The organism is Anoxybacillus sp. PDR2 (assembly GCF_009834045.1).
Lineage (GTDB): Bacteria > Bacillota > Bacilli > Bacillales > Anoxybacillaceae > Anoxybacteroides > Anoxybacteroides rupiense.
The window spans coordinates 772,843-830,513 of sequence record NZ_CP047158.1 but is presented as its reverse complement, the minus strand read 5'-3'; the positions used below and the strand labels follow the sequence as shown (position 1 = coordinate 830,513).

The following is a 57,671-nucleotide window of genomic DNA, read 5'->3' as shown; positions in this document are numbered from 1 at the left end:
TGGCACGATTGATGAACAAGGAATGGCCATTGCCGCTGAACGAAAGCTTGAAATCGCTTTGCGTTCTTACGATTTGCTTGTCAATAAATACGGCATACCGCCACATGACATTATTTTTGATCCGCTCGTTTTTCCAGTCGGCACCGGCGACGAACAATATATTGGCGCCGCGAAAGAAACGATTGAGGGCATCCGACTCATTAAAGAACAGCTGCCACATTGTCCAACCATACTCGGTATCAGCAATGTCTCATTCGGATTGCCGCCAGTTGGCAGGGAAATTTTAAATTCTGTTTTCTTATATCATTGTACGCAAGCCGGCCTTGATTACGCGATTGTTAATACGGAAAAGCTTGAGCGCTTTGCTTCCATTCCAGCGGAGGAAGTGCAATTGGCTGAGGCGCTCCTCTTTCATACGAATGATGAAACTTTAAACACCTTTATTCAGTTTTACCGGGGCAAAACGAAAGAAACGAAAAAAACGAATACTCACTTATCGCTCGAGGAACGGCTCGCCTCCTATGTCGTCGAAGGAACAAAAGAGGGATTGCTTGAGGATTTAGAGTTGGCCTTGCAAACATATAACAACCCTCTCGATATTATCAATGGTCCGCTTATGACCGGTATGGATGAAGTAGGCCGGCTGTTCAATGACAACCAGCTCATTGTCGCTGAAGTCCTGCAAAGTGCTGAGGTAATGAAAGCAGCGGTCGCCTTTTTGGAGCCTTATATGGAAAAAACCGAAACCAGTCTAAAAGGAAAAGTGATGCTTGCTACCGTCAAAGGGGATGTGCATGACATCGGCAAAAATTTAGTGGACATTATTTTGAGCAACAACGGCTATCACGTGGTGGATCTAGGCATTAAAGTCACTTCCCAGCAGCTGATTGAAGCCATAAAAGCCGAAAAACCCGACATTATTGGCTTGTCGGGGCTGCTTGTCAAATCAGCCCAACAAATGGTGCTAACCGCTCAAGATTTAAAACAAGCCGGCATTTCCTTGCCTATTCTTGTCGGTGGAGCAGCATTATCGCGAAAATTTACCGAAAATAAAATCGCTCCAGAGTACGACGGAATCGTGCTTTATGCAAAAGACGCCATGGACGGTCTCTCCCTTGCCAACCGCCTGCAGCAAAACGAGGTTGAATATAAACGAAAGGAACAAAGCTTTACGGTATCAGCGTCATCATCGCAAACGGCTACCCTTGTTCGGTCCAATGTATCCATCCATGTTCCAGTATATGTTCCGGCAGATCTTGAGCGTCATGTCCTAAAAGATATCCCGCTCGCTCACATTGAGCGGTATATGAACTGGCAAATGCTGCTCGGACATCACCTTGGCTTGAAAGGAAAAGTGAAAAAGTTATTAGCGGAACAAAATGAAAAAGCTATTTTTCTCAAACAATTGATAGAGGATCTTCTCTCTGCCGCCAAACAGCAACAGTGGTTAAAGCCAGCGGCTGTCTATCAATTTTTTCCCGCTCAAAGTGATGGAAACCGTATTTATATTTACTCGCCGAAAGATGCAAAAACCATGATCGAAACATTCGAGTTTCCGCGGCAGCGCCAGTCACCTTATCTTTGTTTGGCTGATTATATCAAGCCGGTGGAAAGCGGGCAGCTTGATTATGTAGGATTATTTGCCGTGACCGCTGGAACAGGCATCCGTGAGCTAGCTCAAGAATGGAAAAAAAGCGGCGAATTTTTAAAAAGCCATGCAATTCAAGCGCTGGCGCTTGAAGTAGCAGAAGGGCTGGCTGAACGGATCCATCAAGTCATGCGCGACCGTTGGGGATTTCCAGACGATCCTGATTTCACAATGGAGGAACGGTTCGCCGCCAAATATCAAGGACAACGCTTTTCTTTTGGCTATCCGGCATGCCCAAACCTAGAAGACCAAGAAAAACTGTTCCATCTTTTGCATCCGGAAGAGATCGGGATTGATCTAACGGAGGAATTTATGATGGAACCCGAAGCCTCTGTATCTGCCATCGTTTTTGCTCATCCAGAAGCGAAATACTTTAATGTATTGTAAAAAAGCTGGCGAATGCCAGCTTTTTTGTTTCGTCTGATCGAATGTCACCAGTCACGTCCTTCTTTTATCATCATTTTTTCAGGGATGCCTCACTTCCGGGATAAATGTTGATCCATCAAGCTGTATGTATATAGTAAAATAATGGATAAACGGCTTTCGTGATATTTTCGCTTGATTCTCCCATACTAAACAATGACTGAACATGATGGTATAAGGGAGGAATGATCAAGATGGTCACAAAGCAGCAAATGACCTTGCCGCCACAGCATCAATATCAGCAGCCGGGATTACAATCCGTGATGCAGCCCGAGCCCGTCTCCGAGGATCCTGCCTATCGAGGAAGCGGCAAGCTTCAAGGAAAGATCGCCTTAATTAGCGGCGGAGACAGCGGAATCGGCCGAGCGGTTGCCATTTATTTTGCGAAAGAGGGCGCGGATGTCGCCATTATTTATTTGAATGAACACCAAGATGCAGAAGAAACCAAGCGGCAGGTTGAAGAAGAGGGGCGCCAATGCCTGTTGATTGCCGGAGATGTGGGAGATGAGCATTTTTGTATCGAAGCTGTCAAGCAAGTCATCTCTGCATTTGGAAAGCTAGATATTCTTGTCAATAACGCAGCTGAACAACATCCTCAAGACAGCCTGCTGCACATCACCTCAGAGCAGCTAGAAAAAACGTTTCGCACGAATGTGTTTGGCTACTTTTATTTGGCGAAAGCGGCACTTCCTTATTTAAAAGAAGGCAGCTCCATTATTAACACCTCATCCATTACAGCTTATGAGGGCAACGAGCAGCTGCTCGATTATTCGGCAACAAAAGGAGCGATCGCGACATTTACACGCTCGTTAGCTAAATCTTTGGTACAAAAAGGAATTCGCGTCAACGGTGTCGCCCCCGGACCGATTTGGACGCCCCTCATTCCATCAACCTTTTCCAGCGAGCAAGTAGCTGCATTCGGTTCGAATACGCCGATGAAACGACCTGGACAGCCTGAGGAAGTAGCGCCAAGCTATGTGTTTCTCGCCAGCGATGACACCTCCTATATAACAGGGCAAATGATTCATGTGAATGGCGGAAAAATCGTGAACGGGTAAATGTAATGAAATTGAACATTTATTGTTAATTTTATTTACAGTAAACTTGATTTATCATGTATGATCCAATTATGATTATTACGTACAGTGTTTGCTGTCAGCCTTTTGCACAAACCAAAAGGTGACCCCTCTCTTCCCTTTGATAGACTTGCAACGATATGTTGCAAGTTTTTTGTTTATATACGAATCACCCATTCTTCTTATGAGCAAAAAAGCGCCTGAATTTTGTCCGCTCGCAAGCCTCTCTTATTCGATTTTCGTCTTCGCTTGACTGCGTTCCTTGTCGGCCGAGCGCAAGCCAGCCTGGTGCGGAAACGGAGAATGCTTGACAATGATGGCCGACAAAGCCGAAATGGACTTTGTCGGCCATCTAACTTTTTTCATTTCATTTGATCGTCATCGCAAGAAAATCGTTTCATAAGCTGGTGCGGAATAATAATTCGCTTGACCGGCTCATTTGGATTCGCAATTTTTTCGATCAAACTTTTCGCTGCTTCATATCCAAGCTGAAAAATATGAATATCGACTGATGTTAATGGAGGCCGTGAGAGCTCCGCTAACAGCGTATTATTAAAGCTGACAATGGATATATCCTCAGGAACGCGAACGTTCATCTCGTCCAACGTATTCAAAACCCCAAGCGCCATCAAATCATCCGCCACCACTAACGCTGTCGGCGGTTCACGTAACGACAGCAGCTCTTTCATCGCTTCTTGTCCGCCTTCTTTTAAAAATTCTTCATGCATAATATACTCTTGGCGGTACGGCAGCCCGGCTTCTTTAAGCGCCGCTTCATATCCTAGCAGCCGATCGACTGTCACTAAATAGCTGATATTGCCGCCGACAAATGCTATTCGCTTATGCCCAAGCTCAACTAAATATTGAGTCGCTTCTTTTGCCGCGCGATAGTTATCATTATCGACATGAGTAATTTGTTCTGCCATCTGGTGAGGCTTTCCAATGACAACAAATGGGAAGCGGTTCTTCTGCAAATATTTCATCAGTTTATCATTCGTTCTAGAGTAAAGCAAAATAACACCGTCAACCCGCCGCCCCTGCAGCATTTCGATCACACCTTCATAAATCTCGCTTTCCTTTTCGCCTGTCGACATTTGCAAAGCATATTTTTTCTCATGTGCTGCTTTGCTAATTCCGCGAATCACCTCAGGAAAAAACGGATTTTGCAGCGCTTGGTCAGTTGAGCTCGGCATCACGATTCCAATCACCTGCGACGATTGATTCGCCAGGCTCCGGGCAATAAAATTGGGATGATAGCCAAGCTCTTTCATCGCTTCTCGCACTTTTCTCTTTGTTTTTTCACTAATGCGCGGACTATCTGCAATGACTCTTGAAACAGTGGAGGGAGCCACATTCGCTCGTTTTGCAACATCTTTAATGGTGACGTTCATTTCACATCCCTCCTTCTCCATCCCTCAATTGTGGTCGATCCATAAGATGTTCTGCTTATCATCCCATCTACCATGTTGCTCGTTTCCATCGACGATCACAGTCGTCTGTGCCATTCCTCCATGAATCGCAAATGACAGCTTCCAGTCTGGCCGGTACTCCCCTTCCGTTTTCGTGTCAATCCGAACAATATTCTCATCATACCTTATATCCAAATGCAAACGGAAATAAATTCCTTTCTCATAAGCAAACGTTTGTCCATCATCATCATATATCGTATATGCGGTTTTTCCATCACACTTTTTATATAAGCGCACGATGCGCTGTTCATCCGGCATATCAGTAGAACGTCTTGCATTGGCAAGCGCAATGGCTGAGCCTTGCTTCACAAAAATTGGGAGCTTGTCTAATTCCGCATGAACCAGATGGTATTGACCTCCCTCCCAAACGGTATCTGTCCAATAATCGATCCATTTCCCTCTCGGCAAATATACGGCTCGATAAGCTGTGTTAGGCGTCATAATCGGAGCAACCAACACATTGTCACCAAGCAAAAATTCATCATAAAGATTATACGTATGAGGATCATCCGGATACTCAAAAAGCAAAGGTCGCATGACAGGAGCACCTGTCTCATGAGCTTCTGCAAAAAGCGTGTATAAATACGGCAACCATTCGTAGCGCATCTGGATATATTGTTTGATAATTCGCTCATACTTTTCACCAAACGCCCACGGTTCTTGCCGGCGGAATCCGATCGCACAATGATTGCGAAAATATGGAGTAAACGCCCCCACCTGCGTCCAACGTGCTAAAAGCTCCCCGTTCGTATCGTGAGCAAACCCGCCAACATCCGCTCCGCAAAACGCTACGCCTGATAATCCTAAATTCATGCACATTGGCAACGACATTTGCAAATGCTCCCAAAAGCTGCGATTATCTCCCGTCCATACAGCTGCATAGCGTTGGATACCTGAGAAACCGGCACGCGTTAACAAGAACGGACGCTTTCCGTTCAACAGCTTTTTCATGCCAGTGTATGTCGCTTCTCCCATCATCAATCCGTAAAGGTTATGAAGTTCACGATGCGTTTTCGGATTTCCATCGTTATCATGCATCACAGTAATATCCATCGTTTTTGTTTCATTAAACACAGACGGTTCGTTCATATCGTTCCAAATACCTTCGATGCCTAAATCAGCATAAAACCGATGCTTGTCGCCCCACCAGCTTCGCGCTTGTTCATTTGTGAAATCCGGAAACGCGCTTTTTCCTGGCCAGACCTCCCCAATGAAATGATTTCCCTCCATGTATTTGCAAAAATAATCGTCCCTTACTCCTTCTTGATAAATGGCGTATTCAGGATCCACCTTTACCCCAGGATCTACAATCGGAACAACACGAACCCCTTCCTGTTTCAAATCGGCAATCAGCTGCTTCGGATTCGGAAAGCGGTTTCTATCAAATGTAAACACACGATAGCCATCCATATAATGGATATCTAAATACACCGCATCAAGCGGAATATCTTTTTCTATAAACGTCTGCACCAGTTCTCTTACTTCCTGCTCCGTTTCATAGCTATAGCGCGATTGATGATAGCCGAGCGCCCATTTAGGAGGAATCGGCATTTTTCCTGTCAGATTCGTATATTGCTTCAATACATCGCGCGGAGTCGGACCGGCAAATACATAATAATCAATCGGTCCGCCCTCCGCCGCGAAGCAATATTCATCTTCGAACGTTTGAAAATCAAATATGGTCCGATACGTATTGTCAAAAAACAAACCGTGTGCCCATCCATTCCGCAACGTCATAAAATACGGATGAGACTGATAAAGAGGGTCCGTTTCCGGATTATGCGGCGCATACACATCTGTATTCCACATGGTCCATTTTTCACCGCGCTTATTCAGAAATCCGGTTTTTTCACCGAGCCCATAAAAATGGTCGGCCTGATCCATTCCTTTATAGCAGTAAACATCACCTTCATAAGTGAAGGCCATCCCTCTCGCTTCCTCCCCTACAAGCAAACGGCCCGCTTGATCATAAATCTGCACACGAAAGGGCCGTTTTTTCACTACCACTTTCATTTGTGGTGAAGCCAGCTCTACCTGTTCCTCTGTTTCATGCACATCCACTTTTACCTTTTTTGGCCGCATGACGACGGCACGGCTTGTTTTCATGCTCGTTTCGCCAAAAGGATTAAAAGCGACGCGGACGATAGGATGATCATAAAACTGAACGTTCACTACACCTGCATCACACCGGAAGAAAAGCACTTCATCTTTACAGGAGAAAGCCAGCATGTTTCCGATATCGATTACATCCCGTTTACGCCGTTTTCCCTCTCGATCCGGCAAAATAGCAAAGCTTGTATCTTCCAGCATCTTTTCTCCCTCCTACCTAGACCGTTTGGCACGCTTTTTCGCATAGTATAAAAACAATCCAAACAAGACATAAACAGCAATGAGCGCAGCGATAAATGGAATATTCAGACCCGTCTTTTTGGCAAGCACGTAAATTTCTGCTGTTTCCCTATCCGAAATCAAGTTATACCCGTTTTTGCTGCTTCGCACTAAATCGCCAGATAACAGTCCTCTCAACTCTTTTCCAGGGGCAAGCTGAGCGTTTGTTAAATGGACTTTTTGCGTTTTGTTTGTATTATTTATCGCGATGACAGCTGTTTCTCCCTTATATGTTCGTTTAAAAACAGCCATTCCCTTCTTTTCGTACAAGAGAGTAAAATCCCCCCGCCGCAAAGAAGGTAATTGCCCGCGCAGTTCTCCTAATTTTTTTATATAATTCACCACTTCATCATCGGTGCGGAAATTCATAAGGCGATGATTATCAGGAGCCTTTCCTCCGTCTAACACAATTTCTGTTCCGTAATAGACAATAGGAACGCCTGGCGTTGAAAATAAATAAGCTAGACTAAGCTTCATTCTGGTTATCGGATTTTGCTTGTTTTCTAAAGCAAGCCTTGTGAATCGAACAGTTCTGTCATTGTCCAAAAACGTACCTAACAAATAAGGATGATCATAATAAGAGACATTGTTCTTCCAAACACGATAAAGCGGCGCAAGCGATTGATTCACATTGCTCAATACCTTTGACGCTTCATTATAAAAAGGATAATCAAGAAAACCATCGATTCCATCCTTCTCATAATCGGCTATATAACGCGGATCATTGCTGTCTATTCCTCCAAGCAGATAAAAGTCTTTCTTTACTGCTTTGACTTCATTTGCAAACCCCTGCCAAAACGATTTAGGCACATATCTAGCGTCATCAAGATAATAACCATCAATATCCGTTTCTTTTATCCACCATTTAGCAGCATCAATCAAATAACGTTTCACTTCCGGATTTTCTTGCGCAAGATCTGGCAACCCATTTAACCAGCCGGTCTCTATTTGCCGCGGATTATTCCAGTCTGAAATCTCCCATTTCTCATGATACCAATCTTTTTTCGCCGGATCGTTTACCCACGGATGGCGAGATGACGTATGATTCGTCACAAAATCCAAAATCACCTTCATATGACGCTTATGCGCTTCTTTCACCAATGTTTTTAAATCGCTGAGCGTTCCAAAACGCGGATCGACTTTATAAAAATCCGTAACCTTCTTTCCTTGATAATCCCCTGGCTCCGTTTGAAAAATCGGCGTCAGTCGAATCGCTGTAAATCCCATGCTTTGAATATAATCCAGTTTAGCTGTAATTCCCTTTAAATCCCCTCCGAAATAGGCGCGAGGATCTTTGACATTGACACCTTGGTCGTTTGTCGAATCCAAATTGTTAAATCGATCAACCATCATAAAGTAGACGGTTTCGTCTTGCCATGTCCGCTTTTCATTTGTGTCTGCCTGTGCAGGAATGGCAAATGAAAGTAAAAAAAGAAGCGCTAAACTAGAAGCAAATGCTCGTTTCAACCTTCCCACTCCCTATCTATTTCGAGTCTACTTACTGTTTTAATATAGCTCGAAATAGCATGAAAGGAAAGAACTTGAACGGTTCTTTCCCCCTCTTTCTTATCCTTTTGTTCCGCCAGCTGTCAATCCCGATACAAAATATTTTTGGAACGAAAGGAACAGGATCGCAATCGGCAGAGCGATCAGCACAGAACCAGCAGCAAACGTTGTAAATTCACTTCCAAATTGCTTTGCGACCAAGTCATACAGCCCAACAGCCAGCGTATACTTTTCTTTGCTGCGAAGCAGAACGCTGGCCAAAATAAAATCGGCAAACGGTCCCGTAAAAGTAAATAGCGCCACAACCGCAATGATCGGTTTAGCCAACGGCATAATAATTTGCCAAAAAATGCGCAGATGTCCGGCACCGTCGATTCTCGCAGATTCATCAAGCTCTTTCGGAATCGTATCTAAATAACCTTTCATCAACCAAGTGTTCATCGGAATAAATCCGCCTACATAAACAAGAATCAGCCCTAAATGCGTATCAATTAATTTTGTGAGCAGCCCTAAAACATAAATAGCAATTAATGCGGCGAAGTTCGGAATCATTTGCAAAATCAAGAAGGTGATTAAACCATTTTTCCTTCCGATAAAACGGTAGCGGGAAAATGAATAGGCCGTTAAACTTACGAGAATAACAGACAAAACCATCGTGAGTGTAGAGATTTTTAAAGAGTTCCAGTACCAGCGCAAATAATCGCTTTGATCAGGGTCGAACAGCTCTTTATAATGAGCGAGCGTTGCATTCTCCGGGATCATCTTCGACCCCGACAAGCTCTGTCCGGGATTAAACGAAGAGCCAATAACCCAAAGAAGCGGATACATAATAATGGCGGCGACCACTAAAATCACGATATACGACAAGGTTAAACGAATGATTTTTCGTCTTTTCATGCCCATTTCACATCATATCCTCTTCTTTAAATGATCTCGTTCTTCTAAACTGCCATAAAGCAACGGAGACAACAACAAGCGATAAAAGCAAGGTTACAGCCGCGGCTTTGGAGTATTGTGCCGACGTCATCGTCAGACGATAGATCCAAGAGATTAAAATATCGGTCGCACCGGCGTTTTGGCCCGAGACCGCCGGTCCTCCGCCATTAAACAAGTAAATAATGTTAAAGTTATTAAAATTAAACGTATACTGCGTAATTAAAATAGGGGCGACTGTATAAAGAACGAGAGGGAGCGTGATTTTTGTGAATTTTTGCCATGCTGTAGCTCCATCTACCGTTGCCGCTTCATACAATTCACTTGGAATCGATTGCAACACACCCGTTGTCATCGCAAAAATGAATGGGAAACCAAGCCATGTTTGAATGAAAATCAGCGCCACCTTTGTCCAAAATGGGTTTGTCATCCAATCAATAGCCGGAAGCCCCAAGGAGGCTAAAATGGTTTGATTGACCGCGCCAAAAGATTCATTAAACATGCCCGCAAAAATCAAAATAGTCACAAACGCCGGAACGGCCCAAGGCAAAATAAAAATAGTTCGGATAATCGCTTTTCCTTTTAAATCTTTTTGATTGACGAGAATCGCTAGGAAAATGCCAAGAGCAATTTGCAAGGTAGTCGCGCCAAACGTCCAAATAATCGTCCATGCCAATACGTTAATAAACGTTTTCCGCCAAAGATCAAGCTTCACTAAGTCAACAAAGTTTTGCAAACCAACCCAATCGACTAATTTAGCTGGCGGCGTATGATACAAATCGTAGTTTGTGAACGCAAGCAGCACAACGAAAATAATCGGAAAAACAACGACAAAAATGAGCAAAATAAATCCCGGCGAGATCATTAAATAAGGAAATCCGCTATCGACAAGCGTTTGATATTGTTCACGCAGCGAGTTGATTTTTAAGCCAAGGTCGCGTTTTTGTCCATTTTTATACGCATCCTGCAAATTAAACGCATAAAACCCGAGGCCAAATATGAGCACAATCGCCGCTAAAATCCCTTCCACCAACAAAAAAATGGAATGATCGCGCGGGACTATTTCACCAAGCGTCACTAATCCCCACAAACCGATATTCAACAAATCATGAAAGACAATAAAAAAAGAAACCGTTAATACAAGAAAGAAAATACCTTTCGTATATTGGCGGTTATATAGCTGTCCGAGTCCCGGAATAATCGATAAACCAAGCGCAATCTTCCGATGACGAGATTGATAGATAGTCGACTCCACATAAGCCCCTCCTTTCTAACATATCACCACTCACAACCCGTTCACATTCGAGAATGCTAGATTCATCGCCAGCAAATATCAGTTCAGCATCCAATCCCTTTTCTATCGCCGAAAGTGCCATCGTCTATAAAAGCGTCGTTCGGCAAATGCGATAGGCGTGTGAAAACATCGAAGCCATCCATACTGTAAACGCCCGTGCAAAACATGGAGCCCAGTAGAAGCAAGGAAACTTTTCACTTTCCTGTTTGATCGGCAAATGGGTTTTTCTTGATGTATCAATATGGTCCCCCCAAAGCGAGCCGATCACTATTGATTTCGATAGTCGGTCGACCGAACAGCATTGCTTCCAGACAAATTCATTTGCCTGGAAGTAGCTGATTGTTCGGTTCCTAGTCACGTTTTGACGTGACTGAGACAAGGCAGCAACTTGCCTTCGACCGCTAATTTTCCACCAATCATTTGTTTCATCTTCAAGTCGTCTTATCGCCGATCCCGTAAAAGAGAGGCGCTCTCTTTTTACTCGCCTGAGTGATTCGTTTCAATATTGGTTTGAATGGTTTTCACCGCTTCATCTAATGCTTTCTTTGGTTTTATCTTTTGGTTCGCCACTAATTGCAGAGCTGTTGCCATCGGGCCCCATACTTCAGACATTTCCGGAATATTCGGCATCGGAACCGCGTATTGGGACTGAATTGCCACAGCCTTGGCCCCTTCATCTTCTGCAATAAGCGGATCATCAACGAGAGATTTAATCGGCGGAATCTCTTTTGTTAATTCAAAGCGCTTTTTCGCACTTTCTTCATTCGTTAAAAACTCAATTAATTTCGTCGCCCATTCTGGGTTTTTGGAAAAAGCAGACACATGCCATCCTTTTACGCCCATAAGCGTTTTCATATGTTCTCCGTTTGGCAATGTTGGCATCGGTGCAACTCCAATTTCAATTCCCGCATCACGCATTCCTTGAAATGCCCATGGTCCATTCATGACAGAGGCTACCTTTCCTTCATTAAACAGGCCATCCATCGTCGAACCGCCGTTTTCACCGATAATTCCTTTCGGGAATAATTCTTTATACCATTTTTGGATGTATTCAGCTCCCTTGACTGCCCCATCGTTATTTAAACCGAGATTTTTCGGATCCAATGTGCCGTTATCCTCTTTAAATACATAGCCGCCCATGCCGGCAATCACACCGTGTGCAAAATAAAAGTTATCCCAAAGAGCTAAAAATCCGTATTTGTCTCCTTTTGTAAATCCCTTCGCAAATTGATACAGCTCATCCATCGTTTCCGGCGCTTTATCCATCAGCTTTTTATTATAGATAAATACCGGGGTTTCTACGGCCTTTGGCAGCCCATAAAGCTTTCCTTTATAGGTCTCCGCTTTGATAGAGGATTCTGTAAACTGATCTAATACGGATGGATCAACGTTGATTTCACGAATGAGTCCTTCCGTTACAAGCTGGCCGATCTGGTCATGAGGCACTGTAATCACATCGGGACCTGTGCCTGCCGGGCCATCTAAACGCAATTGTTCCCGTTGCTTTGTCGCCATCTCTACTTCTTTATACTCGACTTTAATCCCATATTTTTCTTCAAACGCTTTAATGGCTGGCTCAAGCGCTACTCCCCGCTTGACATCTTCCCAAACAACAAGCTTATCTGGCTTAGGAGGCATGCTGTTTTCTGATGTTTCCGTTTGCTTATTCCCTTCATTTGGATTCGTCTTCGTTGTTTCCCCATCAGGTCCGCACCCTGCCAACACCCCTGTCGTCAATGCGAGCGAGGAAAAAAGAGATACCATCCTTTTCATTCCGATCCCTCCTGTTTATTTACAAAAAATGAAAATGGCAAGCGTTTTCATAATGATTAATTAGGAAAACGGTTGCACAAATTATCACTTTTATTATACAATCATTTTGAATTTTGACAACTCTTTTTTACATCTTTTACAATTGGTTTAGCGATTGATTGACTTTTTATATAGTGATCAATTACTCTTAAAACATACGGAATGAATACGTTTCCTTTTTGTTTGGCAAAATAACAAACAAGCTATCATATTCATCTTGTCACTGTGTAACCAAATGGCAATCGCTTGCACTTAATCTTTTTTAAAGGAGCTGATTCCATGTTCAAAGAAGCCATTTATCATCGTCCAAAAGACAACTTTGCTTATGCATATGACGAGCAAACACTACATATACGATTGCGGACAAAAAAAAATGACGTCGAGCATGTCCGCCTTATTTACGGCGATCCATACGAATGGGAAAACGGCCATTGGCAGGTAAGCTATCAATCTATGCAAAAAAGCGGAACAGATGAACTGTTTGATTATTGGTTTATCGCCTTAACTCCTCCATATCGTCGCCTCCGTTACGGTTTCGAACTGACAAGCAACAACGAGCAAATCGTTTATACAGAAAAAGGATTTTACAGAACGGCACCGATGGATGATACCGCTTATTATTTTTGTTTTCCTTTTTTAAACAAAATCGATGTGTTCCAAGCACCTGAGTGGGTAAAAGATACGATTTGGTATCAAATTTTCCCAGAGCGCTTTGCCAATGGCAATGAAGCATTGAATCCTGCTGGAACATTGCCGTGGGGAAGCGCTGATCCTACGCCGACCAGCTTTTTCGGTGGAGATTTTGAGGGCATTATTCAGAAACTGGATCATCTCGTTGATCTAGGAGTTAATGGAATTTATTTCACGCCTATCTTTAAAGCATCATCCAATCATAAATATGATACGATCGATTATTTTGAAATTGATCCGCAATTTGGAGATAAACAGACATTTAAAAGGCTTGTGGAGCTTTGCCATCAAAAAGGCATTCGCGTCATGCTTGATGCGGTTTTTAATCATAGCGGTTACGAATTTCCTCCATTTCAAGACGTGCTGAAATATGGAGAAAATTCTAAGTATAAACATTGGTTTCATATTCGCGAATTCCCACTGCAAACCGTGCCGCGTCCAAACTATGATACATTTGCTTTTACTCCGAATATGCCAAAGCTGAATACAGAAAACCAAGAGGTGAAAAACTATTTATTAGATGTGGCGACTTATTGGATTCGTGAATTTGATATTGATGGCTGGCGCTTAGATGTCGCTAATGAGGTCGATCATCAATTTTGGCGCGAGTTTCGCCAAGCGGTGAAAACGATCAAACCAGACGCCTATATTCTTGGAGAAATTTGGCATGATGCTATGCCTTGGCTGCGCGGCGACCAATTCGACGCTGTGATGAATTATCCTTTTACAAATGGGACCCTTCGTTTCTTTGCTCAACATGAGATTCGCGCTTCACAATTTGTCGGAATGATGACACATGTGCTCCATTCCTATCCAACGAATGTAAATGAAGTAGCATTTAATTTACTCGGCAGTCACGATACGCCTCGTCTGCTGACTCTCTGCAAAGAGGATGTGCGGAAAGCAAAGCTCTCGTTTTTATTCCAGCTCTCTTTTACAGGAACACCTTGCATCTATTATGGCGATGAAATTGGAATAACAGGAGATCAAGATCCAGGCTGCCGCAAATGCATGATATGGGATGAACATCAGCAAAATCGCGAGCTTTTTAGACATGTCCAAAAGCTTATTGCATTGCGCAAGGCTTATAAGGCATTTGGAAATCGCGGAAATCTTCATTTTATCGATGCAAATGATGAAACGAATCATTTGATCTATATGAAAACATTCGAAGAAGAAGCGATCATTTTCCTCGTGAACAATAACGAACAAGAAATAGAGATCACCTTGCCTCTCTCTCTAAAAGGAAAGCTGCTCACGAATTTATGGACAAATGAGCAGTTTGCAGCTGAGGCTGACACATTAAAGTCGACACTTCCACCATACGGATTTTTCATCTATAAAATCGAAGATTGGTTATAAAGCGAGGAAGCATCTCCTCGCTTTTCATATGCGGTAAACAATGCGGCGGTACTCTGTTGGCGTCACTCCCTCCACTTTTTTAAACAAGCGGGAAAAGTAAGCGGCATCTTCAATCCCTACCCGCTTGGCGATGGAATCAATCGTATCGTTCGTTTCTGCCAGCTGCTTTTTCGCCTGAGCTATCCGATAGTAATGCAAATATTGCATGACGCTCATTCCCATCGTTTTTTGCATGCAGCGCGTGATATAGTCTGGATGAAAGCGCAACGATCGAGCTAATTTTTTCATCTCAAAAGGCTCACGATAGTGCTTATGGATATATTGAACAGCTTCGGCACATACTTTTTCTGATGCCGTTGGAATGTCCAATGCTTGTTTCTGAAGCTGCATGAGAAACTCCGCGAAATAAATCTGCTGTTTAAGCGCACGATCAGGAGAGCCATCGTGCTCTAAATGAACCACTTGCTCAAGCAATTGCTCCATTCTTTCTTTGTGCTTCATTACCCCAAACTGCGGCAAGTAAAATTGATATTGTGCCGCCTCTACATATGATGCTTCTCGTTCCATTACATCATGCCAAGTGATTTCTCCTTTGGGAAGGATCTCATAATGTTGTTCCATGGTGAAATGAAGCCAGACAAACAAGGTATCTTCCACACATGGGCGATAACCATAATGTTCGCGTTGCGGTATCAGAATCATATAGGTTCCTTCTTTTACTTCAAATAGCTGATCTTCTTCTGCCATAAATAAGCAGCCTCGCTTTACATACAGCAAATCAAATACTGAAAAAGTTCGCTTGAAGTGTTTTTTTCCTTGCACAAACATCGCCTCTCCTCCCTTAATAAAGGTCGGAAAAGGCGGACACCTAAAGGCAATATGCCGCATAATCAATCTCCTCTTTATGTCGGAAATATACAAATCGAATCGTGTTGCTCCCTTTTATTATGCCGTAAAATCGATACACTGAATATAGCTTTTATTTATAAAAAAATCGGCATCAATCAAAATCGAAAACATTTCAATCGATGAAAGAACTAGATTTATATATACCAGGATCAAATGCCGTTTATTTAAGTTTGATGCATCCACGTTTTTTGTTCTCAAATGAGATGATGATCACCGATTTCGACGGCCGGGCGATCGACTGCCGTCGCTTTCAGCTATAAAGGAGGGAACGATTATGTCTAATCATAAACACTTGTCATTATTCGCACTGACTTGGCCGATTTTTATCGAAACGCTTCTGTATATGTTGATGGGCAGTGCTGATACACTCATGCTCAGCCACTATTCTGATCAGGCCGTCGCCGCTGTCGGCGTCGCGAACCAAATTATTTTTCTTGTTATCGTCATGTTCGATTTTGTGGCAATGGGTACTGCTATTTTGGTCGCTCAATATATCGGCGCAAAAGATGTCAAAAATACGAGAGAAGTTGCCCTTGCTTCCATAAGCGCTAACTTTTTCTTTAGTTTTTTTCTTAGTGCCATTCTCCTGTTATTTGGAAAGCAACTATTATATGCCATGAAGCTGCCTGATGAACTTTTAGATGAAGCCTATTCTTATTTAGCCATCGTTGGCGGTTTTTTATTTGTTCAGGCTCTTATGATGACGGCTGGGGCCATTTTAAAAAGCCATGGGTATACTCGCGACACGATGTATATTACCGTCGGCATGAACATCCTTCATATCATCGGAAATTACATTTCTATTTTTGGGCCATTTGGTCTTCCGGTTTTAGGGGTCAAAGGAGTCGCCATTTCTACCACCATTAGTCGAATCATCGCATTAATCGCTATCTTTTTCCTTTTGGCCAAGCGAACGAACTTGATTCCGTCGCTATCACGCTTCGCCTATTTGCCTATGCATCACATTCGTAGCTTGCTGAAAATCGGCATCCCTGCTGCCGGAGAAAATTTGGCCTACAATACAGCGCAAATGGTGATCACATACTTTATTACATGGATGGGAACTGAAGCGCTAACAGCAAAAATCTATACGCAAAATCTGATCATGTTTGTTTTTCTGTTTGGCATTGCCGTCGGCCAAGGCACGCAAATTCTCGTCGGTTATTTCGTTGGAGCCAAGCAATATGAGCAAGCATACGCGCGCTGCTTAAAAAGCTTGTATAGCGCCATCTCGATTTCTATTGCTATGGCTTTTACATGCTATCTATTGGCTGAACCCCTGCTCTCATTTTTTACACATAACAAAGAGATCATCGAAATGGGAAAAACGCTGTTATTGCTAACTATTTTACTTGAACCGGGCCGTTCATTTAATCTAGTGATTATTAGTTCGCTCCGGGCAGCGGGCGATGTGCAGTTTCCTGTTTACATGGGAATTGCATCGATGTGGGGAGTAAGCGTCGCACTTTCCTATATTCTTGGCATTTATTTTGGTTTGGGGCTCATCGGTATTTGGATTTCTTTTATTGCTGATGAATGGCTGCGTGGACTATTCATGCTATGGCGCTGGCGATCAAAGGCTTGGTGCCATAAATCCCTTGTCCAATTTCCCGTGGGAACGACATGATAAAAAGCAAAGGAGAAGCTTGGTAAACAAAGGCTTCTCCTTTTTCTTTTTTAATCTTTAATTTGAATGGAATAATGCTCAAACCAAGTATGAACTTGGCACAAATAAGCAAGCAGCTGCGGGCCTGTCATCAGCTGGCCAAACCAAGGCGTTTGAAATGATTTCCCTCCTGTTTCCACCATTTCTTTTAGCTTTTCAGCTTCAAAAAATTCATACAGTGCGGAGGATCGCTCTTTTAATATTTCTTTCAGTCTCGTTTTGACTAATTCTGTATAAAGAGGATGATGTGTTTTCGGATAAGGGCTTTTCTTGCGATATAGCACTTCTTCTGGCAAAATTCCTTCCAGCGCTCGACGCAATATTCCTTTTTCTCGATTTCCGTACATTTTCATTTCCCATGGAATGTTCCATACATATTCTACTAAACGGTGATCAGCAAATGGCACACGCACCTCTAGGCTCGCTCCCATGCTCATTCGGTCTTTGCGATCAAGAAGGGTTGTCATAAACCAAATCATATTTAAATAAAACAGCTCGCGCCGCTTCGCTTCGACGGCACTTTCTCCTTCCAATCTTGGAACCTCTGCGATCGTTTCACGAAATCGCGTTTGCACATACTCATCTAAGCGCAATTTTTTCCGCCATTTTTCTTGAAGCAAATCCACTCGTGCCTTCGTAGACCGCATCCAAGGGAATCCATTTCGCGCCAAATCATCTGGGCGATGAAACCATGGATATCCACCAAAAATCTCATCGGCGCACTCTCCTGATAAGCTAACAACAAAGTCTTTCTTAATTTGTTGACAAAACCAAAGCAACGATGAGTCTACATCGGCCATTCCTGGTAAATCACGTACTGTAACGGCCTCTGTTAAATAATCAGCTAAATCTTGCTGCGAAATGACACAACGATGGTGAATCGTCGAAAATGTATTCGACATTTTCTCAATCCAAGGACCATCGGCATTCGGTTGAAAATCATTCGCTGTAAAGTACTGATCATTCTCTTCATAATCAATCGAATACGTATGCAACGGACCTTTCCCAGCCTTTTCAAACGCATTGGCGGCTATGGCAGTAATGGCGCTTGAGTCCACCCCACCTGATAAAAACGTACAAACAGGTACATCGGATACAAGCTGTCGCGTCACTGCATCAGTCAGTAGAAAACGGACTTTCTCTACCGTCTCTTCAAGCGAATCGGAGTGGACATGGCTTTTTACGTTCCAATAGCGGCGAATGTTGATACCTTCTCGCGAATAGATAAGCATATGGGCTGGACGCAATTCATGAATGCCATTAAATACTCCGTGCCCTGGAGTTCGAGACGGCCCCAATCCAAACACTTCCGCCAATCCTTCGCGGCCGATTTCTGTCTTTACTTCAGGATGTGCCAAAATCGCTTTAATCTCGGAACCAAATAATAAACTGCCTCCAATATGGCGGTAAAAGAGCGGTTTAACTCCTAAGCGATCCCTTGCTAAAAACAATTTTTCATTTTTTCCATCCCAAATGGCGAATGCAAAAATTCCATTAAGATAGTCCACACATGTTTCTTGCCACTCGATATAGGCTGTTAATAATACTTCTGTATCCGAATGGCCTTGAAATGTATAGCCCCTTTTTAAAAGCTCTTTGCGAATTTCTTCGGTATTATACAGTTCGCCATTATAACAAATTGTATAATCACTGCCATGTTTTTGTCTTGTCATCGGCTGTATGCCGCCTGCTGGATCGACGACGACAAGTCGTTTATGTCCAAATGCCACATGCTGGTCTAACCAGTAGTTTGTATCATCTGGACCGCGCTTTGCCAATGCTTCCGTCATTTTTTCAATGGTTGGTTGTGCAGTGCGCATCTCTCGCTGGAAATCCACCCAACCGGTGATCCCACACATATGAATCAATCCTTTCTTTTCTTCAGCGTAAAAACAGGTTGCTTTTTTTCATTATATGCAGCTAAGCGCTAGGCGCTCGTCGCCGCTTTTTTCTTTATCTACTCTGGCGACCGTCTCTCTTGTGCGAAACCAACTCCCTCCGGGTGGAGCGAGTAAACTTTGTTAATCCATCTTTCTCTCTAAAGCTAAGCGTTCTCCGCCGTTTTCCTTTATGGCATGCTTTCATTGTATGCAAATGCAGCGATTTCGATGAATTGTCCAATAGAGTGAATAAATGATGGGCAAATAGGTGAAAACGAAAAAAGAAAGGAGATGAGGAAAATTGACTCTTGAACAAAAGTTGGCACAGATTCCCGTCCAACAGCGCGCTTATATACAAGGAGAAATTGAATATGTAAACGGGGAATGGGTTTTTTTTGATGAAGAAGAGGAAGAAGCAGGACTGCTTGCAGAGTGGAGTGATGAGGAAATCGAAATTTTCCGATTCGGCCGCTGGCTTCGCGGATATTATCAACACAATGGAGAAATTCAATTATCTGGAACAAGAGTTTTACTGCAAAAGGGCGAGCTGGTTCGTTTTCGCAAACGATTGCCGTATGCTTATCGCAGCTGGCTTGATGCTCTTCCTGAAAAAACGTTTTTTGGCTTCATCGAATGGCTAAATAAACTGAATTTTTCATTATACGATTGTCTGTATTGCTATAACGGGCTCTTGTTTGAGAAGCGTACAGGCGTCAATTTTATGATTTTTGATAATACAGAGCTGATCGGGAACGTGCAACACTATTATGAGCGAGGCGAAACGAATAAAGATCGCTTTGAAATGACGTTCCATACAGGCAATCGGTTTATTTGCACACAAATCAGCTAAAAAGGGTGTCCACAGTAATTGGGACACCCTTTTCAATATAAGTAATACTTGACTGTCGTTTAGGAAAAAACATGGAATCCTAACGGAAGCTTAAGTCCTAAATATAAAACAAGCACAAAAGCCAGTACAAGCTGAATCCAAGCACTTTGGGCACGCTCTCCCTTTTTGGCGCGGACCGTCACCATCTCCATCGCGACAATGACCCAAAGACCAACAATCGCTTTTACGATATACAGCGCTGAAATCGAATACAAGCTAAACAATAGCATCGCTCCAGTAGCGATAATGAGCAGATAAAACAAGCGCAAAACCATATGGGCGATTTTCGCCTTCGGAGAATGAGCTTTGTACATCGACAAAGAAACAAAAAATAAAATGAAAGCAATCACCCATGTTGTAATGTGTGCATGCGTCATCGAAAATGATCTCCTTTCCAGCATTCGTTTTCTTCATCATAGCATGTTTTTGTAAAAAAACGAAATGGCATGCTTGTCTATAAATAGAATACATATCATCAAAAGATAAGCCGTATAGCCGTTTCCAAAACAGAGCCCCCATTTTTCGACGGTCGAGCGATCGCCGAAATTGGATCATCACCTGTTCACACGGAAACAAAATGAAGGAATCGAGTTGTATTTATATCGTCATACGCAATGCTCCATCGCGCCATCAGGTAAGAAGCTCTCTTTGCAAGCGAGAAAATGGACAAAGGCCATAAAGTTCCTTCTTTTTCCCAATCTAACAAGCTCGTATAATTTTTGCTATAATATATAATGGAGCGAATATTGCAAATAGGAGGAGCACACATGAGCAAAACAACAGAAATTATTCACTTAACTGAGCAGTTTGGCGCAAACAACTATCATCCGCTGCCAGTCGTTCTTTCTAAAGGAGAAGGCGTATGGGTAGAAGACCCTGAAGGCAATCGTTATATGGATATGTTAAGCGCCTATTCCGCCGTCAACCAAGGACATCGTCATCCGAAAATCATTCAAGCGCTCAAGGAACAGGCAGACCGCATTACCTTAACATCTCGAGCGTTTCATAACGATCAGTTGGGCCCTTGGTATGAAAAAGTAGCCAAATTAACAGGAAAAGACATGGTTTTACCAATGAATACAGGCGCAGAAGCGGTAGAAACAGCCGTGAAAGCTGCGCGCCGCTGGGCGTATGATGTCAAAGGCATCGAAGAAAATAAAGCGGAAATTATCGTTTGCGAAGATAATTTCCACGGACGGACAATGACCGCTGTTTCCATGTCTTCCAACCCTGAGTATCAGCGCGGATTCGGACCGATGCTTCCTGGCATCAAAGTGATCCCATTTGGCGATGTGGAAGCATTAAAGAAAGCGATTACACCAAATACGGCTGCCTTTATCTTTGAACCGATCCAAGGGGAGGCAGGCATTAATATTCCTCCAGAAGGATTTTTAAAAGCCGCCTATGAAGTATGTAAACAACACAACGTATTGTATATTGCCGACGAAATTCAAGCTGGCCTAGGCCGCTCAGGAAAAATGTTTGCATGCGATTGGGAAAATGTTGTGCCGGATATGTACATCCTCGGCAAAGCGCTAGGCGGCGGTGTATTCCCGATTTCTTGCGTAGCGGCCAACCGCGATATTTTAGGCGTTTTCAATCCAGGTTCACACGGTTCGACCTTCGGCGGTAATCCGCTCGCTTGCGCTGTTTCCATCGCAGCCATCGACGTTCTTGTTGAAGAAAAACTAGCAGAACGTTCTTTTAAATTAGGTGATTATTTCCAAGAGAAGTTACGTGAAATTCAGCATCCTGATATTAAAGAGGTCCGTGGCCGCGGATTATTTATCGGCGTTGAATTGCATGGGCCTGCCCGTCCATATTGTGAAAAATTGCAGAATGAAGGATTACTATGCAAAGAAACACATGACACCGTCATTCGTTTTGCCCCTCCATTGATCATCACGAAAGAACAGTTGGACTGGGCAATCGAAAAAGTGAAAAAGGTGTTTAATGAATAAATAAAAGCAAAGAGAACAGCAGGGGCTTAATAAGTCGGTTTTCCGGCTTATAGACGCCCCTTTAATGCTTTATAGAGTTGACTTTCTGGACAGTCCAACCATTTTGACCATCCTTCATGGATTGAGCTGGTTTCACATCAGACTCACTTGAAAACACTTGGCAGACAAAGGGGATGTGCTTTAGCGAAGATACCAATTGACCAAAGACGTTTAGGGGCTGACGAGCGAAGCCAGTGACGAAAGACAAAAGCGTTTAAGCAGTCTGACAAGGGCTTTCCGGATAAGGAAAGCCCTTGTTTATGACATTCTTATTCGCCAATTCGATTGCGAAGCGTGCCGATTTTTTCGATGGTGATTTCCACGCTGTCCCCTGATTGCAAAAAACGCGGCGGTTTCATGCCTTTTCCGACTCCAGCCGGCGTCCCTGTCGCAATAATGTCGCCAGGCTCTAACGTCATTCCTTGTGAAATCGTAGAAATAATCGTTTCAACCGGAAAAATAAACTGTTCGGTATTCGCTTTTTGCCGTATTTCCCCATTCACTTTCGTTTCAATATGCAAGCGGTTCGGGTTAGGGATCAGCGACTTATGTACGATCCATGGCCCCATCGGACAAGACGTATCCAAGCTTTTGCCAAGCAAAAATTGTTTGTGGCGCTGCTGCAAATCCCGCGCTGTAATATCGTTGATAATCGTATAACCAAATACGTAGTCCAACGCTTCTTCTTCTTTAATGCCTTTTCCTTTTTTGCCGATAACAACCGCTAATTCTCCCTCATAATCTAATTCTTCTGTCACATGGGCATGACGCAAAACAAGGGACTCATGTCCTATTACGGTTGTCGGCGCTTTAGAAAACAGCATCAGATGTTTCGGAATGTCATCCGCGCTTCCAAGCTCAAGCGCGTGATCGACATAGTTTTTCCCGACGCAAAAAATATTTTTAAGGGGACGCGGAATCGGCGCCAACAGCTGGACGCTTTCAAGTGGATAGACATAATCAACAGCTCGCTGCTTCTCGCTCCATGTGACAATTTCCTGCACTTTATCGACAAACGCATCACCAAGCGCGATACACTCCATAAGCGAGTGGGGCAGCGTGGACTCCTCTCCCATGGCCTGCTCCGCCATTTGCAAGTGAACGACTTCATTTTGAGCGCTTAGTACGCCGACAAATGACGTTCCTTGGCGCTTAGCTGTCACAAATTTCATGATCCTTGACCTCCCTTTCTCCCTTTGATTATTCTCTATCTTGTCGTCCAAACCCTCCCAAAAATTTGTAGAAATATAGAATATTATGTCTTTTTTTAGCGAACCTCTTCCCTTCTTTCCCATTCTATGTATAATGATGATATACTATTCGCCATACTATATTCCTAAAACATCATAATAAAACGTTGGTGAAAAACAATGATCATGTTGATTGAAGAAAAAAGACAACAGATGATTGAGTTGGCTTTAACATATGGTCTAACTGCCAAAGAAACCATTCAGTGCAGCCAAGAGCTCGATGAATTGTTAAATATTCAATTAAGAGAGGCTCTAGCCTCTAAGCAGCATCATTATTCTCTTTCTAAATCCCCTTAGCATCGAATAAAAATCTACTGAAAAAGCCGATTCAGTAGATTTTTTATTTTGATCATGAATCTCTTTATGTTCTTTTAAACGGCTGCTTCTGCCCATATATGATTGTTCTCCATAGCCATTCTACCGGTCCTGTTCGATAGCGCTTCATCCATCTGTTGCTGATGACCACTTGCAGGCTATAAATGAAAACCGCCAACAGCAATCCGTAAAATGGACGCACCGTTCCATATAATCCAAAGCCATAATGGTAAAACAATAACGTGCACAAAATAGATTGAAATAAATAATTTGTTAGCGACATTTTGCCTACAGCTGCAAAGGTGGAAAGAATTTTATTTCCCCACCTCATATCGGAACATAACGCAATGGTGGTCACATAAAAAATAGAAGTTAATGGCCCACCCAGCATGTTTTGTATATATTCTGTCGCCATATTTCTTTCCGCCCAGTACGGCAAAAGCTTCAAGCTCCAGCCGAACAAAAGAGTGAAGAGCCACAGTTTTTTCAATGTTTTTTTATTGGCAGAAATAGAGGAAAACCATTGTTGTTTGGCAACGTACGCCCCGAACAAAAACATGGGCAAAAGCGAAAGAATAATAAAGATCGTTCCTTCTGCGTTGTTTACATACATCCAGTCGTGCCAACGCTGCTGAAAAATCTCTGCAAATGTACCGTCTCGGTAATGATGAAGAGCCTCGTGAGCCAAGGTTTCGTCAGATGGTGCATCCGAATTTCCAAGCTCTATCCATACTGCAATCCCCAATAAAGCGCTAAGCAGTCCGTTGGGAACGAGCCAAAGCAGCAATGCCCAGACAAAGAGAGAACGCGGGGACGCCCGATGAAACAATAGCATAAACATTCCAGTAAGAGCATAGGAAATTAAAATATCGCCATACCAGATCAGAAAGGCATGGAGACATCCGATTAAAAGCAAGGAAATCATCCTTCTGGCAAAAAGCCGGACAAACGGCCTCTTTTTCATCAGCACTCGTTCACGAAAGATGATGACGCCAAAACCGAATAAAAAAGCAAATAATGGATAGAAGCTAGCTTCAGCAAAAATATCAATCATTTTTTCCGTCAAGCGATCGGAAGCATGGCTCGACCCGCTTCCGTGGCTCAAATACATGATAGGAGAGTTAAAATGGGGCATATTGACTAGAAAAATGCCCAAAATAGCAATCCCCCGCATCATATCGACAGATTGAATACGTTCTGTATCAGAAATAGAATGAAATTCGCTCATTGTCTTACCTCACCATTCACTCATGCCTGCTCATGTCTTCAACAATATAAAAAACAAAGGCCATCTGTCAATGAACAAATGGCCTTTCCTCCCCAAGACATTGCGCGTTTAGTTTACATATCTGTCTGCTTTTCCAATGGACGTCCAATATTCCTTGCGCAAATGCACTTTTTGAATTTTCCCTGATGCCGTTTTCGGAAGCTCATCCACAAATGTCACACCTGTAATGGCTTTAAAATGTGCGAGTCTTTCTCGTGAAAAAGCAATAAGCTCCTGCTCTGTAACCGTATGTCCTGGGCGTGTCACGACAAATGCATGTGGCGTTTCTCCCCACTTTTCATGGGGCACAGCAATCACTGCCACCTCCAACACGGATGGATGATCATACAGAACACCTTCCACCTCAATGGAAGAAATATTTTCGCCGCCACTAATAATAATATCTTTTTTTCTATCAACGATATCAATATTTCCATACGAATCAACTGTAGCCATGTCTCCCGTATGAAGCCAGCCGTTTCGGATCGTTTCCATCGTTGCCTCGGGATTTTTCCAATATCCTTTCATTACACCGTTGCTGCGCACAACGACTTCTCCAATCGTTTGACCGTCATGTGGAACGGCTTCACCATGCTCGTTCACCACTTTTACTTCGCAACCGATCATGGCGTGTCCCGCCTTTGCTTTCATCCGGTATTGTTCATGAAGAGGCAAGTCGCTTAGATGCGAGCGGATCGTAGAAACAGTGCTTAGCGGCGACGATTCTGTCATGCCATACACTTGGATAAACTCCCAGCCCAGCTCTTTTTCTACGCGTGTGACAAAGGCCGGCGGCGGTGCGGAACCAGCGATGACAACACGAACGGGATGCTCCATAATAGGAACATGCTGTTCGTAATATTGCAATAATGAATTGAGCACAGTGGGAGCCATATGCATCACATTAACCTGATATTTTTGAATGTATTCAAAAATCAGCTCTGGCGCCGCTTTTCGCAAGCAAATATGCGTCGCTCCATTCGCCGTATAATAAAACGGAGATCCCCACCCATTCACATGGAACATTGGCAGCACATGCAAATAGTTATCGCGATCTGATACGCGCAGGTGATGCATCGTTATTAGCGCATGAAGATAATTATTCCGGTGTGTAAGCATGACCCCTTTCGGATTTCCGGTTGTTCCGCTCGTATACAGAAGGCTGCATACATCATCCTCGTCGATATCAGGGCGCTGGAATGGCGCAGAAGTGAACTGCGTCAGCCATTCATCGTAAGCGATTTCATTCGTTTCCGGATTTTTCCCATGAACAATGATCGCTTCGATGGTTTCAAGCTTGTCCTTAATCGGCAAAATCAAGTGGTACAGCTCTTGATCTACAAACAGCACTTTGCTTTCACTATGATTTAAAATAAACAAATAATCGTCTGGTTTTAAGCGAATGTTTAACGGAACCATGACCGCGCCAAGCTGAAACACCCCATAAAATCCTTCGAGCATTTCAAGCGTATTCGGAGCCAAATACGCCACGCGATCCCCTTTTTTTACCCCCAAATCCCTCAGACCGTGTGACAGTTGATTGACTCTGTCATTTAGCTCGCGATATGTAAGCTCCTTTCCTTCGTCAATCACCCCTATTTTGTCGCCGTATAACGACACCGCTCGGTCCAAAAACTGGGTCAGCAGCAACGGTACTTTCATTTTTCTCTCTCCCCTCCGTGTTTATCTATCTGAAAATTCAATAAAATTATAACACATGGGTGATATAGATGTAACTTACTATTTCACATTTGTATGGATCAATGATCCAGCACATTGCTCTCTAGGCGAAAGCCGACTTCGACATCACATTTTGGCGTGGCCGGCTGCCGATCTCTCCAAAATATCTTCAAACAGCCTTTACATAAGAAAAGCGCTACAGGTTTGTAGCGCTTTTAATTGTTTCCAATATTGCTAGCGTCCTTCAAGCTTGGATCCAAAGTATTAGTGGCACTAAACAAGACATTCGTTTGAATAAAATTCCCTACATTATCTCCGCCGCCTCCGCTAAAAGCCTTCGCTGTACTTTTTGGCGCAATTTGTAAAACATCTCCTAGATTTACCGTTCCATTTCCGCTAATGCTTGTCACCATGATACCGCCCAAAATCAATGCTGGCATGTCGATCATCCTCTTTTTTTGTATTACTGTTATTTTATGAAGAGCAAACAAAAAACGATAGGGACATCCATCTTATATTCAACACTTTATTTCCATCTCCATATAATGATAAACAGATACCTATGATGAGAAAGGACGTGGTCATATGCCATCTTTTATCGGGGGGCCTATAAAAATCACACATGTCAGCGGCGATGGAACCGTCAATTTTGGCGATGTACTGCAAATCGCGCCAAAAAGCGCCTTAAAATCCAATCAAGGCGCCGGCGGCGGAAATAACGGAGATTTTTTGCAAACCAACACATTTGTCAGCTTTACAAACACATCCGATCCTGACGTTAATGATGCCAATAATGTCGCCAACAATTAAAGAAATTCACATTTTTCTCTATTCGCCCATAACCTATAACGAGAATAAAAAAAGGGTGTATGATGATGCCAGCATTCGTTGGGGTAGTAAAACTTAACAGTATCGGAAGCAGCGGTGTATTTCATATTGGCGACGTTTTTGCGATCAGTCCTTACAGCGTCGCGAAAACATTTGCCGGTGCTGGTTCTTTTAATACAGGAAACGGCTTAAGCATATATAATTATTACAGCAATACAAACACAAATGATGCAGATCTTATGGATGATAGTGTGGTCGGCAACGCATAAAGGAGTGACACGATGAACTTTTATATCAACCAAAGCATCTACATTTATCAATTTAAAATCGGCTCTGTGACCAACTCATCCGTGCTCCAAATCGGCAGCGCTGGGCAAATTCAGGCACTTTCCACATTAAGCAACACAGGCGGATTTACTGGGCCTGCACCTGAAGCCGTCATCTCTGGCCCTGCAAGCGAGCCGAGCACTCCATTGGTCCCTCTTCATTCCGCAACTCGCGAAAAAATGACAAAAAAAAGTGATGACAACCATTCATAGCCCATATATTGAAAAGAGAAGGGATCATTGAGAGGATGAGAAGCGACTATGAGCAGCTTGTTTCCATACGACTATTTTATGAAATTGCAGCAATATTTATTATGGCAAACAAACAAGATCCAAACCATCGAAAACCGGCTTGCCATTCTTGAGAAAGAGCTGCATGAAATCAAGCAGCATCCACAAACAATGATTGAACGAATTGAGTATAAATTTGATCAGCTCAAAGTAGAAACATTAGAAGGCACGTTAAATATCGGCCTCACGCCAAATGGCACGGGATCCATTGAAGATTTTGCAGTCGATGCTGAAAAAACGATTATTCCTAAACCGGAGCCGGCCCTATTTGGCAATATTCAGACCAAAGTCAATGGTTATTTGGAAAATGAATGCATGCAAGTATTACAAGAGCTCGAAGCGAAATACGCCTATCCTTTAGATGATCCGTATCGCCAGTTTATTCTCCAAGATATTCAGCGTCAAGTCGATGAACGGATCCGCTTCTATTTGCAGCAAACCATGAATGGCGGATATGTCCCAGATCAAAAATCATCGGAAAATATAGAGAATATGATATTTATGAAGCTGAAGGAAGACATTGAGCAATCATTAGAAAGCTTTATTAAACATCTTCCAAAGCAAGGAGGAACATCATGAACTATACTGTGATTAACCGTGACGTGCAAGTAGGCGACATTTATCTTACAGCTGTAACGAGCTCTGCTATTTTTCTCATCGGAGATGCAGACGTGATAAATTTATCATCCGCTTTTGACACACCGCCTGAATCATTGATTATTGGCCCTCTCGTCCCGCTTGCTCCAAAAGGATCGTAACACTACAAGCTTAGGGGAAGGTTGTCGGTATTGATGAAGCGCTTATCAATGGTTCAATGGCTCAATAGTAACACCGTCCTTTTGAGCTCGGTGTTGCAAATTGGCGATTCTCGAGAAATTAACGCTCGTTCATACGTTTTAGCTGTCCAAAGGCAATACGAATGGTTTGGCGGGAATGAAGGGGAAGGGGCTTTTCCTGTGTTTGCAAGGTCTCTGCCTAAACTTCCCGTATCGGCATATGTGCAAACTCGCCGCTTGAATGAATCACCTGTTCTTTCAGTTCGTTCGATTCACTTAATCGCTGTTTCCACCGCAGCAGTCGTTCATATCGGCTCCACTTCTACGATTGATGCCGATACGCGCATTAAGCATATTCGGCAACTATCAGAGCCAAACATTCCTTTCTCTCTTTCGCTTCCACAAGCAGCAATTCGAATAACAAAGGATGGATGAACATGCCAGCAGTTGTTGGTCCAATTAAAATTACAAACGTAAGCAGCGGTGCTGTTTTTCAAGTAGGAGACACCATGTACATCGCACCAAAAACATCTACCAAAACCCAAGGGGGATCCGGAGGATTTAATACGGGCGATTTTATTTTGACAAATAACGGTATCAGTTTTACAAATTCCCTCGATCCGGATGTATTCGATAACAATGTCGCTGGTAATAACTAAAGTTTTTCCAAAAAATGAACCTCTCCCACCAACACTCCGTTAAGAGGTGAGAGGCTTCTCCGTTAAAAAGCAGCAATGACAGCTACGATCGATGTCATTTATTTGCATAATAAAGGCTGGGTGTTTTCCCACAGCCCGATGATGGAACAACGCCGCTTCACAGAACCAGAACGGGTCTGAAAGCGGCGTTACTTCAACTTTTGTCACACATCTATGTAATGAAAAGACTAAGGACGGACAAGCCTCCAACTATTCGTTTTTCAGAAATCATGATATGCATCAAGTAGATAAAAACCCCTCTTTTGGCTACTTGACTACATGACTTCTAATTTAACACGCGTGCCCCGGCCAGAAGGCTCAGCAGGTTCGACAATGAGCCGCTTTGGAAGACGGGCGCGCAACTCCTGCACATGGCTGATCACGCCGATCGCCATATCGTTCGCCTGCAGCCGTTCTAAAGCAGAAATGACGACATCGAGAAGCTCCCCATCCAGTGTGCCAAACCCTTCATCCAAGAAGAAAAACTGCAGCGGATACTCACCGCGAAGCTGGATTTGTGCCGATAAGGCTAGGGACAATGACAGAGAAGTTAAAAAGGTTTCCCCTCCTGATAACGTCGTTACTGGACGTCGCACTCCTCCATTCGCATCATCCCTGATCATAAATCCTCCCTCTGAATCGACTTCGATGGCATAGCGCTGTCTTGTTAGCTCGCCAAGCCGCTCAGACGCATCACGAGTGACACGGATCAACTGCTCCTCCGCCATAAATTCAACAAAGCTGTTTCCGCGCAACACATTTTGCAGCTCACGATATTGCTGGACTAGCCGTTCCACTGCCATTCGCTGCTGCTCCAGCTCTTGAAAGCGTTTATGCTTTTCAGTCAGCTCCTCTACTCTTGTTTTAGCAGAAGCCACTTGTTTGATTAATTCTGTCGTTTTCTCTTCTTGTTGCCGGAGCATGGAAGCGCTCTGCTGCCATTGTTCTTCACTGATTTCCATGCCATTCATCCGGTCCGTCACCCGCTGCCATTCATTTTGCCATTTCAGCCAGTTTTCACGGAATTGTTGGATACGTTCTGCCATCGCGTTCTTTTCTTCTTGTGTTAATGGAGTTTTACGAATTTCATCAGCGTTTGCAAAAGAGCTCTGCTGCAACATCTCCCTCCATTTATCCTCTGCTTGCTCCAGCCGTTTTTCCCCTTCAGATAGCGCTTGTATCGCAGCCTGTTTTTTTGCTTCTAACAGCTGATATTGGCGCTGCATGCCGTTGTACGATTCATACGCTTCTTCTTCTTGTTTTTGCAACTGAACAAGCTGCTGCTCCACATCCGCCAATCGATGCTCAAGCGGTTGTTCGTCAATAGGAAATGGAAGGGATTGCTCGTACTCTTTATATTGTTGCTGTTTCATCTGCTGTAAAAGCAGAGCATCCGCTCGCTGCCGCTGTAGCTGTTGCCATTGTTCTTTTGCTTGTTCACATTCCTCCTGTTTTTGTTCAAGAAATACAACGCTTTTATCAATTCGTTCCTGCAATAATTGTGCTTCTTTTTCATCCGCACGCAATTGGTCCATCATTTGTTCAACCGCTGTAAATGAGAGATCTTCATAGATTGCTAGCCAATTTTGCATGCGTTCGTCCTTCATGCGCTCTCTTTCTTGGTATTTAGCGAGACGCTCTTCTATTTCCTGCTGCAGCGAATGGCGCTGATTGACAATCTCTTGCCGCTGCTTTTCAAGCGTTCGCCGCCTTTCCAGCATCGTATTGATTGCTTCACGGCATTGGAAATAATCCTGCTGTAAAGCTTTTACTTCTGCGGCCAGATCATGGAACTGTACGTCGATAGGAGCATAAGACTCTTCTTCTGCTTCTCTTTTTGCCCTAGACGCATCGCTTAACGCTACTCCCTCTCTATTCTCCTCTTGCATAACCGCTTCAGCTAATTGTTCCAGCTGAATTTTCAGCGACTGGAAGGACGAAGCGAGCGGCTGTGCTCTCTCCAGCTCCTCGTCCCATTTTAACAGCTCCTGCTCGCTCGGTTGCTCGCTAGATGATAGGGCAGGAGACGGGTGATGGAGAGAACCGCACACAGGACAAGGACTTCCTTCTGTTAACGTTGCCGCCAAAGAGGCAGCCGCATGCTGCAGCCGTGTCTTCTCCGCTATTTTTTGCTTTTGTTTGATCTTGTAGATGAGCTTTTCAAGTTGGATTTGTTTTTCACATACACGATGGTAAAGCCTCTCGATTCGCTGAAAATGGGCTGTCCACGCTTTCTTACCATCTTCCAGTTGCTTTTCATACACACTTTCGCGCTGCACAAGCCGATCATAGCTTTCTTGCTTTTGTCTATACTCCCTCTTGATTTCTTGCAGCGCTTGATCAAGCACCATCACTTCTTTTTTTTCTTCATAAGCCCGATAGATCCGCTCTTTTACTTGCGCAGGGACCTGCTTTTGCCGCCATTGCTCCTTGAGACTTTTTTGCTTGTCCAACGCTCGTTCATAAAGCTGGGAAAGGTGTTCGAACGCTTGCTGTGCTTGCTTTTCTTTTGCCATCGTTTCCGAGATCCGCGCCCTAATATCCTTCATTTCTCGCTCCATTTGCTGCATCCGCTCCCACAGCTGCTTGGCTTGCAAAAGCTGTTCTTTCTTCTGCAAAAGCTTCGGCTCCTGCTCATTTTTTTTCGCGCGAATAAAACGGTAAGCTTCAGCTGCCTGTTCATATTGCTGACGAGTAACATGAAGCTGCTGCTCAATGCGCTTCATTTCTCTTTCCCATTCTTCAACCTCTCGCTTTGCTTGTTCATATTGCTGAGCGTAGGGAAGTAAGCGTTCCGCCTCCTCCGCCTTTTGGCGCTTTTGTTCAAGCGTGAGGATTTCCGTCTCCTCCATCCGGCATTTTTCCAACTGCTGTTCGATGTATTCCTTTTCCTTTTGCCATTGCCACAGCTCTTTATCACGTTCATATCGCTCTTTTATTTGAACCAAATAAAGCTGCTGCTGCTTGAGTTCTTGCTCCAGTTGTTCTAATTGCTGCAGTTGTTCATCCAACGTTTCTTTTGAGGCATTGCCAAGTCCTGCTTGCTCCGCGCAAATGGTTTCTAACTTGGCTGTAGCGTTTATGAATCTCGTTTTTAGCTTTTTGTTCAATTGATCCCCATATTGTTCAAGATTAAAAAGCCGCTGCAGCATTTGCCGACGCTCGACACCCTTTAGCGATAAAAATTCAGCAAATTTCCCTTGCGGCAGCACGACGGCCCGCGTAAAATCCTTCATTTCCAAGCCGAGCAGCTGCTTGATTTGATCGTCGACCTCCCTTGTTTTATCCGCAAGCACGACTCGTTCTGAACCTTCCTCAATTAGACGGCTAATCGCTGTTTTAACACGAAGTCCCTCACTTCTCTTAAAGCTTCGCTCAACGGTATATTTTCTCTTTCCATTGGCACTGGCCAATTCAAAAGTAAAGGAAACGACTAACTCCTGCTCTGCATGATTCATAATGCCGTTCGTATTGTTGGCCGCGCGCTCAACATTTCCGTAAAGCGCCAAAGTCATCGCATCTAAAATGGAGGATTTGCCGCTGCCCGTCGGTCCGAAAATGCCAAAAAGGCCCCCTTCACACAGCTTATCGAATTCGATCACCTGCTTTTCGCGAAAGCTATGCAATCCGGCAACCGTTAAACGAATCGGCTTCATGCTTCATCACCATCCTCATCTTCATCAGCAAGCAGTTCGAGGAACATCCGGACAAGCTCTTCCGTCGGCTTGGCCCCTCCTGTCTGCTTTTCATAAAAGCGCTGAAATAGCACTTCAATCGGAGTATGCTCGCGCTCCTCTTGTACAGCCTGTTGCTTGGTTAAAAAATGAGGGCGAATATAGATAAATCCGTCATAGCTTTTACGTAAACGATGAATTTCTTCCAATGTCAATGAATGCTCAACATAAATTTCCAAATCAATCCAAGCATTGCGGTCTTTTCCTTCCTCAAGCCAGCGATAAACCTGGGCCAAGCCTTCGGTCGCTTTCCACTTGGCAAGCGGTCTGCCGCATGACAACGGTAGCTCTGACACATTCGCTTCCTTTTGGGGATGAACATCCACAATCGTGACCGATTTGGTATAGCCCACTTCAGAAAAGCTATAGGCAAGCGGAGAACCCGAATAGCGCGCCGGCATTGCGGCTTGTTTAACGTTTTGCGGCCGATGCAAATGCCCTAGCGCCACATATTGAGCCTGGTCTGGAAAACAATGGGCTGATACCGTATAAGCCCCTCCGACTTCAATTGGCCGCTCCGAATCAGACGGCTCACCTCCCGCCACATATAAATGGCTCATCGCGATATTCACCGTATCGTGCCGAAATTGCTGATTCATCACAGTGAAAATTTCCTTTACCTTTTCATCATATTTTTTTCGTAATAGTTTCTCATCGTTTTCAGCAGCCAACAGCTGGGCTAGCCTTGATTCTGATGGGTATGGAAGCGCGGCTAACAACAACGTTTCCCCGCATGTCGGAATATAGATTTCTTGCCCTCTCATCGTGGGCAAACCAAGCAAGGTGATCGAATGAGAAGCCGCCAGCCGCGAAGCAGCGGCTAAACGATCCGGATGGTCGTGATTGCCTGCAATCACGACCACCGGACGCCGTCCGCCATTTGATAGCCTAGCAATCCCTTCATAAAACAACTGTTCTGCGGCTGCTGGCGGATTCACCGAATCAAAAACATCGCCAGCCATCAGCACAGCATCAATTTTTTCTTCTTCAACAATGGAGACCAATTCATCTAAAAATTGCTCTTGTTCTCGCAGCCGGCTTCTTCCTTCTAATGTTCTCCCTAAATGCCAATCGGCTGTATGCAAAATTCGCAAAGCCTTCCCTCCTACATGGAAACCAATTTTGCCCCGTCAAAAGCATAGATATAGCATTCATCGACGTGCGTTTTCCAGATTCGCTCAATGGCCAAACGATATAGTTCCATTTGTACACGATAGCGTTTTTCAATAAGAGCCGATACATCATCAGCCCACTGAACTCGATCCGTTTTAAAGTCAATAAGGACAAAGCCTTTTTCATCCTGAAATACGCAATCAAAGACGCCCTGAACCAGCACCGTTTCCTCGTTTTCCTTCCATTGTCCATACGTCTCCTTAGCTGGCAACGCTAAGTTAAATGGCACCTCACGCTCAACATACGATGCTTTTTGCAAGCGACGGCCGATATCGGTTTGGAAAAAAGCAAGAATGCTAGCCATATCGATTTCCTTTGCTTGTTCTTCTGTCAACCATTCACCCTGAAGCAGCTTGGCGATCTGCTCACGAATTCTTCCTTCTGTTATATCGCTTTTTAAATCGATATGCTGCATCACTAAATGCATCGCCGTTCCTTTTTCCGCGGAAGAGAGTTGTTTCGCCTGCATAAAACGCGGCCGATCCATGATTCCGGTACGAAACGGCTTAAGAAAAGCTTCATCTCCATAGGCTCCAAACGTTTCACGCTGCTGCTTCAATTCCGATACCGTCTGTTTGGCTCTCGAAGTGGTCGAAAGCGGATAAGGATAAAGCCAATTCATGCGGCGAACGATCTCGTCATGCCATTCGCTCTGAAGCGGCACGCGTTCCCCTTTGCGAAGCTGTTCCGTTATTTGCGCTTCCTGCTGTTCAGCATTTTCTATTTCTCTATCGATTTCAGCAGCAGAAACAGCTTGCACGTTCCATTTCGATCCATGGGCAAAAATGTCATTTTCCACCGTGAATCCATCATGCAAGCAAACGGCATCAGCATGCCGGACAAGCGAATAGCCGATCCAGTCTAAATAGCATCTAGCAGAAGCTCGAATATAGTCAGGCAGTAGCCACTCGCTGTGCACACAAACAGACTGCCACCGTTTTTTCTCGTTTTCTAGTTTCTTCACCGTTCCTACTAAAAACAATTTTTCCTTCGCCCGCGTCAAAGCGACATATAGGATGCGCATCTCTTCGGCAAGAAGCTCCAGTTCCTGCTTTCGTTTCAATGCCAGCTGGGCAATGGTCGGATAGCTGACACGCAGGCGCGGATGAACAAAATGGGCGGCAAATCCCAAATCTTTGTCCATTAAATAACTCTTGCGCAAATCTTGTGTATTAAAACTTTTTCCTAAACCAGCCACAAAGACGATCGGAAACTCAAGCCCCTTGCTCTTGTGAATCGTCATAAGCCGTACAACATCCTCTTGTTCGCTTATAGAACGAGCGGCACCGAAATCATCCTTGCGCTCCTGCATCCGTTCCATGAAACGCAGAAAACGAAAAATGCCGCGAAACGAAGTTTGTTCAAATTGTCGCGCTTTTTCATATAAAAAACGCAAGTTGGCTTGCCGCTGTTTTCCTCCAGGCATCGTACCGACAAAATCATAAAAGCTAGTATCGCGATAGACGCGCCAAATCAATTCTGCTAATGAATGTTGCCGCGCCATCGTACGCCACTCTTGTAGGTGTGCAGCGAAAGACGCGATTTTTTTTTGAAGCGCTGCTTCTTGATCCATGGCCGGCCGTTTTTCTAAAAACGCCAAAAACGCTTCGTAAAAAGCTCCTTTCGGTCTTTCAAGACGCAAAAGAGAAAGCTCGTTTTCATCTAACCCAACAATCGGCGAACGAAGAACAGAAGCGAGCGGAATGTCTTGATACGGATTGTCAATGACCTTTAACACCGACAGCATCACTGACACTTCTGTTGCCGTAAAGTATCCCGTCGAAAGCTCCGCGTACACAGGAATGCCTTGCTTGCGAAATTCTTCCATCAATTGCGGCGCCCACGGCATGGAACGCAATAAGACGACAATATCTCGGTACATTACGCGCCTTTCTTGCTTTAGATGACGATCATAGACATAAAAAGGCGTTTCAATCATTTCCTTAATTTTTTGGGCGATCCAGCGAGCCTCAAGCTGAACATTTTCAAGCTCTTGCTGTTCATCCTGCTGCGATTCATTTTCACTTTCCGTCGCATGATCGTTATCTGCTTTATCAATCAACACCAACTCGACAGGCATGCTTTTCTCAGGGTAGTAGCTTGCTCCAAAGCGCAGTTCTGCGTCAGCCTCATACACAATTTCGCCGACAGTCTCCCCCATAATTTGTTTGAAAACAAAGTTCGTCCCATCTAAAACCTCTGGACGGCTGCGGAAATTTTGCGCCAAATCGATGCGAATGCCTCCATTGCCGCCACTGTTTGAAAAACGCTGATACTTCTTGAGAAATAAAAATGGCTCAGCCAAACGAAAGCGGTAAATGGATTGCTTCACGTCTCCCACCATAAACAAATTACCCGCTGCTTCATCATCATGAATCACAAGCTGCAAAATCATTTCCTGCACCATGTTAACGTCTTGGTATTCATCAATCAGCACTTCTGCAAATTGTCCTCGGTAATCAAGCGCGGCATCAGAAGGAAGCAATTGATCGCTTGTCGATGACGGATGCCGTAAAATTTGCAAGCAATAGTGCTCCAAGTCAGAAAAATCGACAATTCCCTTTTCTATTTTCTTGGCCTGCAAACGATCGGCCAGCTCTTTGACAAGATCTACGATCGTTTCAATCACCGGCTTCATCTCTTGCAAATGGTGCAGCCATGTTTCTGGTTTAAAAGAAAAGAGCTCTTCCTTTATTTCCTTGACTTTTTCTTTCGCTTTATCGCGCAAGGATTTCACTTCGCTAACCAACTGCTCATCATATTCTCCATTTTTCGGCTTCCGCTTTGCTGTTGCCCATGTCAATGAATGAATCGCCTCGTGAAGTCGCTGCCATGAATACTTTTTCGTTTCCTCCAGCTCGCGAATTTGTAGGATATCACTCGCAAGCGTATCGCGTAAATAATGAGGACCTGCCGGATGTTCTGCCATCACAAGCGCGCGCTCAATCATCTGTTTAGCCGCCTGCAGCTGAAACTCGATGTATTGCAGCAAATAAGGCGCAAATGGAAGCTCTTCAATTGCCGTATGAGCCGAAACATGATACATGTCCACAAGCCGATCAAGCCACTCCCTCGGATAAGGATGCGAGCGGGCAAATTCATATAAGGAAAGCACAATCGTCTGCAAACCAACATCAGTCCGGTCGCTCGTATAACGGTCAACGACACTTAAAAACATGTCGTTCTCCTTTTTCCCGTATTGTTCTTCAAACAATTCTTCAATGGTTTCCTCTTTGATTAGCTCGATTTCCGTTTCATCAGCAATGCGAAACACAGGGTCTAGATCGATTAAATAATAATATTTGCGAATAACATCTAAGCAAAACGAGTGAATCGTGGAAATGGCTGCTTTTGGCAGCAGGCTGAGCTGTCTGCGCAAATGAAGGGAATGCGGTTCCTTGGCGATCGCTTTTTCGATCCTCTCAGCAATCCGCTGGCGCATTTCAGCCGCCGCTGCATTCGTAAATGTCACCACAAGCAGTCGATCAATATCAATTGGATGCTGCTCATCCAATATTTTTTGAATGATTCGCTCAACAAGAACCGTCGTTTTCCCTGAACCAGCAGCGGCCGCTACAAGCGTATGAGCTCCATTCGTGACAATGGCGCGCCACTGTTCATCTGTCCATTGCTCTCCTTGCGGCTTTGGTGGAAGGATGATGTCCATTGCGATTCCCTCCTATTCTTCCTTCATTTGTTCCATTTTCTTATTCTTTAAGATCCGGTAGCGATCTTGCTCAATCGATTCGTCAAACTGACAGAACGTCCGAAATTCACAATATTGGCAAGCTGTCTCGTTTTTTCGTTTATACGGAGCAATATCGACCACTCCATCGATGATTTGCAATCCAGCCTGCTGAAAAATGGTGCGCACATGCTGACGCAACAAAGCAAAATCAGTCTCTGAAATCACAGATGAGTTTTTGGAAATAGAGCCATCTTTATTGATTTTTACTGGAACAACGGCTGAACCTTTTCCTGCATCAAGCGTTTGGTCCATTAATTTGATCGTTTCTTGGTCATCAAGCAACCAACCGTTCATTTTAAAGCTTTCAAAAATTTTTTGTTCTGCTTCGTCCTCTTTTAGAAGCACATTTTTGCTTTTGATAATCGGGTTATGGATATGAAAATATAGCACACCTGCCGGCAAAGCTTTCGATCCGACCAAATACTCTGCAAATTCAATCACAATATCCAAATAGGCAAGCATTTGCAGGGCAAGCCCGTAATAAACTTCTGTAAAATCTAGTTTTTGACTGCTTGACTTATAATCAATAATGCGCAATAAAATGCCTTTTGAACTTTTGGCTTGGTCAATGCGGTCAATTCGACCGACAAGCTCAAGGACCGTTCCGTCGGCCAACGGAAAAGTCAACGGAGGCAAAGGCCCTTTGTCGCCAAATTGCAGCTCCACCTCCAACGGGGCAAATCCGCTCATTTTTGCTTGTTCATTCAACACGCTTGCCGTCCTTGACATAATGTGATGCAATTTCCGCTTCACATAATGGTAACGATGCGAACTAAGTAAAATTTCTTGCTGGATATACGGAGCGATTTGTTCGACCGCATCATAGGATAATTGTTCACATTGCTCTTTAGAAAGCTGTGCCCAATCTAGATGTTCTGTGCGAATACGCTCTGTCATCATTTTTAAAGCATGATGAAATAATTGACCAATGTCTGGGGCTTTGAGCCGGAAAACATTGCGTTCTTTTAAGCGCAACCCGTATGAGGCAAAATGAGCAAATGGACAGCGATTGAATTGCTCCACTCGCGAAACGCTTGCTCTTAATGTCCGTCCGTATAGTTTTCTGCTAATCTCTCTCTTTAATTTTTTCGTTTTGTTTTCATAGAACAGCGCTTGAATGACTCTATTAGCCCGTTCATTCCAGTCGTTATGACCTGCATAAAGATTATATACATCCCACCAAATGGGCTCGATCGGATATTGCCGTTTCCATGCATGAAGCTGAACGGCAAGAGCTCCAAGCGTTGCTGAATAATTGGTAATGAGTGAGAGCTGTTCCGGAAGCGGCAATGTAAAAGGTTCACCGCCCCATCTCTTTTCTTGCACATCAGGAAATATTTCTTTTATTCTTTTAATCAGCACAGATGGCAGCAACGTTCTTCCTTCTTCATCAGCAAGCGGATACGTAATATAAAGCCGTTCCTTTGGGCTAGCCAACGCCATATAGATCGCAAACGGCTCATCTAGCAGCTGCTGCCGGCTTGTTGGAGCGACATGTACCGAAAAATGATGCAGCAGCTCGCGGTCTTGCTCAGATAATACGCCATCCGCGCTTTTTCGCGAAGGAATCACCCCATCATTCGCACCAATGATAAATATACACTTCATATCTGTTAGACGCGAACGGTCAAAGTGAGCAATCAATACTTGGTCGATCGCTGGCGGTACAAGTGAAAATTCCAGGCTCTCAAGCCCTGTTTCCATCAAAGCGGCAAATGAATGAAGAGGCATCGGCTCTTCCCCTAATATTTCTACATACTGGTCAAGCAGTTCCATGACTGCCCCCCACGCCTGCTCATGGTGCCGGGCTGCCAGCAGCTGCCCTTTTGCCTCAGCTTCATCACGCAGCTTCTCCAGCTTTTTAGGAATCTGCAATTGTTCAAAATATAAATAAAGGGCTTCGCACATATCTCGCCCGTTTTTCGCTTTTTGTAACCGTTTTTGCAACATCAAGAGCGGGGAAGCGACCATTTCTCTCCACACATTTAGCTTTTCTTCGTAGTTTCTTTCTTCGTCTGTTTGCGGCGCCGCGATCTCCTCAAGTCCCTGATAGCGCCGATACACCCAGTGCTGCCTCCATTTCGCTCCATAAATTCCGTGTTCAAGCACGTAATTTTCCAGCTGATCCATTGCTTCTCGCATCGTTTGCACATGGCTCTCTAGCGGAAAAAAGAAATCGGTCTTTACCGCCCGAAACACGGCTTCATACCGCCAGTTTGTCTGAATCACATCCAAGCTTGCACGAATCAGTTCGATAAATGGATGATTTCCCATCGGCTCCTTTTCATCAATAAAGTAAGGAATCTCATAATCAACAAAAACAGTTTGAAATAGATTGCGATAGTCATCAGAATTTCGTACCAATAGAGCGACATCCCGATATCGATACCCTTCCTCGCGCACAAGCCGAATAATTTCTCTAGCAATTCCTTCAATCTCTGCCCGGCGATGTGATGCTTGGCATAATTGAATTTCACCGGCCTCCCCAGCAAAGGGCAAAGAAGGGCGCGTATCATAATGCGCTTCTAAATGGCGAAGCGATAACGACTGATGCCTTACATTCTCTTGACAAAACTTGATCGGTTCAATGAGAACGTTGTTTAAAAGGGCTATATTTCGCAACTCATAGTATGTTTTACCTGTCATGCGAAACAAATGTAGCTCATTCGGCAGCTGTTCATTATAAGGCTCATCCACCGTTAAAGCGACCGTCACGCGCTTAGCGAAACATAACAATTGCTCAAGCACCATATATTCTTGCGGTGTAAAATGGTGAAACCCGTCCACGTAAATTTCCGCGTCTTGTATGTAGCGGGAATGCGGAATTTTTTCAGCCAAAAAGCGCAAGTAATCTTCCGAATCCACATACCGATTCATTAAATCCCGTTCGAATTGGCGATAGATAAGCTGTAAATCCTTTAGCTTGTCCGCTAATACTTTTTCGGCCGAGGTGGCATTTTGGCGCAGCTGCGTTTCTGTTTCCAGCAGTTGCTCCGGTGTAATACAATAACGCTTGCACTCAATAAGCATTTCTTCTAGCTGCTCAATAAAGCCATGCTTATCAGCCGCGCGGGCAAATAAAATCAGCTCATCCTTATGCTTATCAATAATTTTCCTTAGCAGCATGCGCACTCCCGTTTGATTTAAATAATAGCGGCTCATTCCCCCAGTTTCTTGCAGCACGCGAAAGGCCAATCGCGTAAAGCTTAGCACCTGTGCGCGAATCATCCCGTCCAGTCCCGGTGTGCGAATCAACGCATATTCTGATTGAAACGTCATTTGCTCTGGCACAAGATAAATGATGGGAGAGCCCATCGGCTGCTCCTTCAGCTTCTCACGAATTTCGTTTAAACATGCTGTCGTTTTGCCGGTCCCTGATCTTCCAATCATAAAGCGAAGCGACATGCTATCACCACCTTTATTTTCCATTGCCCTTCTTATTTTAGCACATATGTTCGTTTGTTTGAAAGAGGGAGATCGTGGGAAATCGTCATCTGTCAAAGTAAAAAAGGTATTCATTGAACGCTTGTTTCGATGAATACCTTTAAAACTGAATGCTAATCTCACGAAAAGGCCAGCAGCGCGCATTAACTTTTCCAACAATTCGGTTCATTTTCACATAGCCAAAATGGCGGCTGTCCCAGCTGACTAAACGATTATCGCCTAAGACAAACACATAGCCAGGGGGAACCGTCTTTCTCCCGGTCACTTCTTGAAGCGTAAAATCCCCGGTGAGTTTTCCATTAACCAATTTACGTTTATATCGCTGCAAATACGGTTCTTCTATCGGCTTCCCATTAATGTATAACACATCATTTTTATACATGATGCGATCGCCAGGAAGACCGATAACACGCTTGACATAATCCTTTTGCGTATTGGCATGGAACACGATAATATCAAAACGCTGGATGCTGCCAAATTTCTTCACGATTAAGAAATTGCCGTCCTGCAGCGTGGGCATCATCGATTCTCCTTCAACTACATAGTTAGTAAACAATAAAAACCGCGCAAAAAAAACCAGTGTCAGACTAACCGTCCATATAACCGATCTTCTCCGATAAATTGGCCGTTTGCTCATCACACCGCCCACCCAGCTTAAGAGTCTTTTTTATCTGTTTTTTCCGTCAATGAAAACCTCGCTTCTACTTTCTTCCCTGCATACCATAAAAGGAAAATCGCGATAATGACCGCTACTGTGCGAAGCGGCTGTTTGGCCAAAGCCGCCAAATCATAGCCAATAAAGCTAATCATAAAAATCATCACCATTTTGCCGAGAAGTACGGCTAAAATAAACTGCTGGCGGCTAACGCGGGCTAGTCCAGCCACGACATTGATAATCGCCGATGGTGTAAACGGAAAACAAAACAGTAAAAACAATGGGCCAAATCCGTGGCGCTCCACCCAATCCACCAGTTTTTTCACCTTTTGATGACGGCTCAAAAAATGAAAAAACCGTTTCTGGCCTATTTTTCGAGCAAGTAAAAAAACACAAATGGATCCGAGGCAAGCGCCAATCCACGAAATCATAATTCCTTGCCAAAGCCCAAAAGCAGCCGCGTTCGCCATCACAAATACAAACATCGGAAGAATCGGAAAAAACGACTCTAACAGCGTAACGATAACCCCGGGCAGCATCCCAAACGAGCGGTAATGTTCCAGTAATTCTAATACATGCTTTAATGTAAACCAGTGCTTTAATGCTTCGATGTCCATGAATACTCCCCATTTACATTGTTGCTAACAATCTTATTTTACACGGTTACGCGGGGAATATAAATAGAGAGAATTTTAACAACTTCTAAACGAATCATCACTTCTAGAAGTGAGTGTTTCTTGAGTCTCACGACGAAGCCTTTTTCGTCTCCCTCATCGTAACTTCCCGCTGCGTGATGATACATATTCAACCAATCGAAAATTTTGATACGGTATTACGAAAAGACTGAAGCGCTTGGTTTTCGTCTAGATTCTCTCTGCTCCCCCCAGCTATCGGCAAAGAACCTTTGTTTCTATAGTAGTACAATAGTTCAGGGAATACAATCCATTTCACCTATGCCCACTGCCATTCATCCTGAGCGTTAGAATTTTGCCCTTCACGTAATGGAAACCGGGAATTTTTCGAGGTTAATAATTCATGACAACCAGTCTTTTGTTTGATCCATTCTAAACAAATACTGCATTTTTCGTTCACGCGCTTCCATTCTTTCAGATAGCTTCGTGCGCAGCTGGGCTGTGCGATAAAGTTGGTTGACAAACGAATAGTAGGAAATATCAAGGCAAACACTTTTATCGTTTTTAAAATATACGGTTGTTGTGTCGCCGCGAGAGGGTTCGTATTTGAGCACGTGCATATGCGAAATCCATACGCATCGTATATCATTTGGAGATGTTGTAGGAAACACATAAATTTCATTCAGTGGTTCAATCGCAATGGGAGGCTTGTGGGTAATGCCTATAATTTCTTTTGTTCCTTCCTTTCTACCTTTTAAGCTCGAGCCATAGTAATAGCAGCTGCGGGAAATAATCTCAATCGGCTTCATCTTGACGATGTATTCTCCGTCTTCTTCAATGACTTTTGTGTAATGATGGTCATGAAAATGATGAGGCAAAATGACCATTGTGTAGCGGCTCACAATGAAGTCATTTAATACAATAAATTCGTTTACTTTCATTGAAATCGTTCACCTCTCACATCGATTAAAATGACTTGTACATCTTCATCATACCATTTACATCTATATTTTTCTATATTTTCAAAAAATAAAGAGCGATTAAAAAATCGCTCATGAATAATAAAAAACGGGGTACCTCTCTTCCTCTGCCAAATACTCGTTTGCCTGTTTGATCGCTTTATGTTCTGCATTTGAGCTGTCTGCATATCCAACCTCATCGAAAAACGCTTGATAAAAATGAAAATCGGTGCTTATTCTTACTTCGGGATTGAGCACGGAATCAAGCGGCAATTCCTTTCGGCTATTCTGCATTTGTCAACACCTCCTGATGTTATCATGTTTCATTTTTCGCTAAACATACAAAAGGTTCGCATCGACTGCGAACCTTTTGACTGCTGACAAATGCTTTCATCCTGCGTCACAAGCCTCGTACGTCCACTCATGAACGTTTTGGTTCCATTCACGTCTTCACTCAGCTGTGTTCCTTATCTGCCAAGCGCTTTCAAACGAGTCCGATGTGAAACCATGCCATCAATAAAGGATATTAAAATGGTTGTAGACAAAGTCAATGATGACTTTGTCTACAACTTGAAGGCTCGCATAGACGCGAGCTTTTCTCTCTATTATTTTCTCTATATAATCCCCCGTATTTCCTTACATTTCTATGATTAAGCTGTTGTGAATTGTTCTTCTTCTGTCGATCCCTTAAGTGCCACCGTTGACGATTGTCCCCCGGAAATGACTTGGGATACTTCATCAAAATATCCTGTTCCAACTTCACGCTGGTGTCTAGTTGCTGTATAACCGTATTTTTCAGCTGCAAATTCGGCCTGCTGTAATTCGGAATACGCCGCCATACCGCGCTCTTTGTATCCGCGTGCCAATTCAAACATGCTGTAGTTGAGGGCGTGGAATCCTGCCAATGTAACGAATTGAAACTTGTAACCCATTTTTCCAAGCTCCACTTGGAAGTTCTCAATTGTTTCAGCATCTAATTTCTTTTTCCAATTAAAGGATGGAGAGCAGTTATACGCAAGCAGCTTTCCAGGAAACTTCTCATGAATAGCTTCAGCAAAACGGCGTGCTTCTTCCAAATTCGGTTCACTTGTTTCGCACCAAATTAAATCGGCATATGGTGCATATGCTAGGCCGCGAGCAATCGCTTGATCCAATCCTGCTTTTGTGCGGTAAAACCCTTCCGGTGTGCGTTCTCCTGTAATAAATTCTTGATCGCGCGGATCAATATCACTTGTAATTAAATCAGCGGCGTTTGCATCCGTGCGAGCGATTAGCACCGTTGGAACTCCCATAACATCTGCCGCCAAACGCGCTGCAATTAAATTGCGTACCGCTGTTTGCGTAGGCAATAATACTTTTCCGCCTAAATGACCGCATTTTTTCTCAGAAGAAAGCTGGTCCTCAAAATGTACCGCTGCTGCTCCTGATTCAATCATCGCTTTCATCAATTCAAATACATTCAGCTGCCCGCCAAAGCCCGCTTCCGCATCTGCTACAATCGGCACAAAATAATCGATATCACCGCTTCCTTCTAGATGTTGAATTTGATCCGCCCGCTGTAGCGCTTGATTGATCCGTTTCACGACATGTGGCACGCTATTGGCAGGATATAAGCTTTGGTCCGGATACATTTGTCCGGCTAAGTTGGCATCGGCCGCTACCTGCCAGCCGCTTAAATAAATCGCTTTTAATCCCGCTTTTACTTGTTGAACAGCTTGATTGCCAGTCAATGCCCCAAGCGCATGAACATAATCCTCTGTATGAAGCAGATTCCACAGCTTTTCTGCTCCGCGGCGAGCAAGCGTATATTCGATATCGATCGAACCGCGCAATTTGATCACATCTTCTGCAGAATAAGGACGCTCAATCCCTTTCCATCGTTCCTCCGTGTTCCAGCTTTCTTGTAATTGCCTCACTTTTTCATCACGTGTCATTTTCCCTTCCCCCTCTTTTTTCAGTAAGATCCTCAAAATGATCTTCCGTTTTCGGCGAATAAAAATATGAACTGCGCCATTTTTGTTAAAGTTGAACTAACTTTTTTATAGAAAGTAAATTTCCATCAAGTGTGAGATGCTTTTCTTCAGAATACCAGCCGCGCGGACGAACCCTTCAGCACAGCCGTCTCTTCCCTCGTAAATAGAGTTTTCCTTCTGGAGATTCATAAGTGATCATACGGTGGTGTCTCGTAAGCGGGTTGGTGTCTTTGCTGTCCGTTTTCTTATGTCGGAGAAAGAACGGCTTCCAAATCAGCCATAGCCCCCTTAGCCACGCAATAGAGCACGTCAATCATCATTTGGCGATCCGCCGGCTCCACAATTTCAATATGCTAATCTAGCAGATCTTTAGAAATGAGTCTCGCGGTTGCCGATATGAGCAGTTTCTTCTGGGGAATTTAACAATCTTTCCATCATCCATTTCTTGATGCTTTTTCTTTCTTTGCTCAAACAATCGCCTTCTTTTCCCGCCAAAATCTCCCCCTAACTTCTCCGTACTTTGGGGGCTCATCTACCAAAATGGTTTCTACCTCTTTTTTATGCGTCCATTTGCATAAAGTCGCGATGTTTTCGTCTCCATATCCCCCACCTTCCTTTTGTTATAATACAAATAATGTTTTTTCTGTTGTTATTATATAACAGAACAACCGAAAATAAAACTATTTTTTTGAAATTTTTTAAAAAAATAAGCAGAAAGTGTTTCACTTTCTGCCTGCAGATAATATCACCGAAAAATTCAAGACTCAGCAAAGAAATCAGTGGATGATGTTTAAAAGAACACAAATTTCATGGAAGGACCAAGCTTTATCCATAAATAGAACTTTCATTTATGCCCATTCTCTGATTTTTGCTGTTCTAAAAACACGATCCTTTCAAAAATAGTCGGATGTGTATAGCGAAAAATTTTCACTAGATATGGTGGGTACACCTCGCTAAGTCCAGCTTTGGCCAGTTTTTGAAATGTGGAAATCCCGGCATCTGCATCTTCTGTTAATTCAACCGCATATTTATCAGCCGCATGCTCTTCATATCTTGACACCATATTAGTCAAAGGCGTAACAGAAAACTGGAGCAGCGACATGATGAGCAAAAGCAGCGGCAAGGAAGCTAATTCTCCCACCGCTTTTATACGCAAATGCTTTCTCCATTTAGCAAGAGCCCAGCTCATCAAGCGGCTGACCATCCATAGTCCAAAAAAAGCCAGCACAATGGACCCTGCTATGCCCCAGTATATATGCTTCATTACGTAGTGCCCCATTTCATGGGCCATAATAAACAGTACTTCTTCCTGTTTTAACCGTTCAACCGTTGTATCCCACAACACAATGCGCGCATGGGAACCGATGCCTGTCACATATGCATTCAGTGCATTGGTTTTTTCAGACATATTGACTTCAAATACATGGTCAGCTGGAATATGCGCTTGTTGTGCCAATGATAAAATTTCCGCCTCAAGCGCGTGATTCTTTAGTGGATAAAACTTATTGTATAATGGATCAATGACAACAGGTTGAATAAACATCAAAAAGATGGTCAATGGAATCGATATCAACCAAGCAAAAAACCACCATCTTTTTTCAAAGCGACGAATCAACCCATACAAAACCGTGATGACGAAAAACAGAAGCAGCGTACTGATCAAAAAATCAGTGACTTCATCTCGAAGCCAGCTAGACATGGATTGCGTACTGATTCCATAGGCTCGAGAAAAATGATAGCTTGCCAACTCCAATGGCAAGGCGGCGGCTGTGATGATCAGCGACAACCAAAATACATAAAGCGCGGTTTGCATCCAAAATGCTTTTGTGGCACGCTGCGCCCATTTCTGCAGCATGTTGGAGATTCCCAGCAGTAAAATCAATAAGTAAACAAACCAATCATAAGGAATAGAGGCAAAATATAAAAAATTTTTCAAATCGGAATACCGCTCGCTCAAATGCTGCTCTCCTGATGTTAAAAAGCTGGATGGATCTGCACTCGTTCCCCGCCATTCAGTCGGAATGGACGCATCAGAAAACCAAAATAAATACAGCGCGATACCTGCACAGTACAACACATAAATCAACACCGACCAATAGATCATTTTTTTCATCAAATTCCCCCTTCGAATGGACAACATTCCTTATCATTAGTGTAGTCTCTTTTGGATGAATTAGAACGTCAGATAAAGTTCAAAATCATTATTCGTTTTTCCTTACTTTTTCATGTATCATGGAAAATAAGGGAGGGTGAAGCTGTTGAAAAAAATATATTGGATGTTCGGCATCTTGCTTGCTGTATGCATTGGTATCGGGATTTTTTATGTTTCCATATACCGGCAATGGCAAATGAAGCTGCCAAACAACATAACCATGGAAACGGCATGGGGGGAAGAATATTCATTCAATAAAATGACACCAAAAATGCGGCTGCTCGAATTTATTTATACAAATTGTCCAGACATTTGTCCAAATACGACATTCGAAATGACGAAGCTGCGGCAAAAATTAGAGCAGCAGCGTGTATTTCCAAATAAAATCGAGTTTATTACCATCACCATTGATCCGAAGCGCGATACAGCGGCAAAGCTTCAAGCATACGCTAAAACTTTTCACATTTCGCCAAATGACAAAGGATGGATTTTGCTTCGCGGAAGTGAACGCGATACAAAAAAAGTAGCCGACGCCTTTGATTTCCAATATCGCGACCCCGGCAACGGCATGCTCATTCATACAACTCGCACATACCTGCTCGATGAAAACAACCGTGTCATTGAGCAATTTGGAATGGGCAAAAAAGGATTTAAATACGAAGAAGTTTACGAGACCATTATGGACAAAATCAAATAGAGGCTGTCTCAAAAGGTCGTTAAAACGCCCCTTTGGGAACCGCCTCTTTTTTACTACTTGATTATTTATTTCTTTTTTGAAGCAGGAATGGCTCCTTATTTCTGAATTTGATCCTGTTTTTTCTTTAGTTGGATCGGTTGTGGCCGCCCACTTTCTCAAATGGTGGCCCTCATTCCAAGGTGATTTTTGGGAGCCCTCTTAACCAAAATCGCTGAAATTGCTGGTTGTACTTGATTGGCCCAAACACCGGGTCCTTTTCGATTGTCCGTTTTCGGTACGTCGCCGCCTCTTCTTCCGTGGACAGCCGTTCCCGGATCCCCTGCCGTTGTTGCGGATGGTTTTCGTGTCTTTGCCTTTGGCGCCAATCCACTCATCCAGCTCTTCCTCATACCATCATGTCCTCAATTCGGTGATCTCCTTTGCACACGCTTTCGTTGGTTCCCGATCCAACGTGCTGTACTCGATCAGGGCAACGATCTCCTTTTTCACAATACGTGTAGTTCTCCTCTTTATCCAAAAAAGGGGCCCAAAAACGAACGCTATGCGAACACTTTCGGGACCCCCTCTTCCTTTTTTATAGGGCAGCATAAACACTTAAAACTAAAACAGAGGCAAGCACTACGATAATGATATTCGCACCAAACCACGCCACGACAACAGCACTGACAAAACCGAGCACGCCGAACCAAGGATCCTCGTCAAGCAAAAAAATTCCCGGTACAATTAATGCTCCTAATATCGCGTATGGCACGTTTTTTAATACCCCTTGCAAAAACGGCGGGAGCTTCACTCGATGAAAAACAGCAAGCGGAAGCATGCGCGGAATATACGTAACCATTCCCATTCCAATAATCATCCAAATAATGTCATAGCGCATCGTCGCTTTCCTCGCTTTCTTTGGCAAAAGATTGAACGAGTACGGAAGCAAGCAAGGTGGAGATGACAATCGCCCAGCCTTTTGACATATGAAGCCCCAGCAACAAAATAGAATGGAACGCAGCGGCTAAACAAGCAAGCCAAATCACTTTTCGTTGCTTCTTTAAAGTCGGGACAAGCAAGCCGATAAACATGGCGTATAGAGCAACCGACATGCTTTCCTGAAGGCTTTTTGGCAGTCTCTCTCCCACTACATGGCCAACACCTGAGCTTATCACCCAACTCCCATAAGATACAAAAATTAAACCCAACATGTAGGAGGCATTCACTTTTCCCGGTTTCATCGCCGCTACGGAAAAGGTTTCATCTGTAATGCCAAACGCATATAACGCCTTTTTCCATAACGATTCCTGCTCCGCTTTTTCATTCAATGCCGCCGCCATCAAAAAGTGACGAATATTTAAAATAAAGGTGGTCAACACAATTTCAAATCCGCCTGTGCCAAGCGTCAACAAGTTTAAAGCGATATACTGCGACGCCCCGGCAAAGACGATCACGCTCATCATCACCGTTTCCCACAGCGTCAATCCTGTTGTTTTCGCCAATAGTCCAAATGTTAAAGCAATCGGCATATACCCGATTGCAATGCTCATCCCCGCTTGCACCCCTTGGCGAAATGAGGACAACGTTCGTGCAGTAAGTGCTGTGTCCATCTTCCTCCTCCTTTCTTTCTTTATTTTCCGTAAATGATTTGCGTTTTTCAATAAAAAAAGTACCGATTGATCGGCACTTTTTTCAGCCAAGCCCATTTACATCGCTTTCTCTTTCTATTTAAATCCATCACCCACGGGCTTGAATATCGCTTAGCGTGAAGTCAATTGCTCCTTCAATGCCCTTCTTAAAATTTTCCCGGTTGTATTTTTCGGAATTTCGTCTAAAAATTCAACCATGCTTGGCACCTTATACTTGGCAAGATGCTCCCGGCAATATTCGATCAGCTGTTCCTCTGTCAAGTCGGCATTCTTAGATACAACAAAGCACTTGACTGCTTCTCCAAAATCGGGATCAGGAATGCCGATGACCGCTGCTTCAACAATGTCCGGATGACTGTACAGCACCTCCTCTACCTCGCGAGGATAAACATTATATCCTCCGACAATAATCATATCTTTTTTGCGATCAACGATATAAAAATATCCTTCCTCATCCATTTTCGCCAAATCTCCGGTGTAAAGCCAGCCGTTGCGAAGTGCATGAGCCGTTTCCTCCGGCATTTTATAATATCCCTTCATCACGTTCGGACCGCGCACAATTAATTCGCCGACTTCTCCGACTGGCACTTCCTCGCCAAATTCGTTCACCACTTTATTTTCCACATGTAAAATGCTGCAGCCAATGGACCCCGGTTTGCGCGGACGATCAAGCGGATTAAAACACGTAACCGGAGAAGCCTCTGACAATCCATATCCTTCTGATACAATCACTTTAAATTTTTGCTCAAAATTTTTAAGCAGCGCCACCGGCATCGAGGCTCCGCCAGAGATGCAAAGCCGCAATGTTTGAAAATCCTCCGCTTTTCCGTGTTCATATTGGTACAAAAAGTTGTACATTGTTGGCACCCCAGCAAAGATCGTCGCTTTCTCCTCTCTAGCAAGCTGAAAGATTTTCGCAGGGCTGAATTTTGGAACAATCAGCACCGTTCCGCCATTCATCAACGGCGCATTGAGCGCAACGGTCAAACAAAAAACATGAAACATCGGCAATGTAGCAATCACGCGATCGCTCTCGTTTATTTTTAAATAATTGGCCGTATCTTGCGCGTTGCTATACAGATTCTTATGTGTCAGCATCGCTCCTTTCGGCTTTCCTGTCGTTCCTGATGTATATAAAATAACCGCTGTATCATCCTCAGCAAGCTGCGGTCCTTGATAATCAGCCACACCAGCCTTTAAGACGTCTGTAAACGATTTCATTTTGCCGGTGAATGAAATAGGCTGATCTTTTCCTTGCGGTGTGTCACATACGATGACATGCTCAATGTTTGGTAAGCGCGCTTCCATTTTCTGAAATAGCGGAACAAGCAAATCTAAGCCTATAACCGCTTTCACATCGCCATTGGTTAAAATATAACCAATTTCATCAGGCGTATAAATCGGATTGACCGGTATGACCGTCGCTCCCGTCCGCAACGCTCCATATAATCCAATAATGAAGTATGGCGAATTTCCAAGCAATAGCGCAATGTGATCCCCTTTGCCAACTCCCATGCTGGCTAGTCCGCTCGCAAACCGCGAGATTCGTTCATGCAATTCTTGATATGTACAGCTTTCTCCTTCAAACACATACGCTTTCTTCTGTGGCAGCTGCTTGGCCACCTCTGCCAATCGCCACGATAAATTCATAAAACCCTCTCCCCTGCTTAATTAATGAATGAATAATCATTCATTTAATAATAAAAAAATTCTAAATATATTATATTTTATAAAAAAGAGAAGCGCAAGAAAAAAGCCCCGCTCCTCCATTTTATCGATCTGTTTTTTCTTGTTATTCTAATAGCGGCATTCACAAAGATGCTAACCACTATCATTCAATTGTTTTGAAAAACCGTTCAAATGATCCGCTAGATTGTATACGATCATCAACAAGATATATGAATCTAGGCTGTCGAGAAATCTCAACAGCCTAGAAAGCCTGCGTTTTTTTCTTCTATCGCATTCCAAAAGCTAGTCATTATTTACTGCTTGTTTTTCATTTTATGATGGAATCAAAAGGGAGAAAGTTCGTGCGTTTGTTTATCTTTCCCATACAAGCCCTGTCGCTGCAAGCTTTACTGTTCCGGCAAATATCGTTTTTGCTTCCTGAACGAGCTGCGCGTGATCTCCGAAATGCGGCAAATGCGTTAATAACAAGGTTCCTACGTTCGCATCGCGGGCGATGGCTGCCGCTTCTTCACTTGTCATGTGACCAGCTGGAGCCGCGTTTTGTCCCGCATAAAAGTTGCTTTCACAAATGAATAAGTCGGCATTTTGCGAAAATGGCACAAACTCTGGTAAGTAGCTGGAATCCGCCGTATAAACTACTGTGGAACCTGCCGCTGTGATGCGCATAGCGTAGCAAATCACCGGATGCGCAGTTTTCATAAATTGAATCACAAACGGTCCGATTTCCAGCGGTTTCTCTGGATCGTACGCGACCGCTTTTGTGATCTCTTTGTGAGCGAGCCGCGCAAAACCCAACGAGTCAAATGGATGACCGTAAATAGGCAGCTCTGGCAATGAAAATCCGAGATTTTTCTTAATCAACCACGCATATTGGAGCGGTCCGATATCGGCCACATGGTCATGGTGATAATGCGACAAGATGACGGCATCTAGTTTTTCCACTGACACATAATTTTGCAATTTGGAAAGCACTCCGCTCCCGCAATCCACTAATAACCGAAATCCATCATATTCCAATAAATATCCAGACGTTGCTTCATTGGCGGCTGGGAACCCGCCCCAATATCCAATGACCGTTACTTTCATCATTACTCACCTCTACTTATGTAGTCTTTTTATTATGATACATAATTCTCCAACATTTTTCACGATTGCTGAAATTTGTTTTAAAACAGTTATTGACTTATCGAACACTGTTATAATACAATATAAATAACAAATCAACGGAGGCGATTCCCATGCTAATGAAAATTTCTGAATTTTTCAGAAACCTTCCGCCTAAAAAATGTACAGATTGCGGAAAAGAAATCGAAGAGCAGCATGAATGCTACGGCAATAAATGCAACGACTGTTTAGGCGTGATCCATCATCATTAATAGAAAAAGGATGCTCGCTAGTAAGGAGCATCCCTTTTTTTATTCTTTTACAGATCCGGATGTTAAGCCAGAGACAATCCGCCGCTGAAATAATAATACCATGATCACGAGCGGAACCGTCACAATCACGGTTGCAGCTGATAGTTCTCCCCATGGAATCGTATATTGTCCTTGGAACATCGCAATTCCAACCGGAACCGTTTTATATTTTTCAGCTGTGTTGATCGTCAAAGCAAATAGAAATTCATTCCAAGCAGCAATAAATACAAGAATCGAAGTTGTAAATACCCCTGGTACTGCCAGCGGCAAAATGACTTTAAAATACGTTTGCATCGGCGTAGCTCCGTCCATTTTCGCTGCTTCCTCTAAATCAAATGGGATTTTTCTAAAAAATGTAACAAGCAGCCAAATAGACAATGGTAAAGCAAAGGTAGTATACGGAATAATTAAACCTAAATAGCTATTCGTTAAACCAAATTTTTTAACAAACATGTAAATGGGGGAAATCGTCGCAATTTGCGGAAACATTGACACGGCCAAGACCAATCCGAGAATGACGGCCTTTCCTTTAAATTCAAGACGTGCAATGGCATAGGCAGCAAATGCCGCCACAAATACCGTATACACGGTGGTAATGGTCGCAACCACTGTGCTGTTCCACAAATATCGCAGAAATGGATAATTGACAAACACAGAAACGTATGATTCAAAGGTAGGATGGCTCGTAAACCATTGAAACGCATGATCGCCAAACAGCTCGCTCAACGGTTTCACTGAACTAAGTAAAATCCATAAAAATGGAAACATCACAAAAAAGATAAAAACGGCTAAACAAACATAAAATAATGGTCCAGCTTTTTTAGACATCGTCTCACCCCTCCTTTATTTTTTTGCGCCATCCGAGAGCAAGTCCGCGCCTAATAGTTTAATATAAATCATGGAAATAAGAGCAACACATATAAAGACAATAACGGCTAATGCAGAGCCTTCTCCAAAGTTCGTTTGCGAGAACATCATTTTATAAGCCAAAATGGAAATCGTTTCTGTCGAATTCGCTGGACCTCCGCCTGTCAGCACATAAATGAGATCAAAAACACGGAAGGCATCCAGTGTGCGGAATAGTAACGCAACAAGAATGCTTGACTTCAATAGCGGCAGCGTAATTTTTGTGAACTGCTGCCATTTGGTCGCCCCATCAATGGAGGCTGCTTCATATAAGGAGCTTGGTATGGTCTGTAATCCGGCCAGCAAAAGTAGGGCCATATAAGGAGTTGTCTTCCATACATCAGCAAAAATAACAGCAAACATCGCTCCTACTTCTGTTGTCAATAAATCCCCCATCCGATGAACAATTCCAATATCCTCAAAATATTTCGCGACAATCCCATTCTGTCCATCATATAAAAATTTCCACATTAATGCTGACACAGCTGTCGGGATTGCCCACGGAACAAGAATGGCAGCCCTCACTAATCCGCGGCCAAAGAAGGTTTTGTTAATTAAAAGGGCAATTCCTAATCCCAAGACTAGTTCAATCGCTACAGAAATGATCGTAAAAGAAGCGGTATTCCACAATGCTTTCCATGTACGCGTATCACCAAGGCTGTCCTTGTAATGTTGCCAGCCAATAAAATTCGGTTCCACAACCACTCCCTTTAATCCCTGAGCAAGTCCGACAATTTTATCTGCCTGTTTTAATTTCCCCTCTTCTTTCATTTGAGAAAGTGTTTTGATTACTTCTCGGACGTTATTTTGGAACTGCCGGGCGGCTTCCTCATCAATCTCCACCATTTTAAGCTCATCGCTTGGTGACTCGAAATTATTTAAAGCCTCATCCACTTGATCGTAGCGTTTGGCTACTTCCTGATCTGCGCGAATCGTCTGATCTATTTTTTTCAGCTTTTCCTCGACATCTACCAGCGCTTTCTTCGCGTCAGGATTTGCTTGTGCCATTTCCTGTGTTAAAGAGCTTTTTAAAAACGGATAATTTTGTAAATAACCTTCGAGATCAAGGCTATAATTCAGATGAATGGAAGATTTAGTCGGATCATTTAACCGATAATCAAACAGGCTGTAATAAAATGATTGAATAACCGGCCAAATGGCCACCGCTAAAATAAGCAGCAGCGCTGGAGCAACAAGCGAATATCCTAATATTTGTTCTGCGCGTTTTCCGTTCCTCATGCGGTTCTCCTCCTATGCCATAAAGGATAATTAGCCTTCAGCGCTGAACAAGCAGCGATCTGAAGGCTAACCAAATCGTTGAGCAACAATTATTTGTTTAAGGCTGCCTTAATTTCTTTTTCCATGTTTGCAGCTGCTTGCTCAACCGTTAATTCTCCGGCAAGAGCTTTTGATACATTGATTTGAATGATTTCTGACACTTCCGGATAGTTTGGCACAACAGGGCGCGGTACCGCTGCATTAAGAGCATTAACGAATCCTTGCTCACCAAAGAATGGATTCGCTTTGAGCACATCCGCATCTTTATACAACTCTGGAAGCGTTGGAGCAAGTCCGCCGTAAATAGCTGAAATTTTTTGCCCCTCTGGTCCCGTCATAAACTTTACGAATTCCCAAGCCTCTTTCGGATGTTTCGAATATTTGTTAATGGCTGTCATCCAACCTCCTAAAGTAGCGGCAGATCCTTTATCACCCGCTGGAAGCGGTGCTACGCCAACCTTGCCGACGATTTTCGATTGAGTTTGGTCATTGGCCAGTGCATATTGGTAAGGCCAGTTGCGAATAAACGAGGACTGTCCTTCAATAAACGCCGTATGCGATTCAGGCTCTGTGAATGTCGTAATATTGCTTGGCACGGCATCTGATTTTACAATTTCGACCATTTTCTTCAACCCTTTGATCGCTTCTGGGCTGTTTATAACAACGTTATTATTTTCATCCACGATTTTGCCGCCATAGGAAGCAATAAACTCGACTGCGTTACATACTAATCCTTCATATTGCTTTGCCTGCATTAAATAACCAAACTTGGTGCCTCCTGTTCCTTTTAATTGCTTCGCCATGGCTAATAATTCATCCCATGTTTTTGGCACTTTGTCCTGAGGCACAAGATCGGTACGATAAAAGAGCATTCCAGCATCAATAAATTTCGGTAACGCCCACTGCTTTCCGTTGAAGTTACCGGCCGCTAACGCCCCTTGATTGTACTTGCTGAGATCGATACCATCATTATCAATAAAACGGTCAAGTGGCAGCGTATAGCCCGCCTGAGCAAACTCAGCAGGCCAAACCACATCAAGATCCATCACATCAATTTCCGCTGATTGAGCATTCAGCATCGTTACATATGAGTCGTGCTGCTTGCCTGTATCAGCGGGCATTTCGCGGAACTCTACTTTAATGTTGGGATGAGCCTTTTCAAACGCTTCAATCACCTTTTCCGTCGCTTTCGTAGAATCTTGGCCACGCGCATACACAATGGTTACTTTTTTGTCTGATGAGTCTCCTTTGTTTGTTTCCTTTTGATCAGCCCCTTGATCGCTGTTGCCACTAGAACATGCCGTTAACCCGAATGTAAGCGCTAACAAAGCAGAAGATAGTTTGACCGTTTTTTTCATATGTGTCCCCCCCGTATCGTACTAAACAGCTTCAGAAATCGATTTCAAAACCTTGAAGGCTTATAATGTCACCAGTTTATTCGATGATACCGTCGACTCTCTGACGATCAATTCAAGCGGAAATTCATATACTTCACGACATCGATATTTGCGGGAATGAATTTTTTCCACCATTATTTCAAGCGCCTTCTGGGCCATTTGCTCAACCGGCTGGTATACAGTCGTAATCGTCGGCTCTATTAATTCCGTAATTTCTTGATTGTCAAAACCTACTACGGCAAGCTGCTCAGGGATGCTGCAGCCATGCTTATTTGCCTCAGAAATAATTCCAGCGGCTACTTCATCGCTGCCTGTGAATACGGCAGTCGGAGGTTCAGAAAGCGCCATCATTTCATGAAACACGCGCCGGCCGCCCTCGCTGTGAAACACATTGCGGAATGCGTATTGTTCATTAAATTCAATTTTATATTCCGCAAGCGCTTTGCGAAATCCTCTTTCCCGATAGCTGGCGACATTGCTGCGCGCTCCGCCTTGGCAATACGCAATGCGGCGATGGCCTTGTTCAAGCAGATGCTTTGTCGCTATGTAGCCTCCTTCTACTTGATCAAGCATCACGGATGGAACGTTCGCTTGTTCGTCAAACTCATTGCACAGAATGATTGGACCATAGTTTAAAAACGGTTCAATGACGTTCCAATCATTTTGCATAGATGCTAAAATGACGCCGTCTACTTGTTTCATCTTTAATAAATTCATATAATTTAATTCTTTTTCCGCCGAATATCTCGTCTGGCAAATAATAAGCTGGTAGCCATGCTCAGCAGCAGCAATTTCCATCGACTCTACTAAATGGC

At 43.6% G+C, this 57,671-nt stretch carries 50 protein-coding genes (2 of these 50 only partly in view); 16 read left to right on the top strand and 34 right to left on the bottom strand.

What is annotated here, in order from left to right; genetic code table 11:
- Together metH and GRQ40_RS04020 are read left to right on the top strand one after the other, a co-directional pair.
- On the top strand, positions 1 to 2,035 hold the 3' portion of the coding sequence (gene metH, locus GRQ40_RS04025; protein ID WP_159719414.1) for a methionine synthase. 1,373 nt of this gene lie to the left of the window's left edge; only the last 2,035 of its 3,408 coding nucleotides appear in the window; its start codon lies beyond the left edge, outside the window; the stop codon is at positions 2,033 to 2,035.
- A gap of 230 nt (positions 2,036 to 2,265) precedes the next feature.
- Positions 2,266 to 3,129, top strand: coding sequence for an SDR family oxidoreductase (locus GRQ40_RS04020; protein WP_159720754.1), 864 nt, complete (start codon positions 2,266 to 2,268; stop codon positions 3,127 to 3,129).
- A 246-nt stretch (positions 3,130 to 3,375) separates the two neighbouring features.
- On the opposite strand, the gene GRQ40_RS04015 is transcribed toward GRQ40_RS04020, so the two are convergent.
- The 7 genes from GRQ40_RS04015 to GRQ40_RS03985 all read right to left on the bottom strand — a co-directional run bounded on the left by GRQ40_RS04015 (position 3,376) and on the right by GRQ40_RS03985 (position 12,510).
- Complete coding sequence (locus tag GRQ40_RS04015; protein ID WP_156487522.1) at positions 3,376 to 3,513, bottom strand: hypothetical protein; 138 nt, start codon at positions 3,511 to 3,513, stop codon at positions 3,376 to 3,378.
- The gene (locus GRQ40_RS04010) at positions 3,510 to 4,538 is read right to left on the bottom strand and encodes a LacI family DNA-binding transcriptional regulator (RefSeq protein ID WP_080860572.1); all 1,029 of its coding nucleotides are present in this window, start codon (positions 4,536 to 4,538) and stop codon (positions 3,510 to 3,512) included. The genes GRQ40_RS04015 and GRQ40_RS04010 overlap by 4 nt, the downstream gene beginning before the upstream one ends.
- Positions 4,539 to 4,562: 24 nt before the next feature.
- Positions 4,563 to 6,926: a glycoside hydrolase family 31 protein gene (locus GRQ40_RS04005; protein ID WP_159719413.1), complete on the bottom strand. Its 2,364-nt coding sequence runs from the start codon at positions 6,924 to 6,926 to the stop codon at positions 4,563 to 4,565.
- Between the two features lie 12 nt (positions 6,927 to 6,938).
- Complete coding sequence (locus GRQ40_RS04000; protein ID WP_201295977.1) at positions 6,939 to 8,471, bottom strand: alpha-amylase family glycosyl hydrolase; 1,533 nt, start codon at positions 8,469 to 8,471, stop codon at positions 6,939 to 6,941.
- Positions 8,472 to 8,570: 99 nt separating this feature from the next.
- Positions 8,571 to 9,413 carry a sugar ABC transporter permease gene (locus GRQ40_RS03995; protein ID WP_159719412.1) on the bottom strand — a complete coding sequence of 281 codons (843 nt, stop codon included), beginning with the start codon at positions 9,411 to 9,413 and terminating at the stop codon, positions 8,571 to 8,573.
- 1 nt (position 9,414) lies between these two features.
- Positions 9,415 to 10,698 (bottom strand): carbohydrate ABC transporter permease, encoded by a 1,284-nt coding sequence (locus tag GRQ40_RS03990; RefSeq protein WP_159719411.1) that lies wholly within the window; start codon positions 10,696 to 10,698, stop codon positions 9,415 to 9,417.
- A 516-nt stretch (positions 10,699 to 11,214) separates the two neighbouring features.
- Positions 11,215 to 12,510 (bottom strand): extracellular solute-binding protein, encoded by a 1,296-nt coding sequence (locus tag GRQ40_RS03985; RefSeq protein ID WP_159719410.1) that lies wholly within the window; start codon positions 12,508 to 12,510, stop codon positions 11,215 to 11,217.
- Positions 12,511 to 12,828: 318 nt separating this feature from the next.
- Between GRQ40_RS03985 and GRQ40_RS03980 the strand changes: the two genes are divergently transcribed.
- Complete coding sequence (locus GRQ40_RS03980; RefSeq protein WP_080860549.1) at positions 12,829 to 14,601, top strand: alpha-glycosidase; 1,773 nt, start codon at positions 12,829 to 12,831, stop codon at positions 14,599 to 14,601.
- Positions 14,602 to 14,625: 24 nt separating this feature from the next.
- Here the strand turns inward: GRQ40_RS03980 and GRQ40_RS03975 are convergent, their stop codons facing one another.
- Positions 14,626 to 15,489, bottom strand: coding sequence for a helix-turn-helix transcriptional regulator (locus GRQ40_RS03975; protein ID WP_080860548.1), 864 nt, complete (start codon positions 15,487 to 15,489; stop codon positions 14,626 to 14,628).
- A 292-nt stretch (positions 15,490 to 15,781) separates the two neighbouring features.
- Here GRQ40_RS03975 and GRQ40_RS03970 point away from each other — a divergent pair, with 292 nt between their 5' ends.
- A complete protein-coding gene (locus GRQ40_RS03970; RefSeq protein WP_370514199.1) occupies positions 15,782 to 17,137 on the top strand; it encodes an MATE family efflux transporter in 1,356 nt (451 codons plus the stop codon).
- A 50-nt stretch (positions 17,138 to 17,187) separates the two neighbouring features.
- Here the strand turns inward: GRQ40_RS03970 and asnB are convergent, their stop codons facing one another.
- Positions 17,188 to 19,035 carry an asparagine synthase (glutamine-hydrolyzing) gene (gene asnB / locus GRQ40_RS03965; protein WP_159719408.1) on the bottom strand — a complete coding sequence of 616 codons (1,848 nt, stop codon included), beginning with the start codon at positions 19,033 to 19,035 and terminating at the stop codon, positions 17,188 to 17,190.
- Between the two features lie 322 nt (positions 19,036 to 19,357).
- Between asnB and GRQ40_RS03960 the strand changes: the two genes are divergently transcribed.
- The gene (locus GRQ40_RS03960) at positions 19,358 to 19,906 is read left to right on the top strand and encodes a DUF2777 family protein (RefSeq protein WP_159719407.1); all 549 of its coding nucleotides are present in this window, start codon (positions 19,358 to 19,360) and stop codon (positions 19,904 to 19,906) included.
- 59 nt (positions 19,907 to 19,965) lie between these two features.
- Here the strand turns inward: GRQ40_RS03960 and GRQ40_RS03955 are convergent, their stop codons facing one another.
- Positions 19,966 to 20,322, bottom strand: coding sequence for a YisL family protein (locus GRQ40_RS03955; RefSeq protein WP_044745683.1), 357 nt, complete (start codon positions 20,320 to 20,322; stop codon positions 19,966 to 19,968).
- Between the two features lie 390 nt (positions 20,323 to 20,712).
- Here GRQ40_RS03955 and GRQ40_RS03950 point away from each other — a divergent pair, with 390 nt between their 5' ends.
- Entirely contained in the window at positions 20,713 to 21,906 is a 1,194-nt protein-coding gene (locus GRQ40_RS03950; RefSeq protein ID WP_159719406.1) for an ornithine--oxo-acid transaminase, read from the top strand.
- Positions 21,907 to 22,214: 308 nt separating this feature from the next.
- Here GRQ40_RS03950 and GRQ40_RS03945 read toward each other — a convergent pair whose 3' ends face one another.
- Entirely contained in the window at positions 22,215 to 23,117 is a 903-nt protein-coding gene (locus tag GRQ40_RS03945) for a fumarylacetoacetate hydrolase family protein (RefSeq protein ID WP_159719405.1), read from the bottom strand.
- A 198-nt stretch (positions 23,118 to 23,315) separates the two neighbouring features.
- Here GRQ40_RS03945 and GRQ40_RS03940 point away from each other — a divergent pair, with 198 nt between their 5' ends.
- Complete coding sequence (locus tag GRQ40_RS03940; protein ID WP_159719404.1) at positions 23,316 to 23,492, top strand: aspartyl-phosphate phosphatase Spo0E family protein; 177 nt, start codon at positions 23,316 to 23,318, stop codon at positions 23,490 to 23,492.
- Between the two features lie 64 nt (positions 23,493 to 23,556).
- Here the strand turns inward: GRQ40_RS03940 and GRQ40_RS03935 are convergent, their stop codons facing one another.
- The 3 genes from GRQ40_RS03935 to GRQ40_RS03925 form a co-directional block, all read right to left on the bottom strand.
- Positions 23,557 to 24,738, bottom strand: a complete 1,182-nt coding sequence (locus GRQ40_RS03935) for a DUF418 domain-containing protein (RefSeq protein ID WP_159719403.1) — start codon at positions 24,736 to 24,738, stop codon at positions 23,557 to 23,559.
- Positions 24,739 to 24,846: 108 nt separating this feature from the next.
- The gene (locus GRQ40_RS03930) at positions 24,847 to 26,439 is read right to left on the bottom strand and encodes a long-chain-fatty-acid--CoA ligase (RefSeq protein ID WP_159719402.1); all 1,593 of its coding nucleotides are present in this window, start codon (positions 26,437 to 26,439) and stop codon (positions 24,847 to 24,849) included.
- 233 nt (positions 26,440 to 26,672) lie between these two features.
- The gene (locus GRQ40_RS03925) at positions 26,673 to 26,897 is read right to left on the bottom strand and encodes a spore germination protein (protein ID WP_159719401.1); all 225 of its coding nucleotides are present in this window, start codon (positions 26,895 to 26,897) and stop codon (positions 26,673 to 26,675) included.
- Between the two features lie 145 nt (positions 26,898 to 27,042).
- On the opposite strand from GRQ40_RS03925, the gene GRQ40_RS03920 reads away from it, so the two are divergent.
- The 7 genes from GRQ40_RS03920 to GRQ40_RS03890 all read left to right on the top strand — a co-directional run bounded on the left by GRQ40_RS03920 (position 27,043) and on the right by GRQ40_RS03890 (position 29,337).
- Positions 27,043 to 27,267: a spore germination protein gene (locus GRQ40_RS03920; protein WP_044745675.1), complete on the top strand. Its 225-nt coding sequence runs from the start codon at positions 27,043 to 27,045 to the stop codon at positions 27,265 to 27,267.
- Positions 27,268 to 27,332: 65 nt separating this feature from the next.
- Entirely contained in the window at positions 27,333 to 27,554 is a 222-nt protein-coding gene (locus tag GRQ40_RS03915; protein WP_044745674.1) for a spore germination protein, read from the top strand.
- A 12-nt stretch (positions 27,555 to 27,566) separates the two neighbouring features.
- Positions 27,567 to 27,824, top strand: a complete 258-nt coding sequence (locus tag GRQ40_RS03910; protein WP_159719400.1) for a spore germination protein GerPB — start codon at positions 27,567 to 27,569, stop codon at positions 27,822 to 27,824.
- 48 nt (positions 27,825 to 27,872) lie between these two features.
- Positions 27,873 to 28,481, top strand: a complete 609-nt coding sequence (locus GRQ40_RS03905) for a spore germination protein GerPC (protein ID WP_370514184.1) — start codon at positions 27,873 to 27,875, stop codon at positions 28,479 to 28,481.
- The gene (locus GRQ40_RS03900) at positions 28,478 to 28,660 is read left to right on the top strand and encodes a hypothetical protein (RefSeq protein ID WP_044745671.1); all 183 of its coding nucleotides are present in this window, start codon (positions 28,478 to 28,480) and stop codon (positions 28,658 to 28,660) included. Before GRQ40_RS03905 ends, GRQ40_RS03900 begins: the two co-directional genes overlap by 4 nt.
- A 33-nt stretch (positions 28,661 to 28,693) precedes the next feature.
- Positions 28,694 to 29,113 carry a spore germination protein GerPE gene (locus GRQ40_RS03895; protein ID WP_080860525.1) on the top strand — a complete coding sequence of 140 codons (420 nt, stop codon included), beginning with the start codon at positions 28,694 to 28,696 and terminating at the stop codon, positions 29,111 to 29,113.
- Between the two features lie 2 nt (positions 29,114 to 29,115).
- Positions 29,116 to 29,337 carry a spore germination protein gene (locus GRQ40_RS03890; protein ID WP_066148161.1) on the top strand — a complete coding sequence of 74 codons (222 nt, stop codon included), beginning with the start codon at positions 29,116 to 29,118 and terminating at the stop codon, positions 29,335 to 29,337.
- A 314-nt stretch (positions 29,338 to 29,651) separates the two neighbouring features.
- Here GRQ40_RS03890 and GRQ40_RS03885 read toward each other — a convergent pair whose 3' ends face one another.
- The 11 genes from GRQ40_RS03885 to GRQ40_RS03840 form a co-directional block, all read right to left on the bottom strand.
- Positions 29,652 to 33,032, bottom strand: coding sequence for an AAA family ATPase (locus GRQ40_RS03885; RefSeq protein ID WP_159719399.1), 3,381 nt, complete (start codon positions 33,030 to 33,032; stop codon positions 29,652 to 29,654).
- On the bottom strand, positions 33,029 to 34,204 hold the full coding sequence (locus tag GRQ40_RS03880) for an exonuclease SbcCD subunit D (protein ID WP_066148156.1): 1,176 nt from the start codon (positions 34,202 to 34,204) through the stop codon (positions 33,029 to 33,031). The genes GRQ40_RS03885 and GRQ40_RS03880 overlap by 4 nt, the downstream gene beginning before the upstream one ends.
- Positions 34,205 to 34,215: 11 nt before the next feature.
- Positions 34,216 to 37,950 carry a helicase-exonuclease AddAB subunit AddA gene (gene addA, locus GRQ40_RS03875; protein ID WP_159719398.1) on the bottom strand — a complete coding sequence of 1,245 codons (3,735 nt, stop codon included), beginning with the start codon at positions 37,948 to 37,950 and terminating at the stop codon, positions 34,216 to 34,218.
- A gap of 12 nt (positions 37,951 to 37,962) precedes the next feature.
- Positions 37,963 to 41,436: a helicase-exonuclease AddAB subunit AddB gene (gene addB / locus GRQ40_RS03870; RefSeq protein ID WP_159719397.1), complete on the bottom strand. Its 3,474-nt coding sequence runs from the start codon at positions 41,434 to 41,436 to the stop codon at positions 37,963 to 37,965.
- A gap of 139 nt (positions 41,437 to 41,575) precedes the next feature.
- Positions 41,576 to 42,112 carry a signal peptidase I gene (gene lepB / locus GRQ40_RS03865; protein WP_159719396.1) on the bottom strand — a complete coding sequence of 179 codons (537 nt, stop codon included), beginning with the start codon at positions 42,110 to 42,112 and terminating at the stop codon, positions 41,576 to 41,578.
- Positions 42,113 to 42,129: 17 nt separating this feature from the next.
- A complete protein-coding gene (locus tag GRQ40_RS03860) occupies positions 42,130 to 42,747 on the bottom strand; it encodes a TVP38/TMEM64 family protein (RefSeq protein WP_044745663.1) in 618 nt (205 codons plus the stop codon).
- 416 nt (positions 42,748 to 43,163) lie between these two features.
- Complete coding sequence (locus tag GRQ40_RS03855) at positions 43,164 to 43,703, bottom strand: competence protein ComK (protein WP_080860517.1); 540 nt, start codon at positions 43,701 to 43,703, stop codon at positions 43,164 to 43,166.
- 111 nt (positions 43,704 to 43,814) lie between these two features.
- On the bottom strand, positions 43,815 to 44,015 hold the full coding sequence (locus tag GRQ40_RS03850) for a hypothetical protein (protein ID WP_066148143.1): 201 nt from the start codon (positions 44,013 to 44,015) through the stop codon (positions 43,815 to 43,817).
- Positions 44,016 to 44,371: 356 nt separating this feature from the next.
- Positions 44,372 to 45,655 carry an isocitrate lyase gene (gene aceA, locus GRQ40_RS03845; protein WP_159719395.1) on the bottom strand — a complete coding sequence of 428 codons (1,284 nt, stop codon included), beginning with the start codon at positions 45,653 to 45,655 and terminating at the stop codon, positions 44,372 to 44,374.
- A 408-nt stretch (positions 45,656 to 46,063) separates the two neighbouring features.
- Positions 46,064 to 46,189 (bottom strand): hypothetical protein, encoded by a 126-nt coding sequence (locus GRQ40_RS18715; protein ID WP_255458297.1) that lies wholly within the window; start codon positions 46,187 to 46,189, stop codon positions 46,064 to 46,066.
- Positions 46,190 to 46,538: 349 nt separating this feature from the next.
- Positions 46,539 to 47,807, bottom strand: a complete 1,269-nt coding sequence (locus GRQ40_RS03840; RefSeq protein WP_066148136.1) for a M48 family metallopeptidase — start codon at positions 47,805 to 47,807, stop codon at positions 46,539 to 46,541.
- A 145-nt stretch (positions 47,808 to 47,952) separates the two neighbouring features.
- On the opposite strand from GRQ40_RS03840, the gene GRQ40_RS03835 reads away from it, so the two are divergent.
- Positions 47,953 to 48,543: an SCO family protein gene (locus GRQ40_RS03835; protein ID WP_066148135.1), complete on the top strand. Its 591-nt coding sequence runs from the start codon at positions 47,953 to 47,955 to the stop codon at positions 48,541 to 48,543.
- 169 nt (positions 48,544 to 48,712) lie between these two features.
- Here the strand turns inward: GRQ40_RS03835 and GRQ40_RS18445 are convergent, their stop codons facing one another.
- From GRQ40_RS18445 to GRQ40_RS03810, 5 genes are all read right to left on the bottom strand, one after another.
- Positions 48,713 to 48,913 (bottom strand): transposase, encoded by a 201-nt coding sequence (locus tag GRQ40_RS18445; protein WP_236546394.1) that lies wholly within the window; start codon positions 48,911 to 48,913, stop codon positions 48,713 to 48,715.
- 204 nt (positions 48,914 to 49,117) lie between these two features.
- Positions 49,118 to 49,420, bottom strand: a complete 303-nt coding sequence (locus tag GRQ40_RS03825) for an AzlD domain-containing protein (protein WP_066148129.1) — start codon at positions 49,418 to 49,420, stop codon at positions 49,118 to 49,120.
- Positions 49,410 to 50,132 carry an AzlC family ABC transporter permease gene (locus GRQ40_RS03820; protein WP_080860511.1) on the bottom strand — a complete coding sequence of 241 codons (723 nt, stop codon included), beginning with the start codon at positions 50,130 to 50,132 and terminating at the stop codon, positions 49,410 to 49,412. The genes GRQ40_RS03825 and GRQ40_RS03820 overlap by 11 nt, the downstream gene beginning before the upstream one ends.
- Positions 50,133 to 50,282: 150 nt before the next feature.
- Positions 50,283 to 51,821: a fatty acid--CoA ligase family protein gene (locus GRQ40_RS03815; protein WP_044745655.1), complete on the bottom strand. Its 1,539-nt coding sequence runs from the start codon at positions 51,819 to 51,821 to the stop codon at positions 50,283 to 50,285.
- Positions 51,822 to 52,211: 390 nt separating this feature from the next.
- Positions 52,212 to 52,946: an MBL fold metallo-hydrolase gene (locus GRQ40_RS03810; RefSeq protein ID WP_159720748.1), complete on the bottom strand. Its 735-nt coding sequence runs from the start codon at positions 52,944 to 52,946 to the stop codon at positions 52,212 to 52,214.
- Between the two features lie 152 nt (positions 52,947 to 53,098).
- Between GRQ40_RS03810 and yhfH the strand changes: the two genes are divergently transcribed.
- On the top strand, positions 53,099 to 53,236 hold the full coding sequence (gene yhfH / locus GRQ40_RS03805) for a protein YhfH (RefSeq protein WP_080860509.1): 138 nt from the start codon (positions 53,099 to 53,101) through the stop codon (positions 53,234 to 53,236).
- Positions 53,237 to 53,275: 39 nt separating this feature from the next.
- Here the strand turns inward: yhfH and GRQ40_RS03800 are convergent, their stop codons facing one another.
- The 4 genes from GRQ40_RS03800 to GRQ40_RS03785 all read right to left on the bottom strand — a co-directional run.
- Positions 53,276 to 54,103: a carbohydrate ABC transporter permease gene (locus GRQ40_RS03800; protein WP_066148117.1), complete on the bottom strand. Its 828-nt coding sequence runs from the start codon at positions 54,101 to 54,103 to the stop codon at positions 53,276 to 53,278.
- A gap of 15 nt (positions 54,104 to 54,118) precedes the next feature.
- Entirely contained in the window at positions 54,119 to 55,420 is a 1,302-nt protein-coding gene (locus GRQ40_RS03795) for an ABC transporter permease subunit (RefSeq protein ID WP_159719394.1), read from the bottom strand.
- 89 nt (positions 55,421 to 55,509) lie between these two features.
- Complete coding sequence (locus GRQ40_RS03790; protein ID WP_159719393.1) at positions 55,510 to 56,817, bottom strand: ABC transporter substrate-binding protein; 1,308 nt, start codon at positions 56,815 to 56,817, stop codon at positions 55,510 to 55,512.
- A 60-nt stretch (positions 56,818 to 56,877) separates the two neighbouring features.
- Positions 56,878 to 57,671, bottom strand: partial view of a LacI family DNA-binding transcriptional regulator gene (locus GRQ40_RS03785; RefSeq protein ID WP_066148110.1) — the 3' portion only. Its footprint extends 223 nt past the window's final position; 794 of the gene's 1,017 nt are visible here — the last part of the coding sequence; the start codon falls outside the window, past its right edge; it ends in the stop codon at positions 56,878 to 56,880.

Bases quoted from the DNA above. Each gene is read 5' to 3' on its own strand.
- GRQ40_RS03910 (WP_159719400.1), top strand. From the start codon at position 27,567: ATGAACTTTTATATCAACCAAAGCATCTACATTTATCAATTTAAAATC.
- GRQ40_RS03940 (WP_159719404.1), top strand. From the start codon at position 23,316: ATGATCATGTTGATTGAAGAAAAAAGACAACAGATGATTGAGTTGGCT.
- GRQ40_RS03850 (WP_066148143.1), bottom strand. From the start codon at position 44,015: ATGCAGAATAGCCGAAAGGAATTGCCGCTTGATTCCGTGCTCAATCCC.
- GRQ40_RS03920 (WP_044745675.1), top strand. From the start codon at position 27,043: ATGCCATCTTTTATCGGGGGGCCTATAAAAATCACACATGTCAGCGGC.
- GRQ40_RS03795 (WP_159719394.1), bottom strand. From the start codon at position 55,420: ATGAGGAACGGAAAACGCGCAGAACAAATATTAGGATATTCGCTTGTT.
- GRQ40_RS03955 (WP_044745683.1), bottom strand. From the start codon at position 20,322: ATGACGCATGCACACATTACAACATGGGTGATTGCTTTCATTTTATTT.
- GRQ40_RS03985 (WP_159719410.1), bottom strand. From the start codon at position 12,510: ATGAAAAGGATGGTATCTCTTTTTTCCTCGCTCGCATTGACGACAGGG.
- GRQ40_RS03790 (WP_159719393.1), bottom strand. From the start codon at position 56,817: ATGAAAAAAACGGTCAAACTATCTTCTGCTTTGTTAGCGCTTACATTC.
- addA (WP_159719398.1), bottom strand. From the start codon at position 37,950: ATGGACATCATCCTTCCACCAAAGCCGCAAGGAGAGCAATGGACAGAT.
- yhfH (WP_080860509.1), top strand. From the start codon at position 53,099: ATGCTAATGAAAATTTCTGAATTTTTCAGAAACCTTCCGCCTAAAAAA.
- GRQ40_RS04015 (WP_156487522.1), bottom strand. From the start codon at position 3,513: ATGAAAAAAGTTAGATGGCCGACAAAGTCCATTTCGGCTTTGTCGGCC.
- GRQ40_RS03840 (WP_066148136.1), bottom strand. From the start codon at position 47,807: ATGAAAAAAATGATCTATTGGTCGGTGTTGATTTATGTGTTGTACTGT.
- GRQ40_RS03900 (WP_044745671.1), top strand. From the start codon at position 28,478: ATGAACTATACTGTGATTAACCGTGACGTGCAAGTAGGCGACATTTAT.
- GRQ40_RS03810 (WP_159720748.1), bottom strand. From the start codon at position 52,946: ATGAAAGTAACGGTCATTGGATATTGGGGCGGGTTCCCAGCCGCCAAT.
- GRQ40_RS03895 (WP_080860525.1), top strand. From the start codon at position 28,694: ATGAAGCGCTTATCAATGGTTCAATGGCTCAATAGTAACACCGTCCTT.
- GRQ40_RS04010 (WP_080860572.1), bottom strand. From the start codon at position 4,538: ATGAACGTCACCATTAAAGATGTTGCAAAACGAGCGAATGTGGCTCCC.
- asnB (WP_159719408.1), bottom strand. From the start codon at position 19,035: ATGTGTGGGATCACCGGTTGGGTGGATTTCCAGCGAGAGATGCGCACT.
- GRQ40_RS04005 (WP_159719413.1), bottom strand. From the start codon at position 6,926: ATGCTGGAAGATACAAGCTTTGCTATTTTGCCGGATCGAGAGGGAAAA.
- GRQ40_RS03825 (WP_066148129.1), bottom strand. From the start codon at position 49,420: ATGCGCTATGACATTATTTGGATGATTATTGGAATGGGAATGGTTACG.
- GRQ40_RS03815 (WP_044745655.1), bottom strand. From the start codon at position 51,821: ATGAATTTATCGTGGCGATTGGCAGAGGTGGCCAAGCAGCTGCCACAG.
- addB (WP_159719397.1), bottom strand. From the start codon at position 41,436: ATGTCGCTTCGCTTTATGATTGGAAGATCAGGGACCGGCAAAACGACA.
- GRQ40_RS04020 (WP_159720754.1), top strand. From the start codon at position 2,266: ATGGTCACAAAGCAGCAAATGACCTTGCCGCCACAGCATCAATATCAG.
- GRQ40_RS03905 (WP_370514184.1), top strand. From the start codon at position 27,873: ATGAGCAGCTTGTTTCCATACGACTATTTTATGAAATTGCAGCAATAT.
- GRQ40_RS03935 (WP_159719403.1), bottom strand. From the start codon at position 24,738: ATGAGCGAATTTCATTCTATTTCTGATACAGAACGTATTCAATCTGTC.
- GRQ40_RS03885 (WP_159719399.1), bottom strand. From the start codon at position 33,032: ATGAAGCCGATTCGTTTAACGGTTGCCGGATTGCATAGCTTTCGCGAA.
- aceA (WP_159719395.1), bottom strand. From the start codon at position 45,655: ATGACACGTGATGAAAAAGTGAGGCAATTACAAGAAAGCTGGAACACG.
- GRQ40_RS03820 (WP_080860511.1), bottom strand. From the start codon at position 50,132: ATGGACACAGCACTTACTGCACGAACGTTGTCCTCATTTCGCCAAGGG.
- GRQ40_RS03975 (WP_080860548.1), bottom strand. From the start codon at position 15,489: ATGCGGCATATTGCCTTTAGGTGTCCGCCTTTTCCGACCTTTATTAAG.
- GRQ40_RS03980 (WP_080860549.1), top strand. From the start codon at position 12,829: ATGTTCAAAGAAGCCATTTATCATCGTCCAAAAGACAACTTTGCTTAT.
- GRQ40_RS03950 (WP_159719406.1), top strand. From the start codon at position 20,713: ATGAGCAAAACAACAGAAATTATTCACTTAACTGAGCAGTTTGGCGCA.
- GRQ40_RS03995 (WP_159719412.1), bottom strand. From the start codon at position 9,413: ATGGGCATGAAAAGACGAAAAATCATTCGTTTAACCTTGTCGTATATC.
- GRQ40_RS03860 (WP_044745663.1), bottom strand. From the start codon at position 42,747: ATGGACATCGAAGCATTAAAGCACTGGTTTACATTAAAGCATGTATTA.
- GRQ40_RS03855 (WP_080860517.1), bottom strand. From the start codon at position 43,703: ATGAAAGTAAACGAATTTATTGTATTAAATGACTTCATTGTGAGCCGC.
- GRQ40_RS03915 (WP_044745674.1), top strand. From the start codon at position 27,333: ATGCCAGCATTCGTTGGGGTAGTAAAACTTAACAGTATCGGAAGCAGC.
- GRQ40_RS03800 (WP_066148117.1), bottom strand. From the start codon at position 54,103: ATGTCTAAAAAAGCTGGACCATTATTTTATGTTTGTTTAGCCGTTTTT.
- lepB (WP_159719396.1), bottom strand. From the start codon at position 42,112: ATGAGCAAACGGCCAATTTATCGGAGAAGATCGGTTATATGGACGGTT.
- GRQ40_RS03945 (WP_159719405.1), bottom strand. From the start codon at position 23,117: ATGAAATTTGTGACAGCTAAGCGCCAAGGAACGTCATTTGTCGGCGTA.
- GRQ40_RS03925 (WP_159719401.1), bottom strand. From the start codon at position 26,897: ATGCCAGCATTGATTTTGGGCGGTATCATGGTGACAAGCATTAGCGGA.
- GRQ40_RS03890 (WP_066148161.1), top strand. From the start codon at position 29,116: ATGCCAGCAGTTGTTGGTCCAATTAAAATTACAAACGTAAGCAGCGGT.
- GRQ40_RS03930 (WP_159719402.1), bottom strand. From the start codon at position 26,439: ATGAAAGTACCGTTGCTGCTGACCCAGTTTTTGGACCGAGCGGTGTCG.